The sequence below is a fragment of the Billgrantia aerodenitrificans genome, from assembly GCF_021404405.1.
In the GTDB taxonomy this organism is placed as follows: Bacteria; Pseudomonadota; Gammaproteobacteria; order Pseudomonadales; family Halomonadaceae; genus Halomonas; species Halomonas aerodenitrificans.
On sequence record NZ_JABFTV010000009.1, the window covers coordinates 1 to 57671 of the forward strand.

The 57671-nt window shown below is 58.7% G+C and carries 46 protein-coding genes (1 of these 46 running past the window's edge); 22 read left to right on the forward strand and 24 right to left on the reverse strand.

Going from position 1 to position 57671, the window contains the following annotated elements; all coding sequences use genetic code 11:
* Positions 1-134: 134 nt before the first annotated feature.
* The 15 genes from wecC to HOP59_RS16635 form a co-directional block, all read right to left on the reverse strand.
* Positions 135-1451 (reverse strand): UDP-N-acetyl-D-mannosamine dehydrogenase, encoded by a 1317-nt coding sequence (wecC, locus tag HOP59_RS16565; RefSeq protein WP_234254698.1) that lies wholly within the window; start codon positions 1449-1451, stop codon positions 135-137.
* Between the two features lie 62 nt (positions 1452-1513).
* The gene (gene wecB, locus HOP59_RS16570; RefSeq protein WP_234254699.1) at positions 1514-2692 is read right to left on the reverse strand and encodes a non-hydrolyzing UDP-N-acetylglucosamine 2-epimerase; all 1179 of its coding nucleotides are present in this window, start codon (positions 2690-2692) and stop codon (positions 1514-1516) included.
* 73 nt (positions 2693-2765) lie between these two features.
* The gene (locus HOP59_RS16575) at positions 2766-4904 is read right to left on the reverse strand and encodes a bi-domain-containing oxidoreductase (protein WP_234254700.1); all 2139 of its coding nucleotides are present in this window, start codon (positions 4902-4904) and stop codon (positions 2766-2768) included.
* A gap of 26 nt (positions 4905-4930) precedes the next feature.
* A complete protein-coding gene (locus HOP59_RS16580; protein ID WP_234254701.1) occupies positions 4931-6004 on the reverse strand; it encodes a glycosyltransferase in 1074 nt (357 codons plus the stop codon).
* Positions 6005-6211: 207 nt separating this feature from the next.
* Positions 6212-7174: a hypothetical protein gene (locus HOP59_RS16585; protein WP_234254702.1), complete on the reverse strand. Its 963-nt coding sequence runs from the start codon at positions 7172-7174 to the stop codon at positions 6212-6214.
* A gap of 207 nt (positions 7175-7381) precedes the next feature.
* Positions 7382-8530, reverse strand: coding sequence for a glycosyltransferase family 4 protein (locus tag HOP59_RS16590; protein WP_234254703.1), 1149 nt, complete (start codon positions 8528-8530; stop codon positions 7382-7384).
* A gap of 24 nt (positions 8531-8554) precedes the next feature.
* Positions 8555-9847, reverse strand: coding sequence for a lipopolysaccharide biosynthesis protein (locus HOP59_RS16595; RefSeq protein WP_234254704.1), 1293 nt, complete (start codon positions 9845-9847; stop codon positions 8555-8557).
* 5 nt (positions 9848-9852) lie between these two features.
* On the reverse strand, positions 9853-10992 hold the full coding sequence (locus HOP59_RS16600) for a DegT/DnrJ/EryC1/StrS family aminotransferase (RefSeq protein WP_234254705.1): 1140 nt from the start codon (positions 10990-10992) through the stop codon (positions 9853-9855).
* Complete coding sequence (wbpD, locus tag HOP59_RS16605) at positions 10989-11561, reverse strand: acyltransferase (protein ID WP_234254706.1); 573 nt, start codon at positions 11559-11561, stop codon at positions 10989-10991. The genes HOP59_RS16600 and wbpD overlap by 4 nt, the downstream gene beginning before the upstream one ends.
* 19 nt (positions 11562-11580) lie before the next feature.
* Positions 11581-12528, reverse strand: coding sequence for a Gfo/Idh/MocA family oxidoreductase (locus HOP59_RS16610; protein ID WP_234254707.1), 948 nt, complete (start codon positions 12526-12528; stop codon positions 11581-11583).
* An 11-nt stretch (positions 12529-12539) separates the two neighbouring features.
* A complete protein-coding gene (gene wbpA, locus HOP59_RS16615) occupies positions 12540-13853 on the reverse strand; it encodes a UDP-N-acetyl-D-glucosamine 6-dehydrogenase (protein WP_234254708.1) in 1314 nt (437 codons plus the stop codon).
* A gap of 121 nt (positions 13854-13974) precedes the next feature.
* The gene (locus HOP59_RS16620; RefSeq protein ID WP_234254709.1) at positions 13975-15171 is read right to left on the reverse strand and encodes an SIS domain-containing protein; all 1197 of its coding nucleotides are present in this window, start codon (positions 15169-15171) and stop codon (positions 13975-13977) included.
* A gap of 286 nt (positions 15172-15457) precedes the next feature.
* The gene (locus HOP59_RS16625; RefSeq protein WP_234254710.1) at positions 15458-17674 is read right to left on the reverse strand and encodes a polysaccharide biosynthesis tyrosine autokinase; all 2217 of its coding nucleotides are present in this window, start codon (positions 17672-17674) and stop codon (positions 15458-15460) included.
* An 88-nt stretch (positions 17675-17762) separates the two neighbouring features.
* A complete protein-coding gene (locus tag HOP59_RS16630; RefSeq protein WP_010628924.1) occupies positions 17763-18200 on the reverse strand; it encodes a low molecular weight protein-tyrosine-phosphatase in 438 nt (145 codons plus the stop codon).
* Positions 18200-19327, reverse strand: a complete 1128-nt coding sequence (locus HOP59_RS16635; RefSeq protein ID WP_010628925.1) for a polysaccharide export protein — start codon at positions 19325-19327, stop codon at positions 18200-18202. The genes HOP59_RS16630 and HOP59_RS16635 overlap by 1 nt, the downstream gene beginning before the upstream one ends.
* Positions 19328-20237: 910 nt before the next feature.
* On the opposite strand from HOP59_RS16635, the gene HOP59_RS16640 reads away from it, so the two are divergent.
* The 3 genes from HOP59_RS16640 to HOP59_RS16650 are packed head-to-tail and all read left to right on the forward strand — an operon-like array spanning position 20238 to position 23677.
* Entirely contained in the window at positions 20238-20777 is a 540-nt protein-coding gene (locus HOP59_RS16640; RefSeq protein ID WP_234254711.1) for a YjbF family lipoprotein, read from the forward strand.
* 6 nt (positions 20778-20783) lie between these two features.
* Complete coding sequence (locus tag HOP59_RS16645) at positions 20784-21572, forward strand: capsule biosynthesis GfcC family protein (RefSeq protein ID WP_234254712.1); 789 nt, start codon at positions 20784-20786, stop codon at positions 21570-21572.
* Entirely contained in the window at positions 21569-23677 is a 2109-nt protein-coding gene (locus HOP59_RS16650) for a YjbH domain-containing protein (protein ID WP_267965961.1), read from the forward strand. The genes HOP59_RS16645 and HOP59_RS16650 overlap by 4 nt, the downstream gene beginning before the upstream one ends.
* A 25-nt stretch (positions 23678-23702) precedes the next feature.
* Here the strand turns inward: HOP59_RS16650 and HOP59_RS16655 are convergent, their stop codons facing one another.
* Together HOP59_RS16655 and HOP59_RS16660 are read right to left on the reverse strand one after the other, a co-directional pair.
* Positions 23703-24020 carry an AzlD family protein gene (locus HOP59_RS16655; RefSeq protein ID WP_234254714.1) on the reverse strand — a complete coding sequence of 106 codons (318 nt, stop codon included), beginning with the start codon at positions 24018-24020 and terminating at the stop codon, positions 23703-23705.
* The gene (locus tag HOP59_RS16660) at positions 24020-24742 is read right to left on the reverse strand and encodes an AzlC family ABC transporter permease (protein WP_010628930.1); all 723 of its coding nucleotides are present in this window, start codon (positions 24740-24742) and stop codon (positions 24020-24022) included. The genes HOP59_RS16655 and HOP59_RS16660 overlap by 1 nt, the downstream gene beginning before the upstream one ends.
* 226 nt (positions 24743-24968) lie before the next feature.
* Between HOP59_RS16660 and HOP59_RS16665 the strand changes: the two genes are divergently transcribed.
* The 7 genes from HOP59_RS16665 (at position 24969) to HOP59_RS16695 (ending at position 31700) form a co-directional block, all read left to right on the forward strand.
* Entirely contained in the window at positions 24969-26105 is a 1137-nt protein-coding gene (locus HOP59_RS16665; RefSeq protein ID WP_010628931.1) for a C4-dicarboxylate TRAP transporter substrate-binding protein, read from the forward strand.
* 53 nt (positions 26106-26158) lie between these two features.
* Positions 26159-26815 (forward strand): TetR/AcrR family transcriptional regulator, encoded by a 657-nt coding sequence (locus tag HOP59_RS16670; protein WP_234254715.1) that lies wholly within the window; start codon positions 26159-26161, stop codon positions 26813-26815.
* Positions 26787-27284: a TRAP transporter small permease gene (locus tag HOP59_RS16675; protein WP_234254716.1), complete on the forward strand. Its 498-nt coding sequence runs from the start codon at positions 26787-26789 to the stop codon at positions 27282-27284. The genes HOP59_RS16670 and HOP59_RS16675 overlap by 29 nt, the downstream gene beginning before the upstream one ends.
* Positions 27285-27292: 8 nt before the next feature.
* Entirely contained in the window at positions 27293-28600 is a 1308-nt protein-coding gene (locus HOP59_RS16680; protein ID WP_010628934.1) for a TRAP transporter large permease, read from the forward strand.
* A 27-nt stretch (positions 28601-28627) separates the two neighbouring features.
* Positions 28628-29854: a metal-dependent hydrolase family protein gene (locus HOP59_RS16685; protein WP_010628935.1), complete on the forward strand. Its 1227-nt coding sequence runs from the start codon at positions 28628-28630 to the stop codon at positions 29852-29854.
* A gap of 242 nt (positions 29855-30096) precedes the next feature.
* Positions 30097-30456 carry a hypothetical protein gene (locus HOP59_RS16690; RefSeq protein ID WP_234254717.1) on the forward strand — a complete coding sequence of 120 codons (360 nt, stop codon included), beginning with the start codon at positions 30097-30099 and terminating at the stop codon, positions 30454-30456.
* Between the two features lie 23 nt (positions 30457-30479).
* The gene (locus tag HOP59_RS16695) at positions 30480-31700 is read left to right on the forward strand and encodes a hypothetical protein (protein WP_234254718.1); all 1221 of its coding nucleotides are present in this window, start codon (positions 30480-30482) and stop codon (positions 31698-31700) included.
* A 41-nt stretch (positions 31701-31741) separates the two neighbouring features.
* Here HOP59_RS16695 and HOP59_RS16700 read toward each other — a convergent pair whose 3' ends face one another.
* Positions 31742-33310, reverse strand: a complete 1569-nt coding sequence (locus HOP59_RS16700) for an AAA family ATPase (RefSeq protein ID WP_234254719.1) — start codon at positions 33308-33310, stop codon at positions 31742-31744.
* 77 nt (positions 33311-33387) lie between these two features.
* Entirely contained in the window at positions 33388-34734 is a 1347-nt protein-coding gene (locus tag HOP59_RS16705) for an O-antigen ligase family protein (RefSeq protein ID WP_234254720.1), read from the reverse strand.
* Positions 34735-35328: 594 nt separating this feature from the next.
* Here HOP59_RS16705 and HOP59_RS16710 point away from each other — a divergent pair.
* The 12 genes from HOP59_RS16710 (at position 35329) to HOP59_RS16765 (ending at position 52125) form a co-directional block, all read left to right on the forward strand.
* Positions 35329-36759 carry an SrfA family protein gene (locus tag HOP59_RS16710; RefSeq protein ID WP_234254721.1) on the forward strand — a complete coding sequence of 477 codons (1431 nt, stop codon included), beginning with the start codon at positions 35329-35331 and terminating at the stop codon, positions 36757-36759.
* Between the two features lie 18 nt (positions 36760-36777).
* On the forward strand, positions 36778-39879 hold the full coding sequence (locus HOP59_RS16715) for a virulence factor SrfB (protein WP_010628942.1): 3102 nt from the start codon (positions 36778-36780) through the stop codon (positions 39877-39879).
* Entirely contained in the window at positions 39876-42602 is a 2727-nt protein-coding gene (locus HOP59_RS16720) for a putative virulence factor (protein ID WP_234254722.1), read from the forward strand. Before HOP59_RS16715 ends, HOP59_RS16720 begins: the two co-directional genes overlap by 4 nt.
* Positions 42595-43761 (forward strand): hypothetical protein, encoded by a 1167-nt coding sequence (locus HOP59_RS16725; RefSeq protein ID WP_234254723.1) that lies wholly within the window; start codon positions 42595-42597, stop codon positions 43759-43761. The genes HOP59_RS16720 and HOP59_RS16725 overlap by 8 nt, the downstream gene beginning before the upstream one ends.
* Positions 43758-45731, forward strand: coding sequence for a vWA domain-containing protein (locus HOP59_RS16730; RefSeq protein ID WP_234254724.1), 1974 nt, complete (start codon positions 43758-43760; stop codon positions 45729-45731). The genes HOP59_RS16725 and HOP59_RS16730 overlap by 4 nt, the downstream gene beginning before the upstream one ends.
* 19 nt (positions 45732-45750) lie before the next feature.
* On the forward strand, positions 45751-46449 hold the full coding sequence (locus HOP59_RS16735; protein WP_234254725.1) for an ABC transporter ATP-binding protein: 699 nt from the start codon (positions 45751-45753) through the stop codon (positions 46447-46449).
* The gene (locus HOP59_RS16740; protein ID WP_234254726.1) at positions 46433-47674 is read left to right on the forward strand and encodes an ABC transporter permease; all 1242 of its coding nucleotides are present in this window, start codon (positions 46433-46435) and stop codon (positions 47672-47674) included. The genes HOP59_RS16735 and HOP59_RS16740 overlap by 17 nt, the downstream gene beginning before the upstream one ends.
* Positions 47664-49241 (forward strand): formylglycine-generating enzyme family protein, encoded by a 1578-nt coding sequence (locus tag HOP59_RS16745; protein WP_234254727.1) that lies wholly within the window; start codon positions 47664-47666, stop codon positions 49239-49241. Before HOP59_RS16740 ends, HOP59_RS16745 begins: the two co-directional genes overlap by 11 nt.
* A gap of 37 nt (positions 49242-49278) precedes the next feature.
* Positions 49279-50022 (forward strand): coiled-coil domain-containing protein, encoded by a 744-nt coding sequence (locus tag HOP59_RS16750; RefSeq protein ID WP_234254728.1) that lies wholly within the window; start codon positions 49279-49281, stop codon positions 50020-50022.
* A 10-nt stretch (positions 50023-50032) separates the two neighbouring features.
* The gene (locus HOP59_RS16755) at positions 50033-50533 is read left to right on the forward strand and encodes a hypothetical protein (RefSeq protein ID WP_234254729.1); all 501 of its coding nucleotides are present in this window, start codon (positions 50033-50035) and stop codon (positions 50531-50533) included.
* Between the two features lie 36 nt (positions 50534-50569).
* Positions 50570-51616, forward strand: coding sequence for a hypothetical protein (locus HOP59_RS16760; protein ID WP_234254730.1), 1047 nt, complete (start codon positions 50570-50572; stop codon positions 51614-51616).
* 62 nt (positions 51617-51678) lie between these two features.
* Positions 51679-52125 carry a hypothetical protein gene (locus HOP59_RS16765; RefSeq protein WP_234254731.1) on the forward strand — a complete coding sequence of 149 codons (447 nt, stop codon included), beginning with the start codon at positions 51679-51681 and terminating at the stop codon, positions 52123-52125.
* A gap of 152 nt (positions 52126-52277) precedes the next feature.
* On the opposite strand, the gene HOP59_RS16770 is transcribed toward HOP59_RS16765, so the two are convergent.
* The 5 genes from HOP59_RS16770 to HOP59_RS16790 all read right to left on the reverse strand — a co-directional run.
* Positions 52278-52724 (reverse strand): hypothetical protein, encoded by a 447-nt coding sequence (locus tag HOP59_RS16770; RefSeq protein ID WP_234254732.1) that lies wholly within the window; start codon positions 52722-52724, stop codon positions 52278-52280.
* Positions 52725-52781: 57 nt separating this feature from the next.
* Entirely contained in the window at positions 52782-53186 is a 405-nt protein-coding gene (locus tag HOP59_RS16775) for a hypothetical protein (RefSeq protein ID WP_234254733.1), read from the reverse strand.
* A 95-nt stretch (positions 53187-53281) separates the two neighbouring features.
* Positions 53282-53485, reverse strand: a complete 204-nt coding sequence (locus tag HOP59_RS16780) for a hypothetical protein (protein WP_234254734.1) — start codon at positions 53483-53485, stop codon at positions 53282-53284.
* Positions 53486-53575: 90 nt separating this feature from the next.
* A complete protein-coding gene (locus HOP59_RS16785; protein WP_234254735.1) occupies positions 53576-57325 on the reverse strand; it encodes a tetratricopeptide repeat protein in 3750 nt (1249 codons plus the stop codon).
* A 143-nt stretch (positions 57326-57468) separates the two neighbouring features.
* Positions 57469-57671 carry the 3' portion of a flagellin N-terminal helical domain-containing protein gene (locus HOP59_RS16790; RefSeq protein WP_234254736.1) on the reverse strand. Its footprint extends 1561 nt past the window's final position, so the window shows 203 of its 1764 coding nt (coding positions 1562-1764); its start codon lies beyond the right edge, outside the window — the gene reads right to left on this strand; the stop codon is at positions 57469-57471.

Below are 57671 nucleotides of genomic sequence, written 5' to 3' on the forward strand. Positions count from 1 at the left end.
ATACGATGTCCTCAATGAGGGCCCAGCCGTTGTCGGAGATCTCGTAGCGTCCTGCCATAGGTCACCTATGCTGCTGCGGCATAGGTGACATTAGCAAATTCGAGTTTTCGGACAAAGCCTAGGACAATGGCACATCAGGTCGGCAGTGGAGAAGGAACCGCCAGTCGCTGCACCTGCCCGGCCCATACCCCCCGGGTGTCGACCAGCAGGCGGCCGGTCAATTGCTCTTGCCCGATTTTCTTGAACGCCTTGTGGTCGACCAACAGCACGATGATGTCCGCCTCGACCAGAGCCACATCGATACCGACAAGCTTGGAGCCCTCCAGGCTCGTTGGCAGTACATCGATATTGGGCTCGACCACCATCAGCCTGCTGGGCAGCCTGGATTTCAATGCCTGGGTGATGGCGAGCGCCGGGCTTTCACGTAGGTCGTCGATATCAGGCTTGAACGCCAGCCCCAGGCACGCCACGGTGATGTCGCGGGCGGTGCGCTCAGGGTGCTGACTCAGGAACTGACCCACCGCTTGACTGACCTTGTCGATCACCCACTCGGGCTTACCATCGTTGACGTCGCGTGCCGTGCGGATCAGACGGGCCTGTTCCGGGGCTTCGCTAATGATGAACCAAGGGTCTACGGCGATGCAGTGGCCACCCACACCCGGCCCCGGCTGCAGGATATTGACCCGCGGGTGACGGTTAGCCAAGCGGATTAGCTCCCACACGTTGATGTCCAGCCTATCGCAGATGATGGAAAGCTCATTGGCAAAGGCAATGTTGACATCGCGAAAGCTGTTCTCGGTCAGCTTGGCCATTTCGGCCGTGCGTGCCGTAGTGCTGATGCAATCTCCCTGCACGAACAGCTGATACAGCTCACAAGCGGCCTCGGAGCAACGTGGCGTCATACCGCCGATTACCCGGTCATTCTCCACCAACTCGCGTACCACGTGCCCCGGCAACACCCGCTCCGGACAGTGCGCCACGCGAATGTCCGACGCCTCGCCCAGTTGGCTGGGGAAGCTTAGGTCCGGGCGCGCCTCCGCAAGCCAGGCCTCCATTTGCTCAGTGGCCCCCACCGGCGAGGTGGATTCCAGAATGACCAAGTCGCCTGGCTTCAGTACCGGTGCGATCGAAAGGCTAGCCGAGTGAATGTAGCTTAGGTCCGGCACATGTTCCTTCCCCTCTTCACGCTTGAAGGGGGTAGGCACAGCGACCAGGAAAGCATCTGCCGGTTCCGGCACGGTGGTGGCCCTCAGGTAGCCCTCCTTGACCGCCGCATGGACCAGCATGTCGAGTTCGGGCTCGACGATATGAATCTCACCACGGTTGATGGTGTTCACCGCCTGCAGGCTGATATCCACACCGATGACCCGCTTACGGCGAGAGGCGATGACAGCAGCGGTGGGCAGGCCAATATAGCCCAACCCAATCACGGAAATGGTTTCAAGAGACATAAATTGCGTTCCTTGCGTACTGAGAAGGCTGCAAATTAAAAGCTTAAGAGAGGTCTAAGAGATCAAGCCGTAGCCAGTTCTTTGCTGGCCTTACGGGTCGAACCCAGAGATTCAGCAAGGTGATCGAGAATACGCGCGCAGGCCTGGCCGTCGCCGTATGGGTTGTGCGCGCGGCTCATGGCTTGGTAAGCGGTGTCGTCAGACAGCAGTGTGTCGAGTTCACGTGTGATGGTGGCCACATCGGTACCCACCAGTTTGACGGTGCCCGCCTCGACCGCCTCCGGTCGTTCGGTGGTATCACGCATCACCAGCACCGGCTTGCCCAGCGACGGCGCTTCTTCTTGAATACCGCCTGAATCGGTGATGATTAGGTGAGCCCGATTCATCAAATACACGAACGGCAGATAATCCAGCGGCTCGATCAGGTGGATGTTGTCGATATCCGCCAGCAGCCGGTTAACGGGTTCTTGCACCTGAGGGTTGAGGTGAACCGGATAGACGACCTGTACATCGGGGTGCCGGCTTGCGGTGATGCGCAGTGCCTGGCAGATGCGCTCGAAGCCACCGCCGAAGCTTTCACGGCGGTGGCCAGTGACCAGAATCATGCGGCGAGCGTCATCCAGGAAAGCGAACTGATCCTGGAATCGCGCCTGTAACGCAGGTGTCGTTTCAAGCTTCTCGACTACATCCAGCAAGGCATCGACCACCGTATTCCCCGTGACCAGGATGCTATCCGGCTTGGCGCCCTCCTCGAGCAGGTTGCGGCGCGAGCGCTCGGTCGGCGCAAAGTGCCACGCGGCCAGAGCTCCGGTCAGCTTGCGGTTGGCCTCTTCCGGCCACGGGGAGTAAAGGTTACCGGTGCGCAGCCCCGCTTCGACATGAGCCACCGGTATTTGCTGGTAGTAGGCGGCCAGGGTCACTGCAAAGGTAGTGGCCGTATCACCGTGCACCAGCACCACATCGGGCCGCCAATCACTCAGTACGCCTTTCATACCCTGCAGAATGGCGGCAGTGACATCGGTCAGATCCTGACCTGGCCGCATGATCGAAAGATCATAGTCCGGTATCAGTTCGAACAACGCTAGTACCTGATCCAGCATCTCCCGGTGCTGGCCGGTCACGCATACACGCGTATCGAAGCGTGGATCCGCCTGCAGGGCGAGGGACAGAGGCGACATCTTGATCGCCTCAGGGCGTGTGCCGAAGACACAGAGCGTGCGCAGTGGCCGCGGTGAAGTCATACGGTCTGCCTTCATCAGGATTGTAGGATTGGGATCGCTTGCGCCAATAGGTGGTCAGAGCGATGCGAGGTAGCTACTGGCCGCGAAGCGCCTCAGCCGCTTCGATGCTGACTCGCGCTACCTCGAAGATTTCTTCAGCGGGTATGGGAGTAGCCCGACCTTGCTCGACGGCGGTAAGGAACGCCGCCGCGCAGGCCTTCTGGCCCTTGTCTTGTTTCCACAGGTTGAGCTTGCGAAAGCCCGGCCAGCCGAAGCCGTGCAGCTTGCGGAAGTTGTCGAGCTGCAACACGCGACCGGCGGCGAACACTTCGACACGCTCCTTGGGGAAGCTGGCCGAACCATTGGCCAGATAGTGAATGGTGCCGAAGGAGCCGTCGGCGAAGCCCAGTGTGATGGCTGCCTTGTCCTCGGTGATCGCCATGCCGGGGTTGTCGCCCATTCGCCGTGCCTGAACCGAGATAACCGGGCTGCCGGCCAGAAAGCGCATCAAGTCGATGAAATGACAGGCCTCACCAATGATGCGCCCTCCGCCGACATCCGGATCCTGAGTCCAGTGCTCGGGTGGAATAGCCCCTGCGTTCATGGTCATAATGAAGCTTTTGGGCTCCTTCACCGCTCCCAGCAGTGTCTTCATCTTCTGTACCTGGGGGGCAAAGCGCCGGTTGAAGCCCAACATCAGGTGAGGCTGTTGGCCGCTGGCGTGAGCCGTGTGGTAGGCCGCCTCTACCTCGGCCAACCCCTCCCTGCAAATCGCCAAGGGCTTTTCGACGAAGACATGCTTACCTGCTGCCAAGGCTTGGCTAACGAAGTTTGCATGGGTGTCGTGACGGGTGACGATGGCCACGGTGTTGACGGTGTCGTTGGCTAGCAGCCCCACCAGATCCGTAGAGGCTTCGGCAAAACCCGCTTTCTCACCGTGAATCACCCCGTTGATGCCACCTGCGGTGACCAGGGTGTGCAACTGGGCACCAGCAGCCTTGAAGGCCGGGATCAGCACTCGAGAAGCGTAGTTACCGGCGCCGATCATACCCAGCACAGGCCGGGTAGCATCGAACTGTACTTCGCGGTTAAGGGTAACGGACGAAACGGTGCGCTGCTCTAGCGGTGCATCATACTCCAGCAAGATACCCAAGGCCGCGCGCTCCTCGGTGAGCACCCGGTAGGCCTCTGGCGCATTAGCGAAAGCGAAGCGGTGAGTAATCAGCGGTTCGACGTCCAACTGGCCGCTGGCCAGCATATCCAGCACGGCCTCGAAATTGCGCTGCTCGGTCCAGCGCACGAAGCCGAGAGGATAGTCATTGCCCTTTTCCTCGTAGTTCGGATCGTAGCGGCCCGGGCCGTAGGAGCAGGAGACCTGAAAGCTGAGCTCCTTTTCATAGAAGTCGGCACGGTTGAGTTCCAGCCCGGTAACGCCCACCAGGATGATGCGCCCACGCTGGCGACTCATACGTGCCGCCTGGGTGACCGGATCGTTCGACTTGGTGGAAGCAGTAATGATGACACCATCCACGCCGTTACCGCGGCTGAAGGCGAGCCCCGCCGCCACCGGGTCTTCGCCCTGAGCCGGGTTGCAGATCTCGGCGCCGAACTTTTCGGCCAAGGCCAGCTTGGCGGCATCAAAATCGATGGCCAGTACACGACAACCGTGGGCACGCAGCAGCTGTACCGCCAACAGGCCGATCAACCCCACCCCGGTAACCACAAAAGCCTCGCCTAGAGTCGGCTGCGCCAGTCGGATTCCCTGCAGGCCGATAGCGCCTACCACAGTAAAGGCCGCCTGTTCGTTAGAAACCCCCTCGGGAATGCGCGCGCAGAGATTCTGCGGTACCTTGACGATCTCGGCATGGGGGCCATTGGAGGCCACGCGATCGCCCGGCTTGAAGCGTAAAACACCCTGCCCCACTTCGCTGACCACGCCGACATTGCAGTAGCCTAGCGGCAGCGGCTGGGCCAACTTTGAGCGCACCGCCTCCACCGTGGTCATCAGTCCATCAGTCTGAACCTTCTCCAGCACCATCTTGACCTTCTCCGGCTGCTGACGGGCCTTCTGGAGGTAGGAGGCGCGGCCGAAATCCACCAGCATGCGCTCGGTACCGGCGGAGACTAAGGTAGTTGAGGTTGAAATCAGCAGGCTACCGGTGCTAGCACGAGGTGAAGGGGCCTCGGTGAGGGTAGTGGCGCCTTTGGCAAGGTCTTGGAGAACTTGTTTCATTAGTAGCTCAAAAAAATTATGTAATATTAGACATTAAATACAGATCTCACAGATTCCTTCCAAGAGCTGAATTTCTTAAGTTCATGAGCTGCCGCCTGATTACCCCCCCCCCCTGAAGCAGAATTTTTTTGTAGATCCTTAATAGCAGAAACTATTGAAAACGCATCATCAGGATCGAAATACAAAGCAGCTTCCCCACATATTTCTCTGGAAAAGTCCAAGTCAGACGTTAAAATTGGCAAGCCTATAGACATTGCCTCTAGATATGGAAGTCCTACCGTCTCTAGCTTTGTTGGCATCAGCAATGCATCATGCTCTAAATATTGAAGAGTCAATTCTTTTTGCGTTAATACACCAAGGTTGCTGACCACTTTTGTAGAGTTAAAACCAAGGTTAGTGAATTTCTCAGGAGGTAGTGTCAATGAGATAGAAACAGTCATTCCTTGGCTTTCAATCTGATCGGCAATTTTCCTTATGGCACTGAAGTTTTTGTGGCTATAATACAAGGCCGGATATATCAAACGAAGACTTTCTTTATTCTCTAAAAATTTATTAATGTTATTACCATATCTCAAATCAACAAACCCCGGATAAACATAAAAAACATCTTTACATGTGGTATTATTTAATTTTTCTTTCAATCTTTTCCGCATGGTAGCTGTCTGCACGACCCATACACTAACATACCTAGAAAAAGCTCTTATCAAAGCATACCTTAAAGCTCTGGACATTATTTCTTTTATGCTTGCGCCATTGCTATAGTTGAAACCGTAAACATAATAAGCCCATTGCAAATAGACCTTTTGCTTTAATGCAGTGCGAGAGGGAACGTTTCCAAGCGACAATATTTCTACAGCGTTATATTTTCTAGCAAGCCAGTCAACCCAGTAACCATAAAATAGTAATACACCACAACCGCTCAAAAACATCGGTGGCACAACGAGGATCTTTGGACCATTTTCTCGACTCGCCAAAAGATAATTTCTGATTTCATTATTATTCACAAGAAAAACACATTCTTCAGGAGAATAAATGTAGAACTGCTCCAGCACAGTAAAACCACCACCGCTTGATAAATTTGCAGCATTGACTAAAACCATTGAGCCACAACCCTAAAATACAAAAAACATTTAAAAATACGGCTAACAAGATTTATATCTCATAGAGATACTGAATCCTAAAAGCCTTTTTACTAACAAGTGGCATATGCATAGTTAAAATCGACACCTTATCAACCACTTGCCATGTGCAAAGTTAGAGAACATTGCATCCCAATCATTTTTAGAGCTTAAAAGGCAAATCAGCCATTAGAAAAAGCCGTTTCCGTATACAATTATATTCTTAATAAAAGGCACGCTTTTATAAGAAAAATAAGTTAACATTAATATCATTGCAGGATGGTTGAGCTTATGCTCAACCATAAGTAAATAAATTACAGTCACAACCGCCAGCATGTTAATTCTCATTCCACCAAGAATGGCGATCATAGGATAGAATGGAAGTAACGCCATCATTATTCTAAATTTATTCACTGCTACGAAAATTGAAACAAAAGACAAAATTATAATATTTAAAAGCTCAAGTGCACTGGTATCACGAGCTGCATGACTAGCTCCTTTTATAAAAATACCATCCCAAAAAAAATAAGCTATGAAAAAAGAAGAAAGGCCTGCGACAACAACCATACGGAATGAACTTACTCTAATTGCCCGTCGCCGTAAAAAAATCTTAACATCCTTCGCAAGAGTGCAGAAGATTATGGAAGGGAAAAAAAGTAGAGATTGGAAATGCGCCATCGGAGAAAGAAATAACAACACGTTTCTAACCAAGCCGGAAAAATAGAATGCATAAACAATAATTATAAATGCGATTTTTAACCTTTCTGCCCCAGTTAGCAACACAACAGTGTAAAAATTCGTCAAGACAAGAGCCACCGCCAACCATGAAACATGGTGCTTTCTTAAAATAAGAAAGATACCAGACAAAAGTAAAACATTTAAGAAAGAAACATAAACATTTTTATCGATGCCAAGCGAGGCCCCTATCCATATTAAATAAGGAGAAAGCACCTCCCTAGATGAGAGTTGAGCTAACGCAAGGCTAGGCACTTCTTGGAAGGTGGCAAATTTTAGTGAATTGTAGAAGCGATGATAATGAACCTGATCTCCGTCAACGTAGAAATGAAGGAGGAAATAAGAAGCTCCAAAAAAAATCGGAACTAGAAGAAAAGCATATAATACTGTTCTCTCTTGATAGCTTTTAGTCAACAAGCCTGCGATCCTATACATTAATCCATTTTATAAAACTAAAGAGCCCGGAATAATTAACAAGTTTGTCCAGATGGGTTTGACAGAGACTGCAAAGCCGGGTGTGCGAATATGCAATCCCAACATCACGTTTTAAAAAACTGGAAGCGCTTCTTAAAACCACCAAAAATCTAACGCCTTTATTTAAAAACAAAAGCTCTGAACAAAGAATTAATTCGCAACATTAAGGAAAGAGGCAACAGCTTTATCCAAGGAGTATCGCTTTGCCCTATCCCTTGCATGCCCCCCTAAAGAATGAAACTCAGATAAATTCGTGGCTAAAGCGTAGTATGCTTCAGCCAACTGTTCACAGCTTCCCTCGGCTACAAAGATAGCTGACCTATCATCTAAAGATTGCTTGAAAGTGTAGTTGTCCCAACATATCATTACTCTACCAGCAGCCATACCTTCAAGCATCCCGTTAGATACCCCCCCCCCGCCACACTTTGATGCTTGATTAGAAAAGGTCAAACATACATTGGCGGTAATACCAGAAAGATAGCCAGCAATTTCATTATTACTGATAGGTCCTAAATAGCGAAAATTATCAAATGAGCGAACAGATTCCATTTCCCCCTCAAGCCTCCCCTGTCCGACCACGTGAAACTCAATAAGCTGACGACTGCATTTATATTTTTGATTGAATATTTCAATAGACCTTAAAAATTCAAGGAACCCTTTTTCTTTTGACAACCTACCTATATATGAAACTACTACCGGGTTTGTTTTCAATTTTTCTTTGCTAGCAGCCGTGTATTTACTAACGTCTATACAGTTAGGGATATATACCGAATCCACTCCCCTTGCCACATAGGCTTTTTGCGTATCAAGCCCGTTTGATATCAAGTGATGAGCACTTTTTAGAACTCTTAGCTCTTTCCACAATAAAATTTTCTTTATGTGTTTAACTCGTGATTGATTTATTTCTTTTTCCAAAATACTTCTTATCCATATTATGCGACGGCATCTCATCCGACTCCGAAAAGCCAAAGGCTCCCATAGACTACCTACCGCCACAACAACATCTTCTTTGTTAAATTTCTTAAGTTTCTTGGCTATAATCCACGAAGAAATATAAAATTTTAATGGCGAGCGCCATAGTATTTTTGGGAAATATGCTGGCCTCTCTATCCCAACCATCTTAGAATAATTACTCAACTCAGAACAAAACGTGTCTTCAACTCCACCTTCTTTCAAATGTAAAATTTCGACTTTATCCTTCCCAACTTTGCCAGCAAGTTTTGGTATAAAGTTCATAAGCCACGTCTCTCTCCCCCCGCCGTTCCGATTCAAGTTTGACAAAAGGATAAATATGTACATTTTCCCTTCCTTATAATCTCACAATCAATCACATTTTACTTCTGAAAGCTTCAGCACTGAAAATATAACGGCCATGTAAATGGAATAAAACAGAAAGCCGGTTATCGCATATATTTCTACAACTAGATTATTCAAATAAAGCCCAGCATAAAGCACAATGCCAGAGCGAAACAAAAAACCAAAACACTGTAATATCAGTGCGGCCTTATGCTTAGCCACCATATGCAACGATATTGAAACGGGCGAGCTGATAAATTGCATGAAAAACCATGGCACCATCCACGCTATTAACACTCCGGCTCTTGACCACTCTTCACCAAAAATTACCGGCACTAGAAAAGGGGATGCAACACCTGCGACTAGCAGTGGAAAAAATCCAAGCTTGGTTAAGACCAGAATGGTTTTACGTGTATACTGGTTTAACTTTCCATTTTGGTGATAGTATGGTGCCTCCGAGAGGTAAACCTGACCTACAGCTCTTCCTAGAAGAGCCATAGGAGCAGACAATAGCCTGATTGACAACATAAGAAAACCGACTTCGGGACCCGCTGCATAGGTCGCAATTAAGAGCAATGGAACTTGGCTTGCTGCAGAATTAGTAAGTGCTTCAAGCGTTGATAACTTTGGGTATTTTTCATATTCACGGAAGGTATCTTTAATTTCACCCCGAACTATTTCTTTGCGGAGGGGTGGGTTGTTCTTGTAGTAATGATGCGCCAGGCGCCATACACCACCTCCCATATTTATCACTTGGCCTATCAAGAGACCAAGGGGGGTAAGCCCTAAATAGCCAAGTCCAATCTGGGTGCTAGAACCACTCACAGCCTGCGTTATTTTAGTTTCACTGATAAGATTGTAATTTTTTTCCCTTGTTGCCCAGTATTGGTATGCTGCATAGGCGCCTGTAAGTACTCCACCAAGCGGAATTATCCAAAGATACCCAATGAGCCGCCCCTGCGTAATAGAATGTATTTCATTTGAAAACATTATAAGCAGCATAGAGAAAACCACGTTCACAAAAAAGACGCTGATCAAAGAAAGCGCAAGTAAATCTTTAGCTTTTTTATTCTCTTTAGGTATAGGTATCGCGATTTCGAAGCGTAAACATGAAACTACTGTAACAAGTGCCAACAAAGAAGAATACACTGCCAAAATGCTGAAATCTTCTGGGCTGTAAAGCCTTGTCAGTAATGGCAGTGTAAAAATCGCTATTAGTTGAGATATGACTGTACCTCCAGCCAGAATGCTCACCCCACGTGCGAAACCACTCTTTGGAAAAATGCGAAACAATCTTTTTTTAAATTTTTCGGAAGTCATATAATTTAAAAACTACCATGTGCAGCTGGTACAGACTGCCCATATAAAGCCATACTCTCATGGATATTTATTAAATTTCTTACAATTATTACTTGATTGCATAGCTCTAAATAAGGATGCATTGGCAATGAGACCACATGCTGTGCCGCAAAATCACCTTCATATAATAGCGCAGCAGTATAATCATCTGCAGGTTGCTGATTCAGAGGTATCGGATAGTGCACAGCCGTTGGAATACCTGATTCTTTAAGAGCAGCCTGTACCTGATCACGCTCTCTTACGCGAATGGTGTACTGGGCCCAAGCGCTGGTATTGTGTGGCTCCACATAAGGAGTGCTGGTAATGCCCAGCTCGTTGAGCAGTGAGGTATAGCGCTCTGCAACCTGCTGGCGTAGCTGCAGCTCCTCATTGAAGATACCCAGCTTAGCCAGCAGAATCGCGGCCTGGAGTGTATCCAGGCGGCTGTTCACGCCTACACGGATGTGGTGATAGCGGCGGTCCTGCCCATGGCGAGCGATCTGGCGTAGTACGGTGGCCAATTCGTCATCATTGGTGAAGATGGCACCGCCGTCCCCGTAGCAGCCCAGCGGCTTACTGGGGAAAAAGCTGGTGGTCGCAATGGTGCTCAGGTTGCAAGACTTACGTCCTTTGTAGGTAGCCCCAAAGCTCTGGGCCGCGTCTTCAATCACCGGAATACCATGTTTGTCGGCAATGGCATTAATGGCGTCGAAGTCAGCACACTGCCCGTAGAGCGAAACAGGGATGATGGCCTTGGTTCGCGGGGTAATGGCCTCTTCGAGTAGGGTGGGATCGAGGTTGTAGGTACGCGGATCGATATCCACATAGACGGGTTTGGCACCTAGAAGCGCAACGGTCTCGGCAGTGGCGATGTAAGTAAAACCAGGTGTGATTACTTCGTCACCTGGACCGATGCCCAACGCCATCTGTGCGATCTGTAGGGCATCGGTGCCGTTAGCACAGCTAATACAGTACTTGGCACCGGTATAGGCAGCTAGCTTCTCTTCAAGTTCGGCCACCTCAGGCCCGAGGATGTATTGACCATGGGCCAACACTCGCTGGATGCCGGCATCGATCTTATCCTTGATACGTGCCTGCTGGGCGGCTAGATCGATAAAAGGAATCATGCGTTCACCCTCGTCAGCCGCTTGTCATCCAGCACGTAGCGGTCCCCCGTATGCTGGCACACCGTCTCACCCTTGCCCTCCAAGGGCAGCGCGAGCTGTTCACCGTACTGGCTCATCCAACCTATCTGTCGGGCTGGAACGCCGACCATCAATGCATAGGCCGGCACATCCTTGTTGATCACCGCACCGGCGCCGATAAAGGCGTACTCACCGATGGTCACACCGCACACGATGGTACAGTTGGCGCCCAAGGTGGCCCCCTTCTTCACCAGAGTGTCGCGGTACTCGCTCTTGCGCTCGATCAGGGAGCGGGGGTTGTAAACGTTGGTGAAGACCATGCTGGGCCCGCAAAACACGCCATCTTCCAGTGTCACATTGTCATAGACGGAGACGTTGTTCTGCACTTTGCAGTGGTCACCAATCACGACCCTGTTTCCGACGAAGACGTTCTGACCAAGTGAGACGCCCTTGCCGATGCGGGCACCACTGCATACGTGCACGAAGTGCCAGACACGTGAGCCCGCTCCTATCTGGGCGCCCTCATCGACGATGGCGGAGGGATGGATCATTATGCTCGTGTCACTCATATCACACTAACCTGTTAAGGAAAGGGTGGGCTTCGCCGGCTTCTGGCGTTTCCGGTTGGGCAGAGCGGATGGTGTTAACGGTCTCGATGCAGTGACGGGCATCCTCGATGCCGTAGCCACGGCCGGCAAGAATCTCCTGGTAACTCACCGTGTGCAGGTCGGTAAAACCGCCGGAGAACTCGATCTCTTTACCATCGACAGTGATGGAGCGGTAGGTTGACTGCTTACCTTTGGCGCTCTCCGGCAGGTCGCGAGCATCAATGGAGAGGAACCAGGGCACTCTCGCCTTCTCATACTCCAGGTAGCCGGCGGCCTTATCGTTACCGGCGTAGTGCAACACGTTCTTTTGCAGCTTGCCGAAGATGAAGTGCAGCATATCGAAGAAGTGCACGCCGATGTTGGTGGCCACGCCAAAGGACTTGCGCGGGTCGCCTTTCCAGCTCTCCATGTACCACTTGCCACGCGAGGTGATGTAGGTGAGCTCTACCTCGTGCTTGCCAGTACGTGACTCCTGCTTCACTTTCTGCTTGAGCTCTAAGATCGCCTGGTGGTGGCGCAGCTGCAGGATGTTGTAGACCCGCCTCCCGGTCTCCTGCTCAATCAGAGCCAGCTCATCAAGAAGCTCGGGGGTCGGCACCAGCGGCTTTTCACAGATTACGTCGCAACCCAGTCGCAGGCCGGCGGCAATATGGGCATGGTGCAGATAGTTGGGCGAGCAGACGACCACGTAATCCAGGGCTGTCTCGGCAGTGCGCTTGAGCTGCCAGGCGTGTTCCTGGAAGCGCTCGAACTCAGTAAAGAACTCGCTCTGAGGGGAAATGGAATCGATGATGCCCACAGAGTCGTTGATGTCATAGCCAACGGCGAGCTGGTTGCCGGTTTCTCTGATGGCTTTCATATGCCGCGGGGCGATATAGCCGGCAGCACCGATCAGGGCAAAATTCTTCATTGGTGTGATCCTCAGGCCTTGATGATATGGTCGGCGGGTTCACGGTAAATGCCGCGGCTATCCACGATCAGACGGGCGTGGTGCTTAATCAGGTCGAAATCGAAACGGTCGTGGTCTGTAGCCAGCACAACCACATCAAAGCTCGCCAGGCTCTCTGCGGTCAGTGCCACGCTGGCCAACTCGAAGTGATGCTCGCGCATCTTAGGAAAGACCGGAACGTGGGGGTCGCTATAGGCCACCTCAGCACCCTTGGCCTCGATCAGCTCCATAATTTCCACGGCGGGGGACTCGCGCATGTCGTCGACGTTCTTTTTGTAGGCAATACCCAACACCAACACGCGGCTGCCCTTCAGGGCTTTGCCATGATCGTTCAGACCATCCATTAACTTGCTGACGACGTATTCCGGCATGGCGCGGTTGATCTCACCGGAAAGCTCGATGAAACGGGTATGAAGGCCGTACTCCCGCGCTTTCCATGTCAAGTAGAAGGGATCGATGGGTATGCAGTGGCCGCCTAAGCCCGGGCCCGGGTAGTAGGGAGTGAAGCCGAAGGGCTTGGTTGCAGCAGCGTCCACCACCTCGAAGATATCGATGCCCATGCGGTCGGCGACGATTTTCATCTCATTGACCAAGCCGATGTTTACAGCGCGGTGGATATTCTCCAGCAACTTTGTCATTTCTGCGGCTTTGGTGGAGCTGACCGGCACAACCTGATCAATAGCAGGAGAATAGAGTGCAATACCCACTTCACGACAAGCCGGGGTGTGCCCGCCTATCACTTTAGGAATCGTGCGAGTCTCAAAATTTGGGTTACCTGGATCTTCTCGCTCGGGTGAGTAGACAAGAAAAATATTTTCACCCACTACCAAGCCATCTTGTTGAACGCGTGGCAACAGCTCTTCCTCGGTAGTACCCGGATAGGTAGTGCTCTCTAGAGACACAACTTGGCCTTCACGCAAATACGGTTTGATAGCGTTGACAGTATTGATGACAAAACTCATGTCCGGCTCACGATACTTATTGAGCGGAGTCGGCACACAAAGAATTATGGCGTCTACTTCAGCAATACGACTAAAGTCTGTCGTCGCTTTGAACCCGCTCTCCCTTGCCTCGGCTATCGCCTTGGAGGGAATATGCTCAATATAGCTATGTCCAGCATTTAAATTTTCGACTTTTTGCCGATCAATGTCAAAACCCAATACACGGAAGGCAACGGCATTATAACGAAGCATTAATGGAAGACCCACATACCCAAGCCCAACTATACCAATTACTGCTTCTTTTGTGCTGAGTTTTTCGATAGCGGCTTTTTCTACATTGAACATACAACTTCCAATATTATAATAAAAAAGGTTTTCAAAAATTTCCCAAAAAACTACGAAAGCACCCCAGAATGAGGGTTAGAAATAGCATTCCATAATTTCCGGCTTCACCACGTTTCGTGGCCTATCCACGCTCAGCTTCTTTCACCATGGCAACGTGGTTGCTGAGCAATTGCAGCGGCACACTGTAGATGATCGGCGCGGTCAGATCGGGCACCTTGGGCAGCGGCAGGTTAATAATATCTTCGTCCGTTTCCATGGCGGCGTGCTTACAGGTGAAGTTGATCAGTTGGCCACCGCGGGCTCGCATTACCTGCATTTCCCGCAGCTTGTCACTGGGAGCAACCGTTACCACGCCAATATCGCCTTCCACCAATGCCTGCCGCGCATTTTCCAAGTCGCTGGCGTCGTATGCTTCGGTGTCAATGCCAGCTAGCTCTTTAAGCTTGAAGGCGGCTTCTCGTGCTACGGGGTAAAGGCTGCCTTCTCCGATAAAGAGCACTTTGCGCTTGGTGGCGAGCAGCGGCGCCAGTTCGGCAATGGTGGGCTCCAACTCCAGCACTTGGTAGAGCTGTTCTGGCAAGGCGTGTAGTGCTTCAACTCCCTCCGCCAGGGAGTTGGCATCCAGCACTCTACGTTGGCGGCCGATGGCCAGTGCCAGCCAGGCCAGCACGGCAAGCTGAGCGGTAAAGCCTTTGTTGGTAGGTTTGCCATGTTCCAAGCAAGCGTGGGTGAACATGCAGCGCTCGCTCTCACTGGCCAGTCGGCTGCCGGGGATGTTGCAAACGGCAAGCGTAGCGAGGTAAGGCTCGCTCTTGGCCGCGTGCAGCGCTGCCAGCGTGGCGGCGCTTTCTCCCGATTGCGAAATCACCAGGCACAGCGTACCGGGCATGACGACTCCTCGCCGGTAGCGGAACTCACTGGCCACTTCCACCCGGCAGGGAACCTTTGCCACGGCCTCGAGCCAGTAGCAAGCCACCATGCCGGCATGGTAGCTGCTGCCGCTCGCGACGATCTGCACCTGGCGCACCTCGCTCAACAGCTTCATGGCGCCGGGCCCCAGGCTGTCGAACCACAGCTCGCCCCGCGGGGAGAGCTTGTCCGCCAAGGCTCTGATCACGGCCTCGGGATGTTCGTGAATTTCCTTGCGCAAGTCGTGACGATACTTGCCCCTGCTTTCGCTCAGCATGTCATACATGATTACCTCTTCCCGGCTTGTGGAATTAGATGAAAGGGGAAGAACGGGAGCGACAGGCAGGGTGTGGCAGGAGCGCGCGCGCGAGGCGGCATTCTCCACACGACAGAGAGGAAGGTGCGCCATGCCTTGGCTTCTCGCAGGCACGGGTAGCAGCGCATGGTGGCCCATGCGTGAGTGTGAGAGTTCCATGTTCCCTGCCAAGCGCACGGTGTCATGTGCGCTGTGTTCGCTGATCCTTGCGGGCGTTACGTTGGTGGTTATTATCGCCCTGATGAGTATGCGTATATTTGCTGTTACGAACTGAGTCGCAACACACCGCCGCCGTAGCGGCGGTATGTTTTGGCTAGTTAGGGGTTGCTAGGGCTTTTTGGGCTTATTATCGGTATCGGAGTTACTTGTAGGCTCAGTGTTACTTGTAAGCGTAGTTGTAGTAGCCGTAGCCGTAGGCCGTGGCGGCCTTGCGCTCGATGGCGTTGAGAACACAGCCCTTCACTTCAACCCCGGCCGTTTCCAGGCGGCGCCGGGCCACTTCGAGTTCCTTGATGGGGTTGTGCTGAAAGCGCACCACCATCATGGTGGTACCGCACTGCTTGCCCACCACGGCAGCATCGGTCACGGCCAATACCGGCGGGGTATCGATGATGACCAGGTCGAAGCGCTGGCTGACCTCTTCCAGCATTTGGCTGAAGCGCTGGGTAAGCAGCAGCTCCGAGGGGTTGGGCGGCACGCTGCCGTGTGAGAGGTAGCTCAGCCCTTCCTGGGTAGTGGTGCGTAGCACTTCGTCCAAGTTGGCCTTGCCGGCCAGCAGCTCGGAGAGCCCGCCTTCGCTTCTGCCTTTGAAGGCGAAGTGGATATGTCCCTTGCGCATGTCGGCATCGATCACCAGCACGCGCTGGCCGGCCTGGGCGCACACCGCTGCCAGGTTGATGGAAACGAAGCTCTTGCCGATGCCAGGGCTGGGGCCGGTGATCACCAGGCGATTGTCGCTGCCCTCCATCATGGCAAAATGCAGGCTGGTACGCAGGCCGCGCAGCGCCTCGATGGAGGTATCCGCCGGGGCACGCTCGGCCAGCAATGCCATGGGCACTGCCCTGCCCTTGCGCTCCTGGCGCCGCCGCACCCGCTCGGTGAGTTTGCTCTGCTCATTGGAGAGCGGCACGGTGGCGTACACCGGCAGCCCGGCCTGCTCGATCTGGGCGGGCGATTCCACTCCGCGGTTGAGCAGGCCGCGCACCAGCACGACACCCACCGCCACCATGCCGCCCAGCAGCGTAGCGAGGATCACGATGAGCGATTTTCTCGGCTCTACAGGCTGGCGCTGCACCATGGCACCATCGAGAATGCGCACGTTACCCACGGTGCTGGCCCGGGCGATGTTCATCTCCTGCATCTTGTTGAGCAGCTGAACGTAGATCTCCTGGGTCACTTCCACGTCGCGGGTGAGGCGCAGCATCTGCTGCTGGGTTTCCGGCAGGTTGTTGATCTGGCCGTTGAGCTGAGCGCGCTCGCGCTGGAGCTGCTGCTTCTTTTCGAGCAGGGCGGCGTAAGTGGGGTGGCTGGGGGTGAAGCGGCGCGAGATCTCAGCCTCGGAGAACTCCAGCTCGTTCAGTTGGGCTTCCAGATTGACGATCCGGTCGAGAATGGCCTTGGTTTCGAGCGAGAGATCGACACTGTCTTGCTGCATGCGGTAGGCGTTCAGGGTGTCTTCTGCTTGGCGCAGCTGGCCGCGCACTTCCGGCGCTTGTCGCTCGAGGAACTCGAGGCTCTGCTCGGCCTCGGCGCTTTGGCGCTGAATGTTCTGGGTCAGATACACCTGACTGATGGCGTTGAGGGTGCGCTCTGCGCGGACCGGTTCGGCGTCTCTCACTGAGAGATCGAACAGGCCGCTGTCGCGCCCCTGCTGGCTGACGCTGAAGCGCGAGCGCAGGTCGTTGATTACGTCGAGCAGCGGCTCTTGCACCAGGGTGAACTCGGCCCCCGGGGCAGCCATTATTTCGGCGATGCGAAGATCCACCTGGCCGCCGAGAAAGCTTTCGTTCTGCCCTGCCCGGCCCTCTCCCAGCTCTTCGCCCTCCAGGCTGAGGCGGTAACGCTCACCATCGAGCACCCGCAACACGAAAGGCTGACCCTGGAAGGCAGGGCCGACACGCAGCTCGCCCAGGTTGAGGGTTTCGCCGCCCCATACGCTGCGCCGGGTAAAGGCGTACCGGTCGACGAAGGCCGGTCGCTCGAGGCCACGCCGGGCGAGGAAGTCGCCCACCAGTGGCAGGCGACGCGGCGTTACCGTCACGTCCAGCCGCTCCTGCTCGATGGCACGGCCCAGCACCAAGCGTGAACGCAGGATACCCAACTCGGCCTCGGCCTTGGTCTCTTCGCCGAGCATGGAGCGCATGTCCTGCAGCGGATTGCTCAGGCCGGCCTTGCTCTCCACCTGCACCAGGGCATCGGCACGGTAGATGGGCGTGGCCAACAAGGCATAGGCCGCACCGAGCACGGTAAACAGCGCCGTAATCGCCACGATCCACCATTTGTGGTCGAGCAGCAGGCCGAACAGGCGGCCCAGGTCGATTTCATCGTCGGCCGGCGCCTGGGGGGCCGGAGCGGTGGGCTGAGCTACTTCTGACATGGGTACTCCGTGAGCTTCAAGCTAGTGCAGTGACAAGCTGACGCTTGAAGAAAAACAACACGTTAAAAGAGAGAAGTGAAGTGGTGGCTCACAGCTTGCCGACCCAGGTTTCGGTGGCTTGCTTGATCAGCTCGTGAGCGTGCTCGAAGGCTTCGCGGCTCTTGCGGTAGGGGTCGGGGATTTCGCGGCCTTTGCCGCCATCGAGCCAGCGACCCAGCAGCATGGTCTTCCCCAGGGCGGCTGGCTCCATTTCGGCCACGGCGTGGCGCTGGCCGTCGCTCATCACCAGAATCAAATCGGCGGCTTGCAGCAGCGCCGGGGTGAGCTGCCGTGCCTGGTGGGCCGACACGTCCAGCCCTTCGGCTTCGGCCAGCTCGCGAGCGGTGGGTTCTACGCCCCGCCCCACCAGCGCTCCCAGGCCGGCGGAGCTGAACTCGCGATGCGGCAACCGTTCCCGCAGCATGGCTTCGGCTACCGGGCTGCGGCAGATATTGCCGATACAGACGACGAGAATACGCTGGAACATTAGAAATCGTCTCGCAGGTCTCGAATATCTCGCGTGGCGCGGGTGACCTGATACACCGCAGTGATACTCGGCAGCAGCTGGCTGATCACCCGGTTCCAGCGGCCCAGCGGCGTGGTGGTCACGTAGATCACGTCGTTGGGTTCGAGCTGGAAGCGCGTACCCAGCATCATGGCTGTGGCGTTGCGTGCGTCGAGCTGGTAAACGGTGGCCAGTTGGCCGCTTTCGGGTGCGGCCTCACGAATCACGAAGATGCCGCTGGCATTGGCACTGCCCTCGTTGAAACCGCCGGCCCGGGCCAGCGCGTCGGTCAGCGAGAGCCGCGAACGGCCCATGGGCAGGCTTAGGGTCTCGCCCACCTCGCCCATGACGAAGACATGCTGGGCCATGTTGTCGGCTACGTGCAGCACGTCGCCGTCGCGTAGTACACGGTTCTGATTCAGCTCGCCGCGATAGAGCATGTCGTACAGGGAGATGCGGTACTCTTCGCCGTCGCGATTCAGCGTCACCTCGTGCCAGCTGGCCGCTTCATTGAGCCCGCCGGCATGGCTGATGGCATCGAGCACGGTGAGCGGCACGTTGGTGATGGCCTGGCGCCCTGGCTGTTGAACTTCCCCCGTGACCAGCACCTTCTGCGACTGGAAGGAGGCCACCCGCACTTCCACCTGAGGGTCGGCGATGAAGGTGGCCAGGCGAGCGGCAATCGTATCGCGCACCTCCGAAACCGTGCGGCCTGCCACCGGCAACCGGCCGATGTAAGGATAGTAGAGTGTCCCGTCGCTGTGCACTACGTTGCCGGACTCCGCGGCACTGCGCTCGCCGCCGGCGGGTATCGTCAGCTCCGGATGGTCGTAAACGATGACGCTGAGCACGTCGCCCCGGCCGATTCGGTAGTCGTAGCCTTCCACATCGGCCAGCAACGTATCGCTGAGGCGGCGCATGTCGGCATTGCTGGGGGCTGGCTGCTGGGCACGCAGCAGCCCTGGGGTGATCGGACGGATCTCCACCAGATCGTCGAGCGGGGCGCTTTCGGCTCGGGAATGGATATGCCCGCCAGGCGCGTAGGCGCAGCCGGCCAGCAGACCCACGCAAGCCAGCAGGGCGAACCGTGAAAAAAGAGTGTGTTGCATTCAGCCAGCCCCTTGCATTTCGTTCAGACACGCTACCGCCCCGGGGTGTTGGTTGGCGCATCCCCGAGGCCGGAAAAAGCCCTCCCTGTCAGCACGAAGGCGCTGACAGAGGAGCCTGTTAACTTGAGTCACGGCCTGTTGGTGTCGCCAATATGCGACAAGGCGAACACCTAGGCGTAGAGAAACGTGGCGATACTACACATCGCATTACATGGAGACCATGCCTCTGGTCATTTTTTCTATGCTTTGAGTGGATCTCCTACAACTCTTGTAGTCTTTGGCTTACACCAAAAGACCCATACGCAAAGAGTGCTAGGCATGAGCATTCTCATGGCGTTAACATCATATGACCCAAGCCTCAGATTTGTAACTTTTAGTAACAGTCGCCACTTGGCGACGCCACGTGCACAGGGAGTCTCGGAATGAAGATCAAGGTTATTGCGGTGGCAGCTCTCACGAGCATGCTGCTCTCTCCGTTGGCTATGGCTCAGGAAGCTGCTGGAACGGCGGGTACCGGAACGACCGGTACGGGTACCGCTGCTGGTGGCACGGCTACAACAGGCGGTGCAGGCGCAGGCGCAGGCGGTGCAGCCGCTAGCGGCGCAGGCGGTGCAGCCGCTGGCGGCGGCCTGGCAGGCCTGAGCGCAGCTACCGGCCTTTCCACTGCGGCATTGGCGGGTATTGCCGTAGCGGGTGCCGTTGCCGTAGGTGCCGCTGTGGCCTCATCCGGTTCCAGCAGCGGTGGTACGGGTACCACAGGAACCACCGGCACCCAGTGATGCGGTTTGCGCAATATCGCCTGCCTTTGCAAGGCCGCCTCCGGGCGGTCTTGCTGTTGTGTGGGGCCACACTCGGTTTGGCCGGTTGCGCCAGCGACGGCCTGAGCCCGCTTGGGACCTCATTGCAAACGATGCTGCCCCAGCGAAGCGGGCTGCCCGCTCAGGCAGCCGAGATCCCTTACGCTTCGCTGTCGTTGCGCATGGGTGGCATGCAGGGTTTGGCCGTGATGGGCGCCCAAGTGGGTGGGCACAGCTACTGGCCGTTGGCCGACGGCATGATGCTGGCCCTGCACGGCGGTGGTCTTTACGCCACCAGCGGGCTGGAGCAGGACCTGATGGCGACCCATTACCCGGATTCGATACTGCCTTGGCAGCTCGAAACACCAGCCCGTTTCCAATTGGTACGCCATTGGCGCAATGCCGAAGGTGAACTCGAGCGCGGCGTAGCCCAAGGCACGCTCGAGTGTGCCGAAGCCGAACCGACCAGACTGCCTTTGGGTGAGCGCCTGTTGCAGCGTTGTGTTCAGCACTTGCAGTGGCAGCACGGCCCAAGCCAGCGCTCGAAGCTGTGGCGCGATCCTCACGACTTCACGCTGTGGGCAGTGGATGAGCGCCCCTGGCCGGGGGCGCCACGCATTCACTGGCAGGTGGCTCGTCACTGGTGGGAATAGACACTCATGTATGACCGTGCAAAGACGCGACGCCAACGTTGGGTGGCCCTGTTGATGGCGCTCTCGCTATGGCCCGCGGCCGCCAGCGCGCAGCGGGAAGCACCGACCGACAGTGCCATGCCCGCCACGCTGCTCGAGGCATGGCTGGCGTGGCAGGCCCAGGAGCAGGAACCTCTCGATTGGGCCTATAGCTTCGCCCTGCGCACTAGAGATGCCAGCGTTCTAGAGCCGCTTCGAGCGGAATTGCTGGGAGAGCTCGCCAGCCTGGGCGATACCCTGAGACTGATGGGACACGAGCCCGGGGCACGCCACCTGCAGGCTTGGCATCACGCCGTTCAAGGTCTGCCTGCCGAAGCCGCCCGCTCTCCGGAGCGGCTCGACCTTCCCTGGCTTGCCGCTTCGCTGCGGCGCAATGTCCCAGTCGGCAATTTGATTCATCTGGGCACTTGTGAGCCGCCACCTTGGGTGGAAGTGTGGGGTGCCAACGGCGTATCCCGGCTGCCATGGCAGCCGGGTATGACCACCGCCGGGGCCATCGCTCAGTTGCCCGCCAACGGCTATCGCACCCTGGACCGGGCGACCCTGATTTCACCCTTGGGCGAAACCACCACGCTGGGCGTTGCCAGTTGGAACCGGGAATCGCTGCCGCTGGCACCCGGCGCCCGATTGGTGTTGCTGCTGCCGGAACATGACATGGGCGGCACCCTGGAGGGCAGCCTGGTCAACCGGCTGCTGGTACGTTTTCTTGCCACTCGCCTACCCGGTGACGTTTGTACCCTATGGCCTACCCGATGATTTTTTGTTCTGCCCGACAGCGCGCTGCCAGGCGCGTTGGCTCCTGGCTTTGCTATGCAGGCCTTGCCCCGCTGCTGCTGTGCAGCCCGACGGCATGGGCCCTGGGTACCGGCCAAAGCGATTTCGGCGGGGTCGGCCTGATGCAAACCCCCACCGCGCGCATGGCGCCGCTGGGCCACTTTGCCGCCACCTTCAGCCGTACCGCGCCTTACCGTCGCTATGGGGTATTCGTTCAACCCACGCCATGGCTGGAAGCGGGCTTTCGCTATGTCGAGATAGAGGACAAGCTCTACGGTGAGCGTATCGCCGGCGACCGCAACTATCTCGACAAGGGGCTGGATGCCAAATTCCGGCTGCTGCAGGAAGGCCCTTATCGGCCTCAGGTCGCCTTGGGCTTACGCGATGCCGGCGGTACCACCCTGTTCGGCGCCGAGTATCTGGTGGCCAGCAAGCGCCTAGGTGAATTCGATTTTTCTCTGGGCGTGGGCTGGGGCTACCTGGGTGCCAGCGGCGACGCCGGCTCACCGCTTGGCTGGCTCGACAGCCGCTTCGACGAGCGGCCCGAGGAGTATGGCGAAGGCGGCGGCCAGTTCGAGATCTCGCAGCTGTTCCGTGGGCCGGCCGCTCTGTTCGGCGGCGTGGAGTATCAAACCCCGTGGCAGCCGCTGGTGCTACAGCTCGAGTACGAAGGCAACGACTACAGTAACGAGCCGGCCAGCGCCCCCCTCCGCCGCGAGTCGCGGCTCAACCTCGGCTCGCGACTGCAGCTTGGCGAGAGTCTTTCACTGCATGCCGGCTGGCAGCGTGGCGACGTTTTCATGGCCGGGGTCTCGATTTCCACCAACCTGGCGGGGCTCTCCCAGGCCAAGCAGGACCCGCGCCCGATGCCCTTGGATGCTGCACCGCAAGGCGACTGGCAGCAGGTTGCTCGAGCCTTGGAAGCCAACGCCGGCATGCGGGTTGCCGAAGTGGCGCGCCAGGGCAACAGTGTTCGAGTGACGGCCGAACCGCTGCGCTATCGCAATCTGGCCACCAGCGAGGGCCGTGCGGGGCGCATCCTGCATGCTGAGCTCGAACCGGAGGTAAGCGAGTTCCGCTATCGCTGGCAATCGCAGGGGCTGGCCCTGCGTGAAAGCGTGCACCCGCGGGATTCCTTCGCGGCTGGGGTGGCCTCGACGGATGCTGCCAGCGACCATCTGCAGGGCGTTTACGTACACGCGCAGCTGGAACCCAGCGCTGGCGAGACGCTCTACCGCAGTACACCACGCCGCTTCGATTACCATATCGGCCCGGCGCTGGAACAGAATTTCGGCGGCCCGGATGGCTACCTGTACCGGCTCTCGGCTTACGCCGACGCGGATTGGTACACGGACGCCCAAGGCTGGCTGTCGGTACGGGGAGACGTCACCCTGGCCGACAACCTGGACCGCTACGAGTACATCGCCGCTTCGGAACTGCCTCGGGTGAGAACCTATATCGGCGATTACCTGGCCAGCTCCAATGCGGGCATCACCCAACTGCAGTACACCCGCACCGCACAACTCGCCCCCGACTGGTATCTGCTGGGCTACGGCGGGCTGCTGGAGATGATGTACGCCGGGGTGGGCGGCGAAGTGCTCTATCGGCCCTTCAACAGCCGCTGGGCACTCGGCCTGGATATTAACCGCGTACGCCAGCGCGAATTCGATCAACGCTTCGAATTGCGCGACTATCAGGCCTGGACCGGCCACCTCAGCGCCTATGTCGATACCGGCTTCGAGGATCTGCTGGCACAGATCAGCGTCGGTCGCTATCTGGCGGGCGACCACGGTGTTACGTTCGATCTCTCTCGCGAATTCGCCAACGGCGTGCGTGTGGGTGGCTGGGCCACCTTCACCGATGTCGGCAACGACTTCGGTGAGGGCAGCTTCGACAAGGCGCTGTATCTCTCGATCCCGCTCGATGCCTTCTTCGTGCGCTCGAGCCGCGATCGCGCCGACATCGCCTGGCAACCGCTCACCCGGGATGGCGGTGCGCGTCTCAACCGTCGCTACTCGCTTTACGAGCTGACCAAAGAGCGCCAGTTGAGGAACTACTGGCAAGAATTCGACGCCATGTGGGAGTAAGCGTCGCTGGTGGCCGTGCCCGGTCTTACGCTGCCTGGAGCCACCAGCGCCAGGCAGCGGCCGCCGCCATGCCCAGGCCGATGGCGAGCAGCGGGCTACGCCATAGGATGGCTACCAGTGTCGTTGCCAGCGCAGCCAGGCGGGCTCCGCCGTCGCCGAACATGATCAACGGTGCCACGATGGCGATCAGCACCGACGTGGACATGGCATCGACGAAGCGCTGCACCTTGGGGCCCAGGGGCACTCTCGACATGACCAGCAAGCCAAGCACGCGGGAACCATAGGCGATAGTCGCCAACAGGCCGATGGCCAACAGTGATTGCCACAGCGGTATGGAGCTCATCAACCGGGCTTCCCCTCTCCATGCCTGGGCATCACCACGGCCACCAGGCCGCCGGCCAGTCCCCCCACCATGACATGCAGGTAAGGCGGCAGCCAGCGGTAGGCCGCCAGCGCCGCTATGGCCGCCGCCAGCCACGGCATAGCCATGACCAGGCGTGGCCGACCGCCAAACAGCATCATCAGGAAGAAGCAGAGCATGATCACATCCAGGCCGAAGCGCTCCGGCTGGGCGATCCCGCCGCCGAAGGCCACGCCTACCAGAGTACCCAGTATCCATGCCGCCCACAGGGCAATGCCGCTGCCCAGCAAGATGCCCAGGTTGCGCTCACCGCGGTGGTACTGACCCAGCGCCATCGCCCAGTTGGAGTCGCTCATCAGCACCACCAAGGCAAACTGCCGGCCACGGCCAAGCGGCTGCAGCCAAGGGTATAGCGCCGCACTCATCAGCATATGACGCGTGTGGATTGCCACGGTAACGGTGGCCAGCGCGAGCAGCGGCATGGGCGAGTGCCACATATCCAGCGCCGCGAACTGCGACGGTGCCGAAAACACCAGGGTGCTGAGCAGCAGCGCTTCCCAATTGGCCAGGCCATGGTGCACGGCAGCCACCCCGAAGGCCAGACCGAAAGCCACCGTGAAGGTGGCGACTGGCATCATCATGACCAGGCCGCGCCAGGTGCCCGGTACATCCAGCCACGCCTCGCTATTCGTTTGCCTGTTCATCACCATCCCCTTGCATGAAGACTCCCCGTCATACCGTTCCTCGAGCCAAGTGGCTAATGTTCGCCGACCTACCGAGCTTGGCGCTGCAAAGAAAAAAACAAACAGTCCTGCTTGTTTTTTTCTTTGGCAGAGTCTAGTTTGGAATTCGTACGTTGGCTATCCAACTCTGCCAACGCGAGATCACAAGAGCAACAAAGCCGCCGTCAATACGGAACGGGAGAACAATATGACCTGCAAACGCAAGGCGCTGACACTGGCTGTCACCACACTGGCCCTACCTGCCCTCTTCACCACGGCGCAGGCTTCCACTTCCTTCATCGCCAATTCCTTCTACGACCAGCAACATCCGCATTCCCGCTATGGCTACATTGAGTGGGCGGAAACGGTCGAGCAACTCTCCAATGGCGAACTGAAGCCCGAGGTATACACCGGCACGGTGCTGTTGGCCCCACGCGCCAACCTTCAGGGCATTCAGGACAATATCGTTCAGGTAGCCCACCACGCTGCGGTATACACCCCTTCCGAGATGCCGGTCGCCAATGCGGTGCAAGAACTTGGCTTCAACTTCGACGATCCGCTTGTCGGCATTCTGGCCGTGACCGATTTCAGCACCCGCAACCCGATCCAGCTGGCGGAGTGGGAGGAGCTGGATATCGTCTACCTGGGCGCCTACAACACGCCCCCTTACGTGTTGTTCTGCCGCGAGCCGGTGCGCACCCTGGCAGAGCTGCGTGGAAAGCGAATTCGTACCGCGGGTTCCACCGTTTCAGCCTGGGTTGAGGAAGCCGGCGGCGTACCGGTCAACGTTCCATCAAGCGAAATGTACAGCGGCCTGGATCGCGGCTCTCTGGACTGCGCCTCCAACGCGGCCAACGATTTGATCGACCGCTCGCTGTGGGAAGTGGCGCAGCACACTACCCTGCTGCCCACCGGCATGTATTGGTCGGGCCCTCAGTGGGGCTTCAATTCCGAGTTCTGGGCCGGTTTGAGCGATGGCGAGCGGGACGTCTTCAAGCAGGCGACCGCCAAGGCCATGACGCGCATGATCGTGCAGTACCTGGCGACTGCCGATGCGGCTCTGGAAGAAGCGATAGGCCACGGCAATAACGTCTACGAACCCGGCGAAGACCTGATGGATTCGGTCGAGGCGTACCGTGAAAGGGCCTTGGCCGGCATCTACGATACGGCCCGCAACAACTACGGGGTCGACGATGCCGAAGCCTTGATCGATGACTTCCTTGCGACCTACGAGAAGTGGCAAGGCTTGGTGGGTGAGGTAGACCGCAACGATGAAGAGGCGCTCGCCGCTCTGGCAATGCGCGAAATCTTCGATAAGCTGCCGGCAGACTACGGGATCTACTGACCCGTCTCGCTCAGGCCGCCTCACCGAGGCGGCCGCTGCCAACGGAATTTGCCATGACCAAGCGCCAGACCCAGGAAGAACGTTCACGCCAAACCCAGAGCCGGGTCAAGCAAGCGACCATCGAATGCATTCTGGAGAAAGGCATTCGCGCCACTTCGACGGTGGACGTCGCGCGGAAAGCCGGCGTTTCACGCGGCGCTCTGCTGCATCAATACCCTTCCAAGGAGTTGCTGATGCAGGCTGCACTGGAGGACATCCTCAACAGGGAAGTCGAGAGCGTTCAGGACATGGCGACACGCATCAAGGCAGGCGAGCTCGATTTCGAAACCATGCTGCAGGCGTTGCATGAGCACTTCAAGGGCGACATGTACATGGTGACGCTGGAGTTTCTCACCACGGCACGCACCGACCCGGCCATCAAGGAGGTACTGGTGCCCTTGGCCACGACGTTCAACGCCTCCCTGGAGCAGATCTGGGAGCAGCTGGTCATGAATGCCGAGCACAGCTCGCACGAGAAGCGTGTGGCGCTGAATGCCACGCTCTGCATGATGCGCGGTATGGGGGCACAGAGCATTTGGCGTGAAGACCCGGCGCTGTACCGGGACATGCTGTTGTTCTGGAAACGAACCCTGTTGGAATTGGGTTTTTCCACTTCGGAGAACACCAAGAGAGTTCCACACAATGACAAGAACGATCGAGATACTGAATGACTGGGTAGCCAAACTCGCCCTGACGCTGGCGGCGCTGTTTCTGCTGCTCATGGCGCTGCATGTCACACTGGACGTGGCACTTCGCTATCTGCTCGGCAAGTCGTTTCCCGGCACGCTGGAAGTGGTCTCCTTCTATTACATGGTGGCCGTGGTATTCCTGCCCTTGGCGTACGTCGAGCTCAAGCGTGAGCACATCAGTGTGGATGTGCTGGTCGGCCGTCTTCCCGCTTCGCTGCAGTTGATCCTTTATCTCTTTGCTTGCAGCCTCGGCCTGCTGTATTTCGGCATGCTCTGTTACCAGAGCTATCTCGATGCCATGCGTGCGACCACCCGCATGGAAACGGCCATGGCCAACTTCCGCTTTTACCTCTGGCCCAGCCGCTGGGCGCTACCCGTCGGTTTCGGCGCCATGATGCTGGCGATTTTCGCCAACATGCTGAAGGCATTGCGTTTACGTCAAGCCCTTTAGGAGTTTCCATGAGCAATCTCGAGATAGGCGTGGCAGGCATTGCCATCGCCTTGGCCCTGATCGCCCTGCGCGTGCCAATCGGCATAGCATTGGGGCTGGTTTCGATCATCGGCATCAGTGAAATGACCAGCATGCGCGTGGCCTGGGGCATGATTTCCGCCACGCCCTTCGACTTCGCCGGCACCTGGGAGCTGACCGCCGCCCCGATGTTTCTGTTCATGGGCTACCTGTGCACCTCGACCAACATGACCCAGGGGCTGTTTCATGCCATGCGCCTCTTCATGGCGCGGCTACCGGGCGGCCTGGCGGTTTCCAGCGTGATGGCTTCCGCTTTTTTTGCCGCTGCCTCCGGCTCCAGCGTGGCGACCTCGGCGGCCATGTCGCGCATTGCCGTTCCCGAGATGCTGAAGTACCGCTACGACAAAGGCCTGGCCACCGGCACCGTAGCCGCTTCCGGCACGCTGGGCTCGCTGATCCCCCCTAGCGTGCTACTGGTGCTTTACGGGGTTTATGCTCAGGTCTCGGTGGGCCAGCTGTTCATGGCGGGCTTCATTCCGGGAGTGCTCTCGGCGCTGCTCTACATCGCCATGATCATGGTGCGCACCAAGCTCAACCCCAGCCTGGCCGGCGATGCTGCCGTGCGCTCCAGCGCCAGGGAAAAATGGGACGCTTTTCGCGACATCTGGCCGTTGCCGCTGCTGATCGGCTCTGTGCTGGGCGGTATCTTCCTGGGTATTTTCTCCCCCACCGAGGCTGGTGCGGTAGGCACTACCATCGCCGCCCTCATCGCATTTACCAGGCGCACCCTGACCCTGCGCGCGCTGAGGGAAGCGCTGATCAGCACGGCCGTCAGCACCGCCAGCATCTTCATCATCTTGATTGGCTCGCTGTTCTTTACCCGCTTTTTGGCCCTGAGCGGCGTGCCGGCCGCTTTCTCGGAGCTGATTCTCGGTGTGAGCACCGAAACCTGGTGGATCCTGCTTGCCGTTGCTCTGATCTATCTGGTGCTCGGCATGTTCATCGATTCCATTGGCCTGCTGCTGCTGACGCTGCCGCTCATCCTGCCGCTGGTGCAAGGGGCCGATCTCAACCTGGTGTGGTTCGGCATCATCGTCGTCAAGCTGCTCGAAGTCGGCCTGGTTACGCCCCCTATAGGGCTCAACGTCTACGTGATCAAGGGCGCTCTCGGTAAAAGCGTCACCCTGCCTGAAGTCTTCAAGGGCGTGAGTTGGTTCATCGTGATGGACATCGTCGCCCTGCTGTTGATCGTGCTGATCCCGGCACTCTCACTCTTCTTGCCACAGTTGATGTTTTGACATCCCGGCTCCTACAAGGAAACTCCTATGACAACGACTCGCTTCATCAATGCCAACGTCATCGATACCCGCAATGGCCAAGTATTGCCCGACCGGCAGGTGCGCGTGCAGGACGGCCGCATCGTGGCTGTCAGCGACACCGCCCTGGAAGGAGCGGACGACCAAGTGATCGATGTCCGCGGACGCTACCTTATGCCCGGTATGGTCGATTCTCATGTCCACGTAACGGCCATTACGCCCAACTTTGCCCTGCTGGAAACGCTCTCCCCCTTCTATGTAGGCGCCAAATCGAGCGAACTGTTGAAGGACATGCTGATGCGAGGCTTCACCACCGTGCGCGATGCCGGCGGTGCCGACCACGGGCTTGCCAGTGCCTTGGAGGAGGACAGCCTGATCGGCCCTCGGTTGATGTATGCCGGCAGGGCGCTATCGCAAACCGGTGGACACGCCGACATGCGCGGAGCGGGACAGCAGACCTTTGAAGGCTGCTTTTGCTGCGCCGGGCTCGGGCGGGTGTGCGATGGGGTGAGTGAGGTGCGCCGAGCCGCCCGCGACGAGATACGCAAGGGCGCCACCCAGCTCAAGATCATGGCATCCGGCGGTGTCGCCTCTCCCACCGATCGGGTCGACAGCACGCAGTTCTCCTTGGAGGAGATCGACGCCATCGTCGAGGAAGCCACGGCCGCCAACATCCACACCATGGCCCATGCTTATACTGCGCGCGCCATCAACCGGCTAATTCCGCGAGGCGTTCGGACCATAGAACACGGCAATTTGATGGACGAAGAGAGCTGCCGCCTGTTCCTGGAGCATGGCGCCTACCTGACCCCCACGCTGATCACCTACGATGCGCTGGCAAGAGAGGGGGTCGAGGCTGGCATGGCCGAGCATCTGCAGCGCAAGGTGTACGACGTTCTGGAAGCCGGTCACAAGGCTTTGGCGATGGCTCAAGAACACGGCGTCAAGATGCTATACGGCTCCGACCTGCTGGGCCGCATGCAGCGCTACCAGTTGGACGAGTTCCACCTGCGCAAGGACGTGATACCCACTGCCGAATTGCTCCGCAGTGCTACCTGCAACGCGGCCGATGCCTATGGCCATAGCGGCGATTTCGGCGAGGTCATTCCCGGCGCACGCGGCGACCTGCTGGTGCTCGAGGGCAACCCCCTCGACGACATCACTGTGCTGACACGGCCGGAAGAGCAGCTGTTGCTGATCATGAAAGCTGGCAAACTCTACAAGAACGTGATGTAAACCTCCAAGCAGCCCGGCCAAGGCCGGGCTGCTTGGTTACTATTGGAAGCTCACAGGTGCACGCAGAAGCAGATTTCTAATACTCTATCGCCAAAGTCGCATTAACAATCAACCCTACCAAGATGGTAAAAATAGCACGATATCAAGTCACATCTTCTCGCGAAAGTGGCTAAAATCACGTAAAGAATTGTAAGCAACAGGATCGCACCAAAGTGACGTATCCACGTGATAGCGAGAACAAAATGAAAAAAACACTATTGGCAATATTTTTCGTCACGGCCTCACTCTCGTTAAAGACGGCGATGGCTCAAACTCTCGTGACAGAAAACTATATCATCGAGATAAAAAACAACTGTGCTGAAGGCGTTGTCGTCTGTGATGACATAACATATATCGGGACATCCAAAACATCCGGCAACCACATTGAACTAAGTGGTCAAACACATCATGTGATGTGTGCCGACGGCGTGACCCCATGCCGTTTCTTAGGTTACATATTCGAGAACGGAAACGTTACCTATTTCGTAGATCAAGCTGGCGCCATCAAAGTAACGCAGAACGAAACCGTGTTGGTTGAAGAAACGGGAGAGTGGGTATATTAATCACAACAAGAAAAGGTGTGACGATGGAAGGGACAGTACTTCATTTCGACGCCTCAAGCAAAACAGGGATCATACGCGACACCAATGGGAGTCGTTACGAATTTCAGCAGAGCGATTGGAAATCCGAATCAACACCAAGCTCAGGAATGCGAGCAGATTTCGTCATCGCTGGCGTAAACGCCACACAAATTTATGAGCTACCGCCGGAAAAACTGGTAGGTAATAACGCCGACTCTGAGAAAAGAGTCACGCTGAAATGGCCTGATATTACAACGTCCATAACGGATAGCCCATTCGCCGGTAACGTCATGCAAACGGAAGGCAAGACAACTACTAAGCCAGAAAATTCTTCGTCCAGCAGCGGCAGCAAAATGAATCGGATCGGCATGCTGGCCACGATCGTCGGCGCCCTGACCCTCTTCAGCCCGCTGTTTTACTCAGATCACTATGGCTACCTCCCCCCCTTCTTACGGGCTGAGAAGCTACATCTTTGGATGGTACCGCTCCTTTTTATTGTCGCCGTAATTTTTTACAACGGCGGTTCTAGAATACTCATTCGAGCCTTGGCACTCACAAGCATTGGCGGCATTGCTTTAGGCTACTATAATGGTTTCCAGGAATACAGCATTTTCGTTTGGGGAGAACCCAGACCTGCTTCTCTTGCGTTTGGTGCTTACCTAAACTTTTCGGCTCTCTTCATCATGACGGCGGCAGCCTTCAGCAAACATTATTCACCGCATGGCTGTATTTCTTCATCCACCCGAGTAGTAGAGGGGTGCATTGAAACGACGGGGTCATACAGCCAAACATACGGGGGAAGGTGGTTCCGGTATAACTACCTTTCTTTCTTAGGTGCTGATGGAAAGAAAGTGCAGGCAAAACGCGTACTAGTACCAGACCAGATCGACCCCTTGGTCGTACCCAACGTGTGTGGTACCTTCATTTTTACCACACAATTTTTCCAGCGAGTACTCATAGGAATCAAGACCGATGATAATGAGGCATGGTATCTACCTTCCAGCGTAGAGGGCGAAATTCTAAAGTATATTTTTGCCGCATTATTTTGTGGCTTCATGACCTTTGGAACGTTTTCCACCATAATTTTGATGCCATTTACGCCGTTGTTCGCTATAGCAACAATGGCAGCCGCTTTCGGCGTGTTTAATGCCCCTTTCAGAATCAGTCGTATGAAAAAAGACTTGAAAGAGAACGGCTTTACCCTGGCCAAGGTAAAAAATATTTAGCTCCGCTATGCTTTGAACATCATGAAAGTAACGCGCTTAGGTTATTCAGTTTCCACCTCGAACGCCACGATCTGGCGCCGCTCGCGGGAGAACTCCACGCCTACCAGATGGATCGGCTTGCCCTGGCCGCGGTACTTGTCGGCGTAGCCCTTGGCTTTGATCTGCTCGAGCGCGCTGCCCTCGGGCAGCTGTTCCATTACCTTGAACTCGAACAGGTACAGGTGCCCGGCGAAATCCACCGTCATATCGACCTTGCCGTGGTGGCTGGCGTCCTCCACCGTCACGTTCACCCCCAGCGCGGCAAAGTGGCTGTAGAAAACGCTGGCATAGTGGCCTTCATAGCGGGCGATGGGGTTGTTGCGGTACCAGTCGTGGGGCAGCCCGGCGTAGAGGGCTTTGAAATAGGTTTCCAGGCCGGCCATATCCGCTACCTTGAGCAAGCCGGGCAACTTGAGAATCAGCTCATCCAGTGCATCGTCACTTAGCCCCAGCACAGGCAGCAGCGCCTCATTGAGGCTGGCTTCCACTTCCTGATTGGGAAAACCCAGGCGATAGATGGGGCGATTCGGCACCTCTTCGCGCACCCCTTTCAGGGTGAGATAGCCGGTCTGAAACAGCAGCGCTTCGGTGGCGATATCATCCACATCGAAGCGACTCAGCAGCGCCGGTCGGCTGTGCCAGGCAGTAAGCGCCGGAGTAAACACCCCGCGCTGCTTGAGCACTTCCACCAGAAAGGTGGGCGTGGCGCTCTCGAACCAGTAGGCGCCGAACTGACGCTTTTGAAACAGCAGCAGCACGTCGAAGGGGTTGTAAACTGCCGTAACCTCCTGCCCGCCCCAGCGATAGCCGTTGTACCAGTGCTTGATCTGGCTTCGCTCCAGCCCCGGCAGCTCGGAGGCGAATACCGTGTCGATGTCGTCGTCGGTGTAGCCGCAGATAGTCGCGTAGGGAGCGTCCAGCGTGATGTCATTGAGATTGTTGAGGCCGGAGAACAGGCTTACCTTGCTGAACTTCGACACACCGGTAAGCAGCACGAAGGCCAGATGCGGGTCGGCATCTTTGAGCACACTGTAGAGGTTCTTCAGCCCCTCGCGCAGCTCGCGGGCCCGCTCGGGATCGAGCAGGTTGTCGAGAATGGGCTTGTCATATTCGTCGACCAGTACTACCACGCGCTGGCCGTACTTTTCGTGGACACCGCGAATCAGGTCGGCAAATTCACCCGGTATGTCTTCCGCCTGGGTCGCGTCAATGCGCAGCCGCTCTCGATTGTGGCGCAATAGATAGCGGATTCGCTTGTCGATATCGTCGCGGCTCTGCATCACGCCATCGGCAAAACTCAGGCGAATTACCGGATAGCGAACCTGCCAGTCCCACTTGTCGTGAATATAGAGCCCTTCGAATAGCGCCTCGCGGCCCTCGAACAGGCAGCGCAGGGTATCCAGCAGCAGGCTCTTGCCGAAACGCCGCGGCCGCGAGAGGAAATAATACTTGCCCGCCTCCACCAAGCGGTGGATCGCGGGGGTCTTGTCGACGTAGTAGTAGCCTCCTTCACGGATATCGGCAAAGGTCTGGATCCCGATGGACAGTTTCTTGCGGGGCGTGGAGGACACGACACTCTCCTGGGACAAGTGCTGATTCATGCCAGCATAACATGGCGACCGCGCAGAAGCCTCGAACCAGCAGCCTCTCAAGGGTGGACGCTGCGTCTTAACCTCTCATGCCTGCGCATCACCGCCCAACACACCACGCAGAAGCCCAGGTAGCCACTCAGCCCCCGCACATCGCGCAGCATCGATTGCGTGAGGCCAAAATCGATGAAGGCGACCGGCACCATCATGCCCGCCGCCGCCAGCACGCGCACGCCTGGGCTCCCGCCGTCGACCAAACGGCGCCAGAACAGACTCAGCGGCACCATATAAAAAGCCAATAACACCCCAAGCCCCACCAGGCCGCGGCGAGCCGCCGTGTCGATGATGTCGCTGTGCAATTGGTCGTAACGGCTGATACCCGGGTGCAAGCCGGCCTCCGCCACCAGCGCATCACGCTGGTGCTGTACCTGACCTTCTCCCCAGCCCAGTACAGGCTTTTCGAGAAACATCAGGCCACCCGCGCGCCACATTTCCAGGCGCAACCCCACCGAGGACCCCCGCTCTTCTCCGACGGCGTACTGCATCAGGTTGCTGTGAGCCAGAGCGACACGGTCTCTCACGCCGGTTTGAGGTGCCCACGCTGCGGCAACCAGCAGGATCATCAAGGCGGCCACCGCCAGGTGCAACGGGCGTGACGGCAACACATCCCGCGCGGCACGGTAGGCCAAAAGCAGCAGCAGCGGCGCCGCTATCCAGCCGCCGCGGGTACCGGAGAGCAGCGAGCTCAGCATGCCGGCCATGGCCGCCAGCAGAGTAAGCGCAAGCAACGCCGGACGTCGCACACTGCCGGAGCGAACGCACCATAGCGCGCCGAGCAACGATAGCCCACCGAGCAGCAAGGAGAGATTGCCAAAAGGGATGGCGTTCATATCGTTGCTGGCGCGTGCCTTGTCCAGCACCAGCCGCTCGTAGAGCGCTATGCTTCCCGCACCCAGGGCACCGCACGACACCGCCAGCCACAGCAGCCTTGGCCCCGGCGTGAAAATACGCAGCGCCATCAGTAAAGCCGCGGCCAGCATCGGCCAAAGCGGAAGAAAAATGCCTTGATTGCCCTCGCCCACGGGCCATTCGCCGCTACGCCACACGTCCAGGCACCACAGCGCACCATAGCTGAACAGCGCTAGCAGCATGAAGGCATCGTCGCGGTCGAGCGCACCCTCGCCTTGCACACGGGGCGCATAGATCAGCAAGGCGGGAAGTAGCGTGGCGGCAGCCAACAGAGGAATGATCGCATAGGCCCAAGGCACCACCACCAGCAGCGCGATGAAGGCGAAGGCCCACAGGCTTGCCAGCGTTTGCATCCTTGTGCGCAGGCCGCCACGCCCCGCGGCCAGCTCGTTGCGGGGCGACTGCACGTACCACCGCTGCTCCCTGCTTTTCGTCATCGACTCTCACGTAACCACTAGGCTGGTGGAGCGTCAGTATAACATGTCGAATCGGCCGGGCCGGCATAGCCACAGTGTAAGCGGCATCGAAATCGTGCCGGGGCAAGAGCACCAGCCTCCACGAAAGACGAATGCCACGCTCGGACCATTGAGCACCTAGCGGGGCTCTGAAAACCACAGCAGCATTTCGAAGAAATAGCAACCGGCAGACGTCAAATAAGACCACGCCCGAAACGATGTACCATAGTCATCTTTGGGGCAATAATCTCGTCTCCAGCAGCCGGATAGTGGGAATGAATGCGGAGAAACGGGCTCTTCAGGGGGTGAGCAACGACGGAAGGCAATTGGATGAAAGTATCGCTTCCCTAAGATAAACTAACATGCTAATTTAAAATATAAATATTAACGAATTCAAAGCAGAGCCAGCTCTAGCTGGCCGAACAGTACGCAAGGGACGACATAGCAAGTGCAAGGAAATCCTTCACCAGAGCCTGACACCTTTGCGCTGTCAGTCTGGCGCTCTTCCTATGACTCCTGGCAGTTCACTCGACTGCGATCTCATCGCAGAAGGCCAAGTCAAGGAGAGAGACAGGCGTGCCCGCAATTCTTCTGCATAGCGGAAAAACCGAGCAATTCCGAGCCTTAGGCGAAACGGGTCAACCGGTCTATCATTCCGCGCTTCAGCTCCGCAAGGTGATCTCACGTCGGTTACCAGGCAAAGAGCGACACTTGGCTATCCCTCAACGTGACCAGCAGGGCGAGGGTGCCGACTGGTACAGCGACATCGAAGGCGATGTCATTCCTTGGAGCAGTGCCACCGAAGGGGAGCGAGAAGACGCACGCATTCAATTGGAGGCCTTCCGGCAGGATATCATTGCGCTTCGCCACTCTCCTCATGAGGGACAAAGCGGCGACCATGAAGTATTCAACCGGCTAGTGAAATGGGTGTGCCACTTCCCAGACGAAGGTTTCGTCTATCTTGTCAACGGCACCCCAGTGCTCACTTTCTGGGGGTTTATCCACCCGGATGCCGACCGGCACGCCAATCCCCTGCTCTGCCTCTACCCCTCGGCTCTCCCCGAGGAGACTGCGCCGCCCCCCCTATCAGCACCAATCGCCCCACTTGACACAGCCTTGGAGCCAGAACCTCGCCCCGCCCCCGTGGCGTCGGTCCGCCCTTGGTGGCGTCGATGGTGGTGGCTGCTACCGCTGCTTTTGGGGCTGTTGCTGTTGCTATTGTTATTCGGACTCAGGGCTTGCTCCTCGCCAGGCGCACCGACGCTTGCTACTCCCTCTCTGGACGCCCGCACCCCAGACGCCACGCTCCCGCGGATGCAGCATGGTTGGGACTTCTGGCCATTCAAGAGCTTGAGTGGTGGCTCATTGCCGGGTCAACGCCTGACGGCCCCCAATCCGACCTCTTCTGGTCTGGACGGCGACCCAACGCTACCCGCCATCGGTGGCCGCACTCCCGCCCTTGGCACACCCGGCCTGCCCTCTCCAGAGTCGAGCATGCCTGACGACTCCACCCTCGGTGTCGACCTCCAGGCCTCAGCCGATCAAAGAGTGGCTCCCTTCGCCGAAGGGCTCCCCCTCGTCGGCGATATGCCGACTCCGCCAGCACTGCCGGATGGCTTCATCCCCCCCACCCTGGAGCCGCTGACCCTGCCGGCCAACGCCCCCGATGGTACGGCCGATTTCCTCAACGGTAACTGGCGAGGCGCAGGTGTGATGGATAGCCAGACCGGTCGTCCCCTGCAGGTGACCTACACCTTCGAGCAGGGCAACGGTGCCATGTACATACAGCGCGGTGGCAGCTCAGGGATGACCTGTGCAGGACCGGTATCCGCCACCATGCAGGACGGTAATTTGCAGGTGGAAGGTCAAGAAAGGGCCCGCTGCGAGGACGGCAGTCACTACGAAATGCCTCGAGTGCAATGCCACCAGGCCGATGGTGAAACGGCCACCTGCGCGGCCAGCTATGACGACGAACCTTTCCCCATGCAGTTACGGAAAGCCAGCTAACAGGACGGTTAACCGATCATGTTGCCAGAAATCATCAAGTTCGAAGAGGTGGCCACTCTGGTCAGTCACTCCGGCGTCCAATTCATGGACTTCGGCCTGACGCTCGACCCGCGCCGTGAATCCGCGGGCGAATTCAAGTACCTGGCCAATACCGACAAGATGCTGACCCGTCTGCTGGTCAACCAGGAGAACGGTGAGCTGTTTCATGTCATCGAAAGGGATGGCGCCAAGGACAAGATCGAGACGGTCCGAGAGTCGGACTTCGACGTGCCCATGGCGACAAGCCTCGAGCAGCTGAACGGCGCCTGGCTACCCGTTCCATTCCTGCGCTTCCGTCCGCCGGGCAAGTTCGACGAAGGCCCGGCCAACTGGGCACGCATGCGCCTGGTGGCGCTCAAAGAGCCGGATCTCGACGGCCACACTCACCGCCTGACCCTGGCCTTCGACACCCGCACCCTGCCGCGCCGTGACAACACGACCTATCTCTGTCCCACCGATGACGACATCAGTGCCGGAGCCAACTTCCGTCTGGCCACCATGACCATCGATATGAAATGGTTTATGGACCAGCCTTGGGTGAAGGAATGGCTTGAGGAACTATTTCGCGAGGCCAACCCTGGGCTGGACAGCCAGGAGATGGATGAAGCCCTGGGCGAACGCCTGCATCTCGCCCACTACCTCAATATGCTGAGCCTGCTGCACCGCCCCATTAAAGCGGAGCACCGCGACCCCGCCCCGCGGGTCGATATTCCAGATCTCAAGGTTATCGCCCAAAGCGAAGGGGCCATCCCTGTCGATCTGGTGCTGGACGTGGGCAATTCACGCACTTGCGGAATCCTGATCGAGGATCACGGCCAGTCTGGGATGGGGCTCAAGCACAACTATGTGCTCGAACTGCGAGATCTGGTCGACCCCGAGCGGGTCTATCGCGAACCCTTCGAGAGCCGAATCGAATTCTCCCAGACCTTCTTCGGCAAGGACCACCTTTCGGTCAAGAGCGGTCGCCCCGACGCCTTCCTGTGGCCGACCATCGCCCGGGTCGGTGACGAAGCGGGTCGTCTGGCCGGGCGCCGCCGCGGCACCGAGGGCTCCACCGGTCTTTCCAGTCCCAAACGCTACCTGTGGGACGAGGAGCTGTATCGCCACGGCTGGCGATTCAACAGCGCCTATGTACGAACCGATACCGAACCCCATGCCACCGCCGCCCCCTTTTCGCATCTGATCAACGAGCTGGGTGATGCACTGTACATTTTCAATGATGAAGATGACCAGATGCCGGTCTTCAAGCCGCACTACTCGCGCAGCTCGCTGATGACCTTCATGCTGGCTGAGGTGCTGGCCCAGGCCTTGATGCAGACCAACAGCCCCTCCCAGCGCGTGCGTCAGGGGCATACCAACCGTCCGCGCCAGTTACGCTCTATCACCCTCACGGTGCCGCCGGCCATGCCCCAGGCGGAGCGCAGCCTGCTGGTTTCTCGCCTGGAGCAGGCTGTGGCCTTGGTATGGAAGAGCCTCGGTTGGCACAACGACGTCGAGGAGAGCAACCCATTCCAAGCCACCGACGTTACGCTTCGTGTACCCATGCCGAAGCTACGTGTGGAGTGGGACGAAGCTTCCTGCGGCCAGCTGGTCTATCTCTACACAGAGGTGAAGGAGAACTTCGCCGGCCACCCTGAAGAGTTTTTCGCCACCCTGGCCCGCTCCGGCAAATCGGATCGGGAACGCATCACTCTCGGCACCATCGATATCGGCGGTGGCACCACCGACTTGGTGATCACCGATTACCACCTGGAACGCAACGGCAGCGGTAGCAGCGGCAGCAATGTCTTCGTGGTACCGGAGCAGCGATTCCGAGATGGCTTCCGGGTTGCCGGTGACGACATTCTGCTCGATATCATCCAGCTCTTCATCCTTCCCAGCTTCGAGGAGGCGCTCAAGCAGGCAGGCGTGGCTTCCCCTGACGCCATGATGTCGCGACTCTGCGGCCAGGAGGGGGCAAACGCTCAGGAACAGGTACTGCGCCAGCAGCTCAACCTGCAGGTCTTTACCCCATTGGGGCTGGCCCTGCTGGAAGCCTACGAGGCGTTCAATCCCGAATTGCCCTGCGGGCCGGAAACCCTCAGCTACGGCGAGCGCCTTGGCGATCAAGCGATCAGTGACTCCGTGCGTCGCTATGTGGAGAGCGCCCTGCGACGCGAACTTGGCGGTGATATCGACTTCGATCTACTCAGCATTCCTCTCACGGTCAATCTGCTGGAGGTACATCGCGCCTTCCTCAAGGATCGCTTCAACATCTGCAAGACTCTAGCCTCACTCTGCGAGGTGGTGTTCCTCTACCAGTGCGATACCCTGCTGATCACCGGCAGACCTTCCCGCCTGCCGGGCATCCAGGCTTACCTGCGTAAGATGCTGCCACTGCCACCGGGACGCATCCTGCCACTCCAGGGTTACCGCACCGGTAGCTGGTACCCCTTCCATCGCAACGGCCGCATCGACGATCCCAAGAGCACCGCCTCGGTGGGCGCCATGCTCTGCCTGCTCTGTGCGCAGAGGAATCTCTCCAACTTCTTCTTCCGCGCCGCGGCCCTGCGCCCCTACTCGACCGTCCGGCACATCGGCCTGATCGATAACAACAACACCATTCCCGATGCCGATGTGACCTATCGCGACATCGCGACCAACGAGGACGGGACCGCCATCCAGTTGGAAAACGAGCATGGCCACACACCTGCCATCGAGATGCGTGGGCCACTACGTATCGGTTTTCGCCAGTTGGCCGCGCAGCGTTGGCCTGCCTCGCCGCTCTATACGCTGGGCCTAACGCCGCGCGGGACGGAAACACTATCGGCCGCAGAGGCCCAGGCAGAGAAGTTTGGCGACCCCTTACCCGTACTGAGAGTGCAGCTTAAGGCGGTCGATGAATCGACAAAAAGGGCATCAGGAAAAGCAGCCAAAGGCCAGATTGTGCCCAGTGACCGGCTGGAAGTCATGAATGCCGAACTGAGTAATGGTCGGGAGTTTCGACTCAAGGACCTCATTCTTCAACTCAACACTCTCAGCGATGCTGGGCTTGGCGATACCAACTATTGGCTGGACAGCGGGAGCGTGAAGCGGACATGAACCAGTTGACACCCGAACAGCAGCGACTCAGCGAAGGCTGGCAGGCCTTTCATGATGGCGCCGGCGAGGCGATCGAGTGGATCGAGGCGGTGCGCGGTAATGCCCCCAACCTGGACAGCGAAGCCGACCAGCTGAGCCTCGAGTTCTACCGTGCCCGTAACCTGGCACGAAGCCTGTCCCGGGCCGCCACCACACCGATGACGGTAGGCTTCTTCGGCCTCTCCCAGGCGGGCAAGTCCTACCTCATCTCGGCACTGGCTGCCGGGGAGAACGGCAAGCTGGAGACCCAGTACGGCCCGGCACGTTTGGACTTCATCGAGCACGTCAACCCGGTCGGCGGCGGCAAGGAGGCCACCGGGCTGGTCACCCGCTTCAGCCGTACCGCCAGCTCTGGCCCCGCGGAGTTCCCGGTCGAGCTCAAGCTGTTCAGCGAGATCGAGGTTGCCAAGGTCCTGGCCAACGCCTGGTTCAACGACTTCGACCACGAGCGCGAGGACGCCTACGAAATCGACGAGAAGAAGGTTGCCGCGATGCTGGCGCCTCACGAGGGTGAACTCAGCGATGCCCTGCAGCCGGGCGTCACGCCGGAGGGTGTCGTCGAGCTGTGGGACTACCTGCAGGAGAGCTTCCCCAAGTCGGTCAGCAAGCTCAACGCCCGCTACTGGCCAAGGGTTGTCCAGCTGGCACCGCGCCTCAACAGCCATCAGCGTGCAACGCTGTTCTCCATCCTGTGGGGCGAGCAGGACGGGCTGACCAAGCTCTATCAGCAACTGGCCCAATCATTGGCCGCCCTGGGGCATGCGCAACGAGTCTATGCCCCGCTGCGCTGCTTGGTAGTGTGCGATAGTGAGGGCTTCAGCCAGCGCGACAGCATCATGAACGTGGACATCCTCGAGCGACTGGGTACCGCCCAGGACCAGCCGCTGGATGTCTGTCCCGCCAGCGGAGACGAGCTTGGCGCACCTGTCAGCTTGCCGGTGGCTCAGCTCGCCGCCCTTACCGCCGAGCTGACCTTTCCGCTGGTGGAGCCCACCCGGGATCCGCGCGTCGAACGCGTCGACCTGCTCGATTTCCCCGGCTACCGTGGCCGCCTAAACCTCAGCCAGATCGGTGAGCCCGGTAGTCAGGATGGGCTCTCCCAGCTGTTGCTGCGTGGCAAGGTCGCCTATCTCTTCGAGCGCTATACCGACAGCCAGGAGATGAACGGCCTGGTGGTCTGCACCAGCGCCAGCAAGCAGAGCGACGTTACCAGCGTGGGTCCGGTGCTGACCCGCTGGATCGAGAAGACCCAGGGTAAAACAGCCGAGGAACGAGGCAGCCGTGACCCGGGGTTGATCTGGGCGCTGACCATGTTCGACTTACGCATCAATGGAAGCCTGCAACAACCCGACGGCCAATTGCGCGAGGGCTGGGAAGGTTTGATCAAGATGACCATGCTAGAGCGCTTCAGCGTCTACGACTGGATGCAGGAGTGGTCGCCGGCCCAAGCCTTCAACAATAGCTTCCTGGTACGCAAGCCGCGGCTGCCGGTGCCCTTCCTGGTCAGCGAACAGGGCCGCGAGGTCGCCATCCACAACGATGCCGCTGACGCCCTGGCGCGCATGCAAGCCACCTTCGTCGAAAGCCCGTCGGTACTGAAGCACGTCGGGCAGCCCGCAGAAGCCTGGCAGGCCATGCTGGCCCTGGACGATGGTGGCATGGCACGTATCGGCGACTATCTAGGGCGCATTGCCGGGCTCGAATACAAGCTGGACCGCATTGAAAGCCAGTTGGAAGAGACACAACACCGAGTGGTAACAGAGCGTCTGGCTAAGTGGCACTTCGGCGACACCACCAGAGAAGTTAAAGAGAAGCGCGAGATCGCAACACGCTTCTGGAAAGAGCTTCAAACGCGCCTGCCGTCCTTGGGGGAATTGCAGTATCACCTCGAGCTCACCGATGAACTGGTGCGCGACCTCTACCTCAGCGACAGCGAAGACAGTCTCTTGCCTGAGACCGACAACGATGAAGAGGCGGTCGCCACCGACGATGCCGGACTATATGGCAGCAGCGGGTTTGGCCTGGAAGGTGGTTTTGGCGACCTGCCCTTTGGCGACGACTCCGCCGAGGCCTCGGCTTCCGCCGCTGCTCAACCAGAAGCACCAGTACTGCAGAGCGCCGATCATCGTTTTTCTCGCGCCGTCTACAACGCCTGGGTCGGGCATGTCCGTGAACTGCCCCAGCGCCATGGCCTACTGAGAATGCTTGGCCTCGACCGCGAGCTGGTGAAACTGCTTGGCGATGAGCTGATCACCGGAGCCAGCAGAAAGAAGGTTCAGGAAAAGCTTCATGAGGCCCTGCTGCAGCGGATACAGAGCGGCGCCCGTCGCGATCGCCTGGTGTCGCGCCAGGTGCTGGCTGCCCAGCTGGTGCTGCGCGACTTCATCGCCTGGCTCGGCTTCCACTACAGCCCGATCGAGCAGCGCCCCAATAGCTTAGTCGGTGCCAAGACCCACCTGTTCGGCTACGAGCGCCAGCAAATAGACAGTGACAACCTGCCACAGTTGCCAGACCAGCCGGTCAACCAGGCAGTGGTCTATCTGGGCGACTGGCTGTCCGGGCTTTGCCTGATGACCCAGGAAAACGCCGGCCACAACGACGCGCAAGAAATCACCATCGAACAGAACGAGCGTCTTGGCAACGTGTTGGCGATGTTTGCCATAAGGAAGAAGGCCCATGCGTAAGGTAGAACTCAAACCGCTAGAATCCAACCAGCCTGGCCATGGCCAGCTAGTCCTCCTCGGCTGGAAGGGAGAGAACGAGGGACTCTCGCTCGATATTCAGCGTAATCAGGATGAACACTTCCTACAGGAAGATGGGCTGTGGCGCAGCAATACCTTCAAGTTCCACCTGCCGACGTTGCAACCGGGGGCGGACGAAAGCCTGACGGCCGTCGTGGACGACACGATCGTCGACCCACTCCTGGAAAACCCTCACGCTACCTACATGGTCAGACTCTACGGACCGGACGGTGCACAGGTCGGCAGAGCACGCCTGCGTATCGGCCAGGGTTTGATGTCCTCGGGTGCCAGCGGAACCGCTCCCGATTACAAGGCCAGCGCTACGCTCGATACACCCCAGGCCCCGCCTGCGAACCCCGAACCACAACCGGAACCTGTAACGGTTCCTGACGCTGCGTCGGCCATCGAAGCGCCTGCCACCTCTCACGAGGCCGTGCCCGAAGCCGCTCCGGCACTGCCCGAATCAGCACCGGCGCCTGCCGGTAAGAGCAAGCGCTGGCTGTGGATCCTGCTCGCCGTGGCCATTCTGGCCGCCATCATCGGTGCTGCCGCCTGGTTCGGATTGGCCATGCGCGGCCAGGAGCCCCCCGCCGCCGCTGACGAGACTACGGTTGACGAGACTACGGTTGACGAGAGCCTGGTTGAAGGTGAAGCCACACCTCAGGAAGAGCCCCTGCTCGAGGAAACCGGCGAAGAGAACCTCTCCGAAACAGCAGCGCCCGAGGAACCTGCACCGACCCAGGCTGCTGCAACGGCCGGCCCCTGCTCACTTCAGCGTATGGAGGAGATGGGTGAATTGGAGTTCATCCATGCCTGCACCAACGCCGGAAGTGAGGCCGGCAACATGATGGCAGTAATCGGCGAGGCCCGGGACAACGCCCACTGCGGTATCGCACGCCGCCTCTACGCCCACCAGGCAATCAGCGGCAATGTTGCCGCGGCTTTGGCTTATGCCCGGGAGTTCGACCCGGCCCAGCACACACCCAGCGCCTGCTTCCCGGAAGCAGACACGGAAACGGCCATTTTCTGGTACGACTTAGCTCTCAGCCACGATCCCGGCAATGCCGAGACCAGCCAGCGCCTGGAGGAACTGCAGCGATGATCCTGCGTAAGAGCCTGCTGAGCCTCGCCCTCGGGTTACCACTGGCGGCGAGCGCCACTCTGGCTTTCGCCGACGTGCGCCCGCTGCTTCAGGAGGGCAAGCAGACCCTTCATCAGCGTGTTCTGACCACTCCCGGCTGCCGGCTGGTGGAGCGGGCCGGCGAACATGACGGCGAGCTGCAACCCACCTTCAGCCGCTTCTATGTGTATCAGCGTAGCGAAGACAACGGCGAAGTTTGGCTGGAAGTCGGCCCGGACAGCTACGGCAGCATCAGTGGCTGGCTGCCGGCAGCCTGCACCGTGGACTGGAAGATGCAACTCACGCTGGCCTTCACCAACCCAGCCAACCGTGGGCGCCTGATCTTCTTCGAAGAGCGCGACGGCTTGATGACGATCTTCGATGACTTCGAGCCTTCAAGCCAGGTTGCCCCGCTGCGCGCCCAGCTGCGTCGTGACGGTGAGGCACCGGGCATCGTTGCACAGGAGCCCGAATACTTCGTCGACCTACACGAGCAGTTCTACCTCCTGCCGATTCTCGAAGGGGAAGAGATCATGACAGAGGCGGGCTTCATGACCCGCCTGCTACGGATTGCCTCGGTCAGCGAGGCGGACGAGAACGAGGTTGAAAACGCCCCAGACGACATCTCCGCTCAGCTGCGCGAATTCAATGCCGGTGTGGTCTTCGTCATTGACTCCACCATCTCCATGGGCCCCTACATCGAGCGCACCCGTGAGGCCGTGGAGCGCATCTATCAGCGCATCGAACAAGAGGAGCTTACCGAGCGCGTTCGCTTCGGCCTGATCTCCTTCCGTGACAGCGTCGATCACGCTCCCGACATCGAATACGTGACGCGGATGTACGCCGACCCAAACGAGGTCGAGGACGGCAGCGACTTCATGGCCCAGGTGGCCGACCTGCGGGAGGCCCAGGCTTCCACCGTTGGCTGGGAAGAGGACGCTTATGCCGGCGTGATGCAGGCCATCGACGAAGTAGAGTGGAGCAACTTCGGTGCGCGCTACATCGTGCTAATCACCGACGCCAGCGCCATCGAGGGCGACAGTGAGCGCTCCTCCACTGGACTGGACGCGGATCAGGTGCGCCTTGAGGCCGCCCGCCACGGTATCGCCGTTTACACGCTGCACCTGAAGACCCCTGCTGGAGAGCGGCGAGGCGACCACGCGGTAGCCGAAGGGCAGTACAGCAACCTTTCCACCTTTGCCGGCACCGGCACCTCGCTCTACTATCCGGTGGATACCGGCGATGTCGCTCTGTTCGGTCAGCGCGTCGATGCCTTGGCGGCGGTTATCACCGATCAGGTCCATGCTGCCTACCTGGGCGAAGAAGCCATCGGCAGTGCTCTACACGCCGAAGACGAGGCCGAAGAAGACCCCGGCGAGCAGCGTTTGCGCGACGAGCTGGCACTGATCGGCCACGCCATGCGCCTGGCTTACCTTGGCCAGACCACCGGCAGCCAGGCACCGCCGGTGTTCGAGGCATGGATCAGCGACCGCGACCTGATCGCCCAGCACCAGCCCACCACTGAAGTCCGTGTCCTGCTCACCAAGGGCCAACTCAGCGACCTGAGCGATACGGTCGGCGAGATCCTCGACGCCGCCAACGCCGGCCTGATCTCCCCCACCGACATGTTCGATCGCCTGCGCTCCGTGGCCGCCGCCATGGGCGCCGACCCCAATCAACTGCAGCAGAGCGAGGGGCAGCGTCTCGGCGAGCTGGGCTTGATGGGGGAATATCTGGAGGAGCTGCCTTACCAGAGCGAGGTGCTCAATCTGGACGAAGAGACTTGGCTGAGCTGGGATGGCCTGCAACAGGAGCGCTTTATCCGTCGCCTAGCCACCAAACTGCGTCACTACCAGCGCTACAACGAAGACGTGGACCGCTGGGTGACCCTCGCCGAAGGCGCCGACCCGCGTGAGGACGTCTACCCCGTACCACTGGAAATGATGCCCTGAGCCTATGCGAGCCGACCCTATGCTCTCGCTTAGAGAACTCAGCATCACACGCGGCCAGGGAGCAGCCGGGCACGCAGTGCACCTGCCCAGGTTGGAGCTCGCCACCGGCGAGGTCATGGCCGTGGTCGGCCCCAGCGGCTGCGGTAAGAGCACTCTACTGGAGGCCATCGGACTGTTACTGACCCCGACAGCGCTCGAACGCTTCACTCTGGGGTCTGAGCGCACCGACCTGACAGCACTGCTGCAAGCCCGTAACGAACGCGCCTTGGCCGAGATCCGCTCACGCGACCTGGGCTTCCTGTTGCAGAGCGGCGGCCTGCTGCCTTTCCTGAGCGTGCGCGACAACATCGCCCTGCCACGCCGCCTGCTGGGGATGCCGATACACAGCGAGCGGGTAGCCCACGCCTGCGATGTTCTGGGCCTGGAGCCGCTGCTCGACAAGCGCCCCGGAGCGCTGTCGATCGGCGAGCGCCAGCGCACCGCCTTCGTACGTGCCATGGCCCATGAGCCCCGCCTGCTGCTGGCCGATGAGCCCACCGCCGCCCTGGACCCACAAGCCGGTGAACGACTCTTCGGACTGATCGTCTCGCTGGTTCAGGAGCTGCAGATGGCCGCCCTGGTGGTCTCCCACGATTTGGCTCTGGTTACCCATTTCCAGTTGCCACGGCTGGCTGCCACCCTGACGCCGGGAGGATGTCGCTTTGCACCGGACACCTAACCGAGCCTCGCTGGCAAGTCGTACTCGCCTGGTCTTGCGCCTGGCGCTGCAGGACCTCTGGCACGATCGCTACGTCTCACTATGTATCGCCGCCGCCTTGGTAGCGGTGATCGCCCCCTTGCTGCTGCTGTTCGGTCTCAAGCACGGCGTGGTCAGCCAACTGCAACGCGAGTTGCTTGACGACCCGCGCAACCTGGAGGTGCGTATGCTGACCAGCGGCAGCTACGACGAGGCCTGGCTGGAGGAGATTCGCGCCCTGCCCGGAGTCGGCTTCGCCATTGGACAGACCCGCTCGTTGAATACCCAGGCAGACCTGCTGCGCGACCGTCAGCACTTCCTCGAAGGGATCGAGCTGATCCCCTCGGCCGCGGGCGACCCCCTGTTGGGCGAATCCGTCTCGGTTCCGGTCGGCAAGGGCGTAGTGCTCAGCGAACCCGCCGCACGCCGGCTGGAGGTAGTAGCGGGTGAGCAACTGACCCTGGCGGCCAGCCGCCGCCTGGATGGCCAGGCCGAGCGCGGTCGCCTTGAGGTCAGCGTGCTGGACGTACTGCCGGCGGCGCGTTTCCCCCGCCCTGCAGCTTTTGTCGAGCCACCGCTGCTGATCGAGCTGGAGCGCTTTCGCGATGGCCACCCCAGCCCGTTGCTGGGTGTCGTGAGCGGCATCCAGCGAGACGACTATCCGGTACGCTTTGCCCGCGCGCGCATCTTCGCCAGCGACGGCGACGCAGTGGCCGGTGTCGTGCAGGCACTGGAGGCTCGGCGCTTCGACACCGCCAGCCGACTGGCAGAAATCGAAAGCGTGCGCGCCATCAACCGCGTACTCGGGCTCATCTTCGGGGTGATTGCCGCCGCCGCGCTGATCGGCTGTCTCGCCTCCATGGCCGGCGCCTTCATGGCCAATATCGACCGCAAGCGACGCGAGTATGCCGTATTGCGACTGCTGGGATTCCACAAGCATGCAGTCGCTGCCTTTGTCACCGCCCAGGTTGGCCTGCTCACCCTGATCGCCTTCGCCGCTGGGCTTGCGCTGTTTGCGCTGGGTTCCGCGCTCTTCAACCGTGCCCTGGCCACCAGCCATTTGGCGGCTGGCGTCGTCAGCCATATCACCGTCATCCATGCCCTGATCGCCCTGGCCCTGACCCTGGTCGTCGCCCTCGCGGTAGCCGCCATCGGCGTCGCTCGGGCCTTCGGCATCCAGCCCGCGGAGAGTCTACGTGAAGCGTGAACGCTATTTCATCATGCCGTCTGTCGCACTGGCCGCCTGCCTGGGCCTGGCAGCGACTGCCAATGCCGAAGAGCCGTGGCCCGAGCGCCTTTACAATCCCGCACCGCTGGATGACGACGTGATCCTGCCACTGCCCTGCAATGGCGCCATGGCGTTTCGGCAGGTGCACGTACCCGCCAGCGCCCCGCTGGATGACTTTCCGGTGCATGTCGGCCAAGACGGCACTGGCTGGGGCTATGTAGAGCAGAGCCGTCCCGCCTTCATTTCCGGCAGCTTCAGCAGCGAAGACGGTGGCTCATCGCGCCACTACCTGCTGGCCAAATATGAGCTGACTGAACTGCAGTACGAGGCACTCATGGCCGACGAATGCCCCGCACCTTCCAACCGCAAGCGCCTGCCCCAGGTAGGGCTTAGTTGGTTCGACGCCATGCAGCTCAGCGATGCCTACAACCTGTGGCTGCGAGAACAGGCCCCGGAAACACTGCCCATGGAGGATGGTGCACAGGGCTTCATGCGCCTGCCCACCGAAGTCGAGTGGGAGTTTGCCGCTCGCGGCGGCCTCGAGGTCAGCTCCGCCGAGTACCGTGATACCCGCTACCCCATGCCCGAAGGGATCAATGGCCATGAATGGTTCGCCGGAGCACAGTCCTCCAATGGGCAGCTTCAGTTGGCGGGTCTGCTCGCACCCAACCCCTTGGGGCTGCACGACATGTTGGGCAATGCCGCGGAGATGATGTTCGAGCCCTTCCGGCTCAACAAGTTGGACCGCCAGCACGGTCAAGCCGGTGGCTTCGTGGTACGTGGCGGCAGCTACCTGACGCCTCGCGAGGACCTGCGCAGCGCCCTGCGTGGCGAAGAACCCTATTATGCCTCGAATAACACAACCAGCAGCGCAGGGCATAACCGCGGCCGCGCTACCGGCCTGCGCCTGGCGCTGGTCGCCCCTACCCTCACTTCCCGCGAACGCATCGCCGCCATCGAGGAGAACTGGGCGGCGTTGGGCTTGGGCGAGAACGAGCTCGACGGTTCGCCGGGCACGGTGGTACAGCTGGCCGAGCTGGCTTCCGGCGTAGAGGACGACGCCCTACAGGAACAACTGCAGACGCTTGAGCGCCAACTGCGCGCCAGCAACCAGCGCCAGGAGGAAGCCCGCAACCAAGCCATCCGCGCCAGCCTCAATCTAGGTGCCTTCCTGTGCACCAAACTCGAGGATGACGGTGTCTTCTTCGACTTCCTGGCCGACAACTACCGCCTCAACTGTGAAGGCGACAACCCGGATGCCAGTTGCGCCATGCGCGAGGCGCGGCTGACCGAGCAGGAGCAGCGCCTGCAAGGGTTGAGTCGCTACTACGCCAGCAGCCTAGTGGAGTCGGCCACTCTCTACGGCAGCGAGCCTATCGCTCAACAGGTCGAGGTGTTCAGCGAGATTCTCGCACGCAACCCGCAGTTGAACGGGCTCGGCCCCTATCTACAGACCTACTGGCAGCATCAACTCCATTACCTGGAGAACCAGCGCATCACTGCCGAGGCCTGGCTGGAAAGCTGCAAGGCCATGGCAGAGCAATAACCACTAACACTAACCCGTACGCAAGGGAACGACACCGATGACACTCACTCTTTCGGCCTCCTTCAAGAAGCTGCTGGTTGGCTCTGCCGTGGCCGGCGCCCTTTTCCTCACCGGCTGCGCCAGCACCGGCAGCACCATGCTGGGCAGTAGCAACGGCAATACCAACGCGGACCCGCGCCTGACCCAGGGCAACGACGCCCAGTTTTTCAGCAAGTCCGGCTTCCAGGCCTGTGCCGCCGGTGCTGCGGTAGGCGTCGCCACCTGTATGCTCAGCGGCACCAGCAATCGTGGACAGTGCGCCGTCATCGCGGGTCTGGCTGCCTGTGGTGTGGCCATGGGCGCCAACTTCTATCTGGATCAGCGCCGCAGCGAATACGCCTCCACCACCCAGCGTCTCGAGGTCATGAGCCAGGATATTCAGGCAGACACCCAGCGAGTCATCGCGCGGACAGAGACCGCCCGCCAGGTCATGGCCGACGACCGTGCCCGTATCGAGCGCCTCGAGAGCGAGATTGCCGAGCAGCGTGTCAACCAGGAAGAGGCCCAGCGCGAACTGGCCGCCATCGACGGCAATATCGATATCCTGCGTCGCGACCTGCGCAACATGCAGCGCACCGTGTCGGAATACGAAGAAGTGGCACAACTGGAACGCAAGGATGCCAGTCCCGAAGAACTGAGCAAGGTCGAGCAGGAAATCGACACGATGAACCAGCAGGTGCTGGCCCTGCAGCAGGAAGTCGACGACCTCTACAGCATGCGTTCCGCCATTACCCTGGGCTAAGGAGAGCCACATGAAGATCCGCCTTCTCGCCGCCGCCGGTGGCTTGGCACTGCTCGCCGGCTGTGCCACCACGCCCGAGGCCTGCGACCCTTACAATCGCGACGCCAGCCTCGTCGCCAAGCTCTCCTGCGATGCCGGTGGCGGCTATCGCGCCCGCATCGATGCCGGTGAACAGCAGGTCGAGCTCGATCAGGAGGAGAACGCCCTGTTTCGTGAGATCCACCGCCAGATCTCCGAGCAGCAGCGTGCCACCCGCAGTGAGTTGCGCATCACCAACCAGCAGCACCACGAACTAGAGCGCAACGTTCAGGCGCTGGTGACCCGCCTGCAGCACCGCTCCCAGGATCATTTGGGGCTTCAGCATCAGCTCAACGATCTGGAACGGCAGATGGCCGCCGACCCCGGTCCCTCGGCCAGTGAAGCGGAAGCGCTCAGCGAGCGCCATGCCCACCTGGAAGCGCTGCAACAGCAGGTAGAACGCCTGCAGCAGAGCCTGGGTTACACGCCGTGATGCCAAGCGCTCGCCGCACTGCCAGTGAGGGCAACCATGCAGCGCCTGCTACGTGACGAGGGCCACGCCCTCGTCGACCCGGGGCTTCCGGTACACCGCCAGGCACTGATTCATCGCCACTGCCCACCGAGCATCGGCAATCTCTTCGCCACTCCGCGGGTGGGGAGAGACGGCTGCCTGGAATGGTGGAGCGAGCTGCCTGGTCAGCCACAGCGAAGGGAGGCGCTTTCAGCTGCAGAGCGAACCCGGCTGGATGAGCGGCTGACCCAGCGCCTGGCGGCGCTGGGCAGCCTGGTCGAGGCGCTCGAGCGGCGCGGCGACCCCGCCGCCCAGGAGCTGCGCGCCCTGCCTTCCCAACCCACCGAGGGAGCTTGCTACTCGGTGGGTGGCGATCCGGTGCTTATCCGCTGGGTGCCCGTCAAAGCACTGGGAGCACCGGCTGCTTCGGCAATCAGCGCAGCGGCGACAATACCGCTGCCTGGCATTCCCCCCCGAAAGCCGCGGCGGCGCTGGGTGGTACCTGTGATGCTGCCACTGCTGCTGGGCGGCCTGGCGCTGCTCGGCCTGGGGCTTGCGCTGTACCATGGGAAACGATTCCCGCTGACTTGGCCGCAAACGCAGAGTCCAATCGGGACCCTCACCGCCGCAGAGACCGCCACGCCACCACGGGAGTTCATTGCCGTTGAAAGTACTGGGGCTGAACCGCTGTTAGGAACCGGCGACGTCCAGGTCACCCTGCGCTGGAATAGCAGCGATGATTTGGATTTAGCGGTCACCGACCCCAGCGGAGACACTGCCTTTTTTAACAACGTCTCCACGTATTCCGGCGGCCAGCTCGATGTGGACTCCAACGCCGGCTGTATATCCAGCCTGCAAAACCCGGTGGAAAACATCTTTTGGGATGCCGGCACTGCCCCCGAGGGAGCGTACATGGCCACCGTCTCTCTGTTTAGACGCTGTAACGGCAACTCCAGTCCCATTCCCTATGAGCTCTCCATCACCATTGACGGAAACACGGAAACTCGAACGGGAACGGTCAGCGACCTATTCCCCAGCCAATCCATCGAGTTTGTCTTTCCCTAGGAAGCTCACTCAGGTGTCACGACAATCCAACCGACGTAAACATTAGCACTCGAGGAAAAGAGATGTCTCAACTCAAAAACGATATTGCCACCGCCATCATTCCTGCTGCGCTCAGTGCCCTGCTCATCTGCGTGGTGCGCTTCTTTGTCATTCCCTGGAGTATCTGGAAAGGTGCCGCGCTGCGCCTGGCCGACATGCGCAAGCAGGACGAAGCCCAGAAACTGGTCAGCAGTCGCTCCGAGTTTCCCGTCTTCGACTGGCTGCGCGCCGCCTGGGACGGCCTGATCTTCTTGTCCTGGTTTATCGGCGCCATATTGAGCCTAGTGGCATTCTTCGCTGTCGCCTTCAGCTACTTCGGGACCTTTGTCACTGGCCTTTCCGCCATGATCAGCACGCTGATCACGACATACTTCTCGGTCATCTTCATGTCGCTGGCCAAGGAGAGTCTGATCATTATCCTGTCGATTGCGCTCAACGTGGAGCGACTCGCCCAGAACAAGCGTACCTGAGCACTGCGTTAACCTATTGCCGCCGAGCAGAGCTTTCTCAGCCCTGCCCCCTAGCGGCCCTGGCCGGCTGAAAGAGTACCGGCACATTGCCCAAGGGCAGTGTGCCGGTCGATCTACGTGCCCACCGCGCTCACACGTTCTATCAATTCCCGTTACCATTCCGTATGGCAGCTGAACGCCGGATCGTCCAAGGCCGGCAACGCTTCTGAAGCACCGCGTACGGGCAGGTTGGCTTCAAGCCCATCGGCGGCAATCCTGAGCCGATTAGCCCGGCGCAGCTCTTCCCAGAACCCCTGAAAGATATCCGCACAGACACGGCATTCAGTATTGAAGGGATTGCTGTAACGTTCACCATCGACTATGACGTCGAACCCCTGCCCTTCGGAACTGAACTCCACACCCTGAATGACGGCATAGGCCGTCACATACCCGTCGTAGTTGGGGCAGGCGATATACAGCTCGTTCTGATTCCCATCGCTGACGCTATACTCCGACACGCCCTGGCCCCATCCAGACTTCCATTCGAAAGCCGCGGCGGGAGCTGCAGCGATGGTAAGCCCCAGTGTGACAGCCACTACCCAGTACTTCTTTACGAGCATATGCTCCTCCTCTCTTCGTTGAATAATGGTGAAATTATTGCGCCACGGTAACCGCTATCAAACTTCGAAGCAGGACCAGCCATGGCGCCCTTCGGCAAACACGTAATCTACCGGCACGTCTTGCAGCAAGAACCCATTTCTAATCTCTAAGCCAAGCAGTTGCGCAACGGCGACATTGTCAGAGTCGGTGCTGTCGCTATCGCGAGCACCAATCGTCAGCACGGAATGGACCAGCCATCGGCCATCGGAATTCTTGATCACGTTGTGGATGGCAATCGCCTCGATGAGTGAGCTGCCGATGCCCATACCCATGACGACGTTGCTCTTCTCGACACCAACCGCTTCGTAGTCCGTCGCATCCAGGATGCAGGAACGAATGGCCTCGTCGGATGGCCCGGAAGCGGAACACCCGGTCAGCAAGAGGGCCAGGGGAAATGCCCACGCGGCATGCTTCCTTCTCATTCATCAAATCTCCTTGGGTCATATGTAACCTATCGACCAAAGGAGATTTAACTTTAGAAAAAAACGTATTAGCGTGAAGCCTAGGAAGAATGTGCCTATCTGCCGACAAGGCGCAGCATCGCCAAAGTATGCTCCCGCTGCTGCTTCACGGCCTGATCGAGAATTTCCAGCAGCTTCTCGTAGTCCTCCGACATCTTCTCGTCCATGCCGGAGGTCTCGAAGCGCTCGAGGGTGCTCTGGGTCTCGTCGATGAGGTCTTGCAGCGCATCGATGATGCGCTGGTAGTCTGCTTCACTCATGTGCAGTAGCGCCCGAGGCGGTTTGCAGCGCATGGGCGCGGGCATAGAGCCGCCGGACCCCGAGAAAACAGTCGCTTTATCTGCATCATCTCATGACTTTCCCAGGATGCTAAACAAACGCTGGTTTATGCCGTCATCGCACAGCACACCCCTTTCCAGCACGGAGAAGCCCAAATTCTCTATAAGCGCCACCGTCTCGCCAAACCCACCTTCAATGCTGACCAATTCACGCCCTGGTTGACTCTCGAGCAGTACGATAGCGCTCTTTGCACATAGAGTCTGGAGTTTTTCCACATAGAGATCTGGCTGGACATCACTTGCGATCACCAAATCAAAGGGTTTGGCTGGGTGGTAATCTACAAAATCCATCTCGGATAACTTGATGTGTTCAATACCCAAGTGCTCCGCCACCGCCTCACCAACTTTGATGTCGAACGTATTCTGGCCGACTCCTTCCCCGTGGCCTATTCTATCTGCCATACCAATTAGCAAGAATCCCGCGCCGCAGCTGATATCCAGGACCCGTGCCGACTCTGGCAGGTAGCGCTCGAGTCGGTAAGCCCCAAGCCGTGCCTCGGTTTGGCGCTGACCGGGCAACCATACTGATTCCAGCCCTTGGCTCAGCAACCCGAATCGAGAGGGCTTGAAGTTGCTTTTGTACTTCCTTTTCAATTCGCGAACGTGCTGATGCAGGTCGCCCAGCTTGCGTAATGCGCCAGCGGCATGACTCAACTCTACGTCCAGGCGCTTACTCGCCAGCTGTGTACTCCGAGATGCCGGACGGAGCCGTGAAGCATTCCAGAAGCTATCACAGGCACCGGCCGAGTCGCCCGCCTCCATCCGGACGATACCCTGCTGCAAATAGAGTGAGGCCCGTACAAAGACGGCTTGCTCTTCGCTCAACGTCAAAGCGCGGTCGATGTCCTCGAGCGATTCCTCAACACGGCCGAGTCCGGCCAAGAGAGAGGCCCTCACACGCAATAGCTCCGTATCGGGCTCGCTGCAGGCTTGCAAGAGTTCCTCGCACCTGGCCAAGCCATCCGTCAGAAGCGGAGTACTTTGCAACGGGCTGGCAGCCATCACCTGCAGCACGGCACGCATCACCCCCTCATGCTTGGGACATCTCGCTTCAAGCCGGCGGACGTTCTGCTCCGCCTCCCACCACAAGCCGGCATTGAGCAGCACTTCAATGGCATCCAAACGAATCGTCACATCGTCGGGAGATAGCTCAATGGCCTTATCGATATGGGCAACGGCCATGTCGTCCAGTCCCGCAAGCGAAGCCATGACCCCGCGAAGACTGCGTATCTGCGCGCTCTGAGGAAACCGCTTGGCCCAGTCGTTCAGCTGCCCCGCAAGGCCATCCAGGTCCCCGCCCCGGAGAGATTTGCGGAATTCGAATAACTCGCTTGCGGGCGGCTCGAACCTGTCACGGTCGAAAAAACCCTTGGCCTTGAGATAGTTCTCACCTACACCGCCACCGATCGCATGCAGCAGGTCATAGCTGAGGTCATGAATCTGGTACACAGTATCGAGCACGAAGGCCAACTTGAGTCGCTGAGTATCACTCAGCGCTGCCAGGCGCTCATGGTCAGGAATGAAGAGGGCGTGTGCCCGCTGCAGCTCCGTGGCCTCGGGTTGAATCGGCAGCTCCTCCCGGGGCGGCATGCACTGTGCATAGTCGAAACCCAGCAGTCGATAGAAGCGAAAACCGTGCCGCGCCGCCCAGTGGCTCACTTCAGCGAGATTCGGCTGACGCTCGTGGGTCGGCTGAAAGGTGACCCTCACCTGCAGTAACAGCGTGCTGGCCAGTGTCCGGGTGCCGTTCTCGAGCACTGCCATACCGTCATGACGATCATCCAGCAACAGCCAATCGACAGTGTTCAGCCCCTCGATGGCATCCAGCGCCACAGTGGTCAATGGCAGTCTTGCGAGTACGCTCGCTCCCTGTCGCTGCCCCTCGGGTAACTGCGAGGGAGCAAGCGGTGGCAAACTGGCAGAGAATGACGGCTCGAGACAGGCATGAAGTGTCGCCGGCTGCCCGTCGCCCAACGTGGCATGGGCAAAGTGTTGCACATGAGGGTTCTGCTTTACCTCGTCTCTCAATGCGAGCCGACTTGGTGGATCAAATGCGATCACCTCGAATGCGTTCAGCTCCAAGAGGGCGTCGACGTTGGCGGCTGACAGTAACTGCCCACCGTTGTCGATGGCCACGACTCGCTCCGGAAGCTGCCAATCGAAGCTGACCGACTCGCTCGGCTTGTCTTCCCGCTGCACTTCTTCTCGCAGTTTCTCCGGTAAGGGCTGATCGAACACTGCAGGATGCTCCAGGCGCGGAAACGCATCGGCGATGGTCTTGTACCCCTCAATCATCGGCTCGATCTTGTCGCGGAATCGCTCACCGATACCGTTGAAACGATCCGTGACCGGCATCGGGGCGTCCAGCGAAACGATGGGGCTGATATCATTGAGCATGTCAGCATTGGCAGCCACGACTTCTTCATAAGATTCGCTACGCCGCAGGCCGAGATCGCCCAGCAAATTGTTCATTACCGTGTGTGGATCCCGGGTCAGCGCCTCGTAGTCAACGAGATACACCGGGTTGGGCAGCACCTGGGTCCAGTGATCCATGACTTTCTCGGAGCAGGCAATTTGGCGGCCCATCTGGTGCAAGTCGTAGGTATAGCGGTAGCCCTCCGGCATAAGATATTGATGAAAATAACCCGTTATGCCGAGATCGAGAAGATTACGCACACAGAAGATGATCGGCACCTTGGGCATCCACAGCCCTATCAGGCCGAGGAACCACAGGTCGCCCGGCACCGTGGTTATCTTGACGGTATCCTCGACTCCCAGGCGTTGGCGATACCCCACCGCATCCTGGAGAAGTCGCTCAGGCGTCAGCTGAGAAAGATACTCACCGAGATGTCTCTCGTAGGGCTCCAGCAGCTCTTCGGCGTACTGCCCCAGTACCAGCTCCTCGCCAGCCAAGGTGACGCCTTTCACCCCACGAAATAGCGATTCCACCAGGCTCTTACCGGAACGTGACATGCCGGCCACGATGATCTGCGGTCGATCTTGGAGACCGCATGGCGCCAACCGATCGAACAGCGCCTTGCCGAAGTAGCGCCGGGTGAAGGTCAGGCGGCGCTCCAATTCGGCCCGAATAGGCGGCAGGCTCTCATCCATCAACCGGTTGGCTTGTTGGAAGTGCGCGAATGCCTGCTCGTCATCCGCCACGTCCAGGTAGGCCTTGCCCAGCACGAAGTGCAGATCGGCTCGCTCCTTGGGCGTCAGGTCATCAGCGTCAAGGCGGGCCGGCAGCACCTCGAAGATGGCATCATCAGGCACGAAGGTGGTGAGATGCGCCAATGCCACGTGCAATTTCCAGTTTTTGGGATCCAGCGCCCGTGCTCGATGATAGCAGTCGACCGCCGCGACCAGTTGCTGGCTGTCTCGATATACGTCGCCCTTGATTGCCAGCGCCTCGACATGCTCCGGCGCCTTTTCCAGCACCTGCTCGAGTAAAGCCAATGCCTGTGCGGTGTCGCCCTGCTTGCTCAGGCACTGCGCCAGATTGATGAGAATTTCCGGATTACTGGGCTGCGCCTGGCGAGCACGCTGATAAAGCGCTGCAGCTTCAGCGAAATGCGCCTGCTTTTGCAGCGCTCGAGCATACAAGCCGATGATTTGAGGATCCTGTGGATAGCGCTTGATCAACGCCTCCAGGCGTTCCCCTGCTTCAGCAGCATCACCGGCGTTGAGCAGACCCATGATGGCTTTGATCGTCTTGCCTGAAGGTTTGGCAGCCTGATGCTGCGAGTATGTGCGCACGGCCACGCAAGCCTCCTTGGGATTAAAAAAGGTCAAGACTAGATTACCCGGCAGCGTGAATGCCAAAACGAAAAACAGGCCCCCAAATGGGAGCCTGTTCGTTACCAGGGCCGTTGCAGCCCTTGGCGTGTGACGCTCAGATTGGCAATTTAACCCAGCAGGGACAGCACGTTCTGCGGGATCTGGTTGGCCTGAGCCAGTACGGAAGTGCCGGCCTGCTGCAGGATCTGCGCGCGGGTCATGTTGGCCACTTCCACTGCGTAGTCGGCATCTTCGATGCGCGAACGAGCAGCCTGCAGGTTGGTGCTGTTGGTCTGCAGGTTGTTGATGGCGTCCTCGAAGCGGTTCTGCA

Excerpts from the sequence above, each read along its gene's own strand:
- HOP59_RS16630 (WP_010628924.1), bottom strand. The coding sequence starts at position 18,200 with ATGTTCCAGCGTATTCTCGTCGTCTGTATCGGCAATATCTGCCGCAGC.
- HOP59_RS16655 (WP_234254714.1), bottom strand. The coding sequence starts at position 24,020 with ATGAGCTCCATACCGCTGTGGCAATCACTGTTGGCCATCGGCCTGTTG.
- HOP59_RS16650 (WP_267965961.1), top strand. The coding sequence starts at position 21,569 with ATGATTTTTTGTTCTGCCCGACAGCGCGCTGCCAGGCGCGTTGGCTCC.
- HOP59_RS16725 (WP_234254723.1), top strand. The coding sequence starts at position 42,595 with ATGCGTAAGGTAGAACTCAAACCGCTAGAATCCAACCAGCCTGGCCAT.
- HOP59_RS16625 (WP_234254710.1), bottom strand. The coding sequence starts at position 17,674 with ATGTCAGAAGTAGCTCAGCCCACCGCTCCGGCCCCCCAGGCGCCGGCC.
- HOP59_RS16640 (WP_234254711.1), top strand. The coding sequence starts at position 20,238 with ATGCTGCCCCAGCGAAGCGGGCTGCCCGCTCAGGCAGCCGAGATCCCT.
- HOP59_RS16675 (WP_234254716.1), top strand. The coding sequence starts at position 26,787 with ATGACAAGAACGATCGAGATACTGAATGACTGGGTAGCCAAACTCGCC.
- HOP59_RS16695 (WP_234254718.1), top strand. The coding sequence starts at position 30,480 with ATGGAAGGGACAGTACTTCATTTCGACGCCTCAAGCAAAACAGGGATC.
- HOP59_RS16610 (WP_234254707.1), bottom strand. The coding sequence starts at position 12,528 with ATGAAGAATTTTGCCCTGATCGGTGCTGCCGGCTATATCGCCCCGCGG.
- HOP59_RS16645 (WP_234254712.1), top strand. The coding sequence starts at position 20,784 with ATGTATGACCGTGCAAAGACGCGACGCCAACGTTGGGTGGCCCTGTTG.
- HOP59_RS16760 (WP_234254730.1), top strand. The coding sequence starts at position 50,570 with ATGCAGCGCCTGCTACGTGACGAGGGCCACGCCCTCGTCGACCCGGGG.
- HOP59_RS16595 (WP_234254704.1), bottom strand. The coding sequence starts at position 9,847 with ATGACTTCCGAAAAATTTAAAAAAAGATTGTTTCGCATTTTTCCAAAG.
- HOP59_RS16660 (WP_010628930.1), bottom strand. The coding sequence starts at position 24,742 with ATGAACAGGCAAACGAATAGCGAGGCGTGGCTGGATGTACCGGGCACC.
- HOP59_RS16580 (WP_234254701.1), bottom strand. The coding sequence starts at position 6,004 with ATGGTTTTAGTCAATGCTGCAAATTTATCAAGCGGTGGTGGTTTTACT.
- HOP59_RS16730 (WP_234254724.1), top strand. The coding sequence starts at position 43,758 with ATGATCCTGCGTAAGAGCCTGCTGAGCCTCGCCCTCGGGTTACCACTG.
- HOP59_RS16690 (WP_234254717.1), top strand. The coding sequence starts at position 30,097 with ATGAAAAAAACACTATTGGCAATATTTTTCGTCACGGCCTCACTCTCG.
- HOP59_RS16590 (WP_234254703.1), bottom strand. The coding sequence starts at position 8,530 with ATGTACATATTTATCCTTTTGTCAAACTTGAATCGGAACGGCGGGGGG.
- HOP59_RS16720 (WP_234254722.1), top strand. The coding sequence starts at position 39,876 with ATGAACCAGTTGACACCCGAACAGCAGCGACTCAGCGAAGGCTGGCAG.
- HOP59_RS16735 (WP_234254725.1), top strand. The coding sequence starts at position 45,751 with ATGCTCTCGCTTAGAGAACTCAGCATCACACGCGGCCAGGGAGCAGCC.
- HOP59_RS16680 (WP_010628934.1), top strand. The coding sequence starts at position 27,293 with ATGAGCAATCTCGAGATAGGCGTGGCAGGCATTGCCATCGCCTTGGCC.
- HOP59_RS16600 (WP_234254705.1), bottom strand. The coding sequence starts at position 10,992 with ATGATTCCTTTTATCGATCTAGCCGCCCAGCAGGCACGTATCAAGGAT.
- HOP59_RS16705 (WP_234254720.1), bottom strand. The coding sequence starts at position 34,734 with ATGACGAAAAGCAGGGAGCAGCGGTGGTACGTGCAGTCGCCCCGCAAC.
- HOP59_RS16755 (WP_234254729.1), top strand. The coding sequence starts at position 50,033 with ATGAAGATCCGCCTTCTCGCCGCCGCCGGTGGCTTGGCACTGCTCGCC.
- HOP59_RS16575 (WP_234254700.1), bottom strand. The coding sequence starts at position 4,904 with ATGAAACAAGTTCTCCAAGACCTTGCCAAAGGCGCCACTACCCTCACC.
- HOP59_RS16635 (WP_010628925.1), bottom strand. The coding sequence starts at position 19,327 with ATGCAACACACTCTTTTTTCACGGTTCGCCCTGCTGGCTTGCGTGGGT.
- HOP59_RS16665 (WP_010628931.1), top strand. The coding sequence starts at position 24,969 with ATGACCTGCAAACGCAAGGCGCTGACACTGGCTGTCACCACACTGGCC.
- wbpA (WP_234254708.1), bottom strand. The coding sequence starts at position 13,853 with ATGTTCAATGTAGAAAAAGCCGCTATCGAAAAACTCAGCACAAAAGAA.
- HOP59_RS16765 (WP_234254731.1), top strand. The coding sequence starts at position 51,679 with ATGTCTCAACTCAAAAACGATATTGCCACCGCCATCATTCCTGCTGCG.
- HOP59_RS16750 (WP_234254728.1), top strand. The coding sequence starts at position 49,279 with ATGACACTCACTCTTTCGGCCTCCTTCAAGAAGCTGCTGGTTGGCTCT.
- wecB (WP_234254699.1), bottom strand. The coding sequence starts at position 2,692 with ATGACTTCACCGCGGCCACTGCGCACGCTCTGTGTCTTCGGCACACGC.
- HOP59_RS16685 (WP_010628935.1), top strand. The coding sequence starts at position 28,628 with ATGACAACGACTCGCTTCATCAATGCCAACGTCATCGATACCCGCAAT.
- HOP59_RS16775 (WP_234254733.1), bottom strand. The coding sequence starts at position 53,186 with ATGAGAAGGAAGCATGCCGCGTGGGCATTTCCCCTGGCCCTCTTGCTG.
- wbpD (WP_234254706.1), bottom strand. The coding sequence starts at position 11,561 with ATGATCCATCCCTCCGCCATCGTCGATGAGGGCGCCCAGATAGGAGCG.
- HOP59_RS16670 (WP_234254715.1), top strand. The coding sequence starts at position 26,159 with ATGACCAAGCGCCAGACCCAGGAAGAACGTTCACGCCAAACCCAGAGC.
- wecC (WP_234254698.1), bottom strand. The coding sequence starts at position 1,451 with ATGTCTCTTGAAACCATTTCCGTGATTGGGTTGGGCTATATTGGCCTG.
- HOP59_RS16620 (WP_234254709.1), bottom strand. The coding sequence starts at position 15,171 with ATGGCGCACCTTCCTCTCTGTCGTGTGGAGAATGCCGCCTCGCGCGCG.
- HOP59_RS16780 (WP_234254734.1), bottom strand. The coding sequence starts at position 53,485 with ATGAGTGAAGCAGACTACCAGCGCATCATCGATGCGCTGCAAGACCTC.
- HOP59_RS16715 (WP_010628942.1), top strand. The coding sequence starts at position 36,778 with ATGTTGCCAGAAATCATCAAGTTCGAAGAGGTGGCCACTCTGGTCAGT.
- HOP59_RS16770 (WP_234254732.1), bottom strand. The coding sequence starts at position 52,724 with ATGCTCGTAAAGAAGTACTGGGTAGTGGCTGTCACACTGGGGCTTACC.